The organism is Bacillus manliponensis (assembly GCF_000712595.1).
In the GTDB taxonomy this organism is placed as follows: Bacteria; Bacillota; Bacilli; order Bacillales; family Bacillaceae_G; genus Bacillus_A; species Bacillus_A manliponensis.
On the sequence record NZ_JOTN01000020.1, the window covers coordinates 1 to 57,671 of the forward strand.

Sequence of the window (57,671 nt, forward strand, 5' to 3'; positions counted from 1 at the left end):
AGCTGAAAATATGTTTAAAATCATTAGTAAAAAGGAAGATGGATATAAAATTGGGAGAGAAGCTCTAGATTTCTGTTGGAAATGGCTTGAAGGTGAAAAAATTGAAGCTGATAATTTGTGTAACTACATAGACAGTGAAGATTATGTAGATGTGGCCGAGTTTGCAAATAAAGAAACAGATGTACAAAAACAATATGCATGGTATGCAGTTTTAGATGCTGTGTCTTATACAACTTATCAAGCCTATCATAAGGAAGAAAGAAAATATGTTCCGCAAGTGGTTGAAATTATTGACGATGAAACATTAATAATATTAGGTGAAAATGCAATTGAATCTAGTTATTTCAAGATGGAAAATCTAGAAGTCTTAAAAAAACACTTATTGAAAAATTATTCATTAAACAATAGTATTAAAGGTTTTAATTATATAAAAAGAGAGAGCTTACCATTGACTTAAACAGATAAAAACCTTCTTCTTACTCTTGTATTTTGGATTTATTTATCTTTTAAAAGGTAATGAACATCATGAAAGAATGAGTTTTTGTATCAGCAAAAATGTATTTTATTAATCTGCTTACTGAATTTCAATTTCTTGTTAAAGCTCTTATTGTGTCCTTTTCTATTTTAATTACTTATAAGTCATTGAACTGTAAAGATAGAAGTATCATATTCTATAAATTCTTTTTAGCAGTTTACGCTATATGTATTTCCCTTAGTATTTTTACTGAACAATCATTTGAATTTATTGAGAAGTTTAATGACATCTACACATCAGTATTAGTCCTTCACACGGGATTGGTCTTATTTGTATTTGAAGAAAAAATAAGGAAAAAGAAAAATGTGTAAGGCGTCTGAAAGTTCATTGTAGAGTAACTATGTGTAACAATAAATCCATCGTTTGAAGCTTAGAACGATGGATTTATGTTAGAAAATGGTATGCTATTAGAAGGTATTGCGAAACTTACTAGAAAGGACTGGTATAATCATATAAAAAGGGGGCATACAATGAATTTACCAAAAATAATCAATAGTAAGATTCAAGAAACAGAAAGTTACTATGCTCTAACATCTAACATCCCTCACAACAAGTTTATTATAAGGGATGCAAGAGGGAATGATTATGGAGTAGACGTAGAAATTGAACTTATTGAGGGGCAATACTCTACTAATTTCCGTTCACATATTCAGTTGAAAAGTACTCAAAAGATGTTAAAGGAGAATAAAATATCATTCCCTGTGAGTATAAAAAACCTAAATTATTTGCTAAATCACCCACACTCAATTTACATTATATATTTAAAGAATGAAAAAATTTTTATGTGGGAATGGGTTTGGAAAATATACAAGTTTGCACTATCAAAAAATATAGAAACTTTGACAACTAAAAAAGAACAATTTAATTATCACTTTAATAAAATATTAAATAAAGACGCCTTTAATCTTATTTACAGTTCCCTTTTAAATGTTAACAAAAGTACTGTAGAAAGTAGGAAGAAATTATTAAATTCTGCTGAAAATAAAAGAATTCTAGAAATTCCGACTATTGATTATTCGCTTATCAAGATGAATGAATCAAAGGTTATTGGGAACCATAAAGATGAAATAATTATGGCAAATGAAGATAAAATTAGGTTAGCTAATAACTTAATTATCGAGGGAAACTATAAAAAGGCATTTGATATTTTTCAAGCACTTTTGATAATATACGAAACAGATTTTCTTTATAAAAAATGTATCGAATTACTACAGAAACAAAAAGATTATTCAAAATGTATAGATTATTGCGATGAATATTTGAATATATTTGGGGTTAATTTAGAGGTTTTACTAGTTAAGGGTATGTGTTTTTTTGAAGAAAATAATATTGATCAATCTATTATACAGTTTAAAAAATGTTTAGAGTTAGATAAAACGAAACTAGAAGTCCATATGAATCTGCTTCAATGTTATATTCTTACTGAAGATTATAGTAATATGTTTTATTATTTAAAAAGAATTGTTCAGATTGATGCATCGGCAATTACATTGTATTGTGAAATTGGTGATATGTTTAGATCTGTTAAACGCTACGAGTTAGCAATTGCATGTTATGAAGAGGGATTAAGGCATAACAATAAGGATAAAGTTTCTTATTTAGGATTAGCATTAACTTATACTTTGTCGAATCAATTTGACAAAGCATCAATATACTTTTTAATGTATGCAAGAAGAGAAAAAATACCGAATAATAAATCGGTGGTCATTGTTGATTTAGCATGGAATCAAACTAATTTTATAACTATTGAAAAATCAAGTGCGAGAAAAATAAAAGTACTAGTGAATGGTCAAACAGTTATAGACAATATTAGTACAGACAAAGATGGAGTCATCTTTATTGGGCAACTCCCGATTATAGATAGGGCTGGAGTTACTATGATGTTCCCTTGTCTAGGAAAAATTTATACAAATAAAAGGAACTTTCACCAGATTAAAAAACATATAACAAAAAAATTGAAACTACCTGAATTTTTTGGTAGGTACCAATATCTTGACTTTAATGAGATGATTACTGCTACAATTGAAGAAAGAGAACAGAACGTTTATATAGAATTAAATTTAAATGGCTATCAAGTAAATGGATTTACAGATGCTCCAAAGGATAGTTCCGAAAATAAGCTTGGATTTAAGAAATTTATTGAACTTTTTAATGAGTATGAACAGTGTAAACTAGTATTTCAGCACGAAGAGTTGTTAGATCAAATAAATATAACGCTTGTTAAAGAACAAATTAGATTAATTACTAATCGAATATAATAAGGGTTAGTAGCACTATATTTACAGGTATTGTAATGTTTAAATATTATGTGCTGACATATATAATTGAAATAATGTTAAATCAAAAATGAACATTTGAAAATAAAGTAAGCTTAACAATAAAGGAGGGCATATATGGGACATCAAATAGAATCAGGTTCAAAGCCACCGAAGATATTTATATCATATTCTTGGACCTCTCCCGATTACCAAGAAAAAGTTGTTGAACTTGCAAATCGTCTGATGGAAAATGGCATTGAAGTTATTATAGACGTTTGAGATTTAAAGCCTGGACATAGTATGTATGCTTTCATGGAAAGCATGATAACAGATTCAACAATTGATAAAGTATTAGTTCTATGTAATAAGTCGTATGCGGATAAAGCTAGCTCTTATGATGGTGGGGTAGGTACAGAAACACAAATTATAGGACCACAAATGTATAACCAAGTAAAACAAGAAAAGTTTATTCCTGTTATCTTAGAGAGGGAAGAACCAGAAAAAGATTATATTCCGATTCATATGGATGGTCGTATTTATATTGACTTAGATAGGCATTTTGAAAAAGGATATGAAGAGTTACTTCGATTGTTATACAAACAACCAATTTTGAGAAAACCTAAATTAGGTACTGCTCCAACTTACATATTTGAGGAAAAAAAACGAGATTTAAGGTAAGTGGTGTTTTATCTTCTATAAGAGATGCCATGGTTCGACAACCAGGAAGAGTAAAAGGGTTATGTTATGATTATAAACAAGCCTTTTTACAAGATTTAGAGTCGTATCGAATTACAGATGGGGAATTTTTAGAACCGTATGATGAACAAATCTATAATTTGATACATGAAATGGTACCTTTAAGAAATAACTATATCGAATTTTTGGAGCAATTATGTGGTAATGAAACATTGTTTGATATTAAAATCATAACAAGTTTACTTGAAGCTCTTCATGCTTTTTCTGGTCCTTTAGGTAGATCTGGTCCAGCTCAATTTGAACATTATAGATACTTTATTCATGAAATATTTTTATATACCACAGCAATATTAATTTCTAGGCAGATGTATAATAAACTAAATGAAATTTGTAAACATAGATACTTCGTAAAAAACATTCAGTATTATGAACTAGTAGATGGAAGCTATGGTATGTTTTATTTTTATTTACAGAGCTTAGTAGAGACTCGTAACAACAGGCTATCATTAAAACGAGTTAGTGTGCAGGCTGATCTAATAAAAGATTTATCGAGTTCTTCTAGGTATTCATGGGATAGTTTGATGGAAGCAGACTTTGTATTATATTATATACAAGATATACAAAATCTAGAAGGGAAGAAACAAGGAAGAGGAGGGTATTGGTATCCTGTAACTTCTGCTTATGTCCAATTCTCATATCCTACCATTTCGTTGTTACAAAGATTGAAATCTAAAGCACATTTTGATGATATTAAGAGCTTATTTTCTATTAAAGATGTAGAACATCTACAACGCATAATGCAGTTATCGTTAGAACAAGGGCGTGTATCAGGAGTTCCATCTTTAGCGCATATGTTACCAAACGAAATTGCTGTTTATTAGGATGATTTATAGGTGAATAAAATCATTCTAATAATAAGCTCACCATATATTGCTGGTTCACTGATTCGTATATAACTAAAATTTTTCGTTTTGGAATCCTTACGTAGCAGGGATTCTTTTTTATTAGTAAATAGGTAGTTTATAAAGATTGGTTGGCACTTTTGTATCCCAACATGGAAGTTGATATTTTTATAACAAAAGAGTAGAAGGATTTGTTTTGCTGGGCAAAATTTAAGTTTCTTTTTCAATAACCAATGCGAAAGTAGAAAGAGATTTTTAGTATTTATTTTTCGATATATCATTATATAAATAATTTAAAAAGTCAGGTGGATTATATACATGAATGAAATTTTGAAGCAAATTTCTAATTTTTTAGGATCAAAAAGTCACTCTCTAGAAGCCATCATATTATTTATCACAATATTTATAGCAGCTTGGCTAATTAAAGAATTTAGAGATACTTACAGTAAAGAAAAAGAGACATTACATTCGAATCAAATGCAAATGAAAGAAAAATTATCTAGAATTAAACTGTTTATTAATCTATTCGAAAAAAATGAAATAGAAATGAAAGAATTATTAGAAGCTATATTTGAGCTTAATGCGTATCTAGACTATAATAGATATAAGGAACTTAAAATAATTTTAGGAAAAGTGGATAGTAGTGAATTTTTAGAAGAACTAGATACGTTTACAACAGATTTATTAGAAGCATTGATGATTCAAACAAAGATAAATATTATAAATGATTATAGTATGGTTCAATTCATTGAAAAGTTCTGTAGAAAATGCAGAGATATTGTGCTTCCAATTATAGCTACATTGACTGTTTTATTCTGTGCTTATGTACTATTAATAATTATTGCTTCTGGTAAAACTCTCTCGTGGGGATTTCTACGTGTATACTTACTTGTATTTTGTTTATCATTTTCTTTATTCTTTATGAACTCATTGTTTAGCAAAAAATATAGTGTGAAATCTAAAATATCGTTGGCTATATTAACTGTTTTATTTATACCACCTATGTTCTTTCAAAACATTTATTGTCTAGTAATTACAATATTAGGTGTTTTTGGAGTTGTTCTTATGCAAAAATCCTGGAAAGGATATTGGATGAAATCTTAACATAACACAAAAATTTAATGTTTATTCTCGATGACGTGATTATAAACGCTAAAATTTATATATACGCATAAAATATATGTATGTTATAAATGGATACATGAAGCTACGGGATAATTATTTTTTGAAGCATAAGTTTTTCAATTAGGAAGACTTATGCTTCAAATCACAACACGCGAAAGAAGAGAGGGAGCAAACAGTATATAAAAAAGCAGGAAAATCAATAAACTTCAACTTTACATTAAATTCTTGTTTAATTGATATTTAAATAGATAGTAGAACATACATTTGATATAATTATTATATATCGGTGTATAATCTAATTTAGGAGTGTGTTTGTTATGAAACTATTTCATGGTACATCATATAAATTAGGAGATACAATTCTTAAGGAAGGTATAATTAAAATAGGTCAGCCAGCTTTTGATATTGTTACAGATTCTAATTATGTATATTTAACTAATAGAATAACTGTAGCTATGAACTATGGGCGTAAGAAGGCTGTTTTTTTAGATGAGGAACAATTTTATTTGTTTGAAATGGAATTAAACAAAGAGCAGCTACTCGTTGATTTTGATGAAGTTGAAATCTACAAAGATGGATTTAGTGAACAAAAAGCAGCAATTGAGAGTTTAAATGGTCAGTATACAGTGGAAAATACCCTTTCTATTTTGTATAGTGCTAGAGTAGATTTTGATATCAATTTACATAACTATAATTGTAAATATGCAACATTCTCTGTCGACGATATGGATTTTGATATAAATGAGGATATTTTTCAGAAAAATCTTAACGAACAGGAATTATTAAGAATCTATAATTCTATAACATGGCATTCTATTTAATAAAATTACATGTTTGGATGAACTGTTGAGTGAAATAGGAAATTTAAAAGTAGCTTAGCTATTAAGGTTTATCAATCGACTTTAGAGTATCAATTACTAATAGGTATTGTATTACTGATTTTTGCTGTAATAGCTGTGATAAGTCTTAGTTTAGATCTTGTTAAGGGAAAGTAATTTTATAATATACATATGTTTTTATTACGGTTAGGTAAGCCCCTCTTTATTTATTAACCATAATTAAATTATGGTTAACTATATATTAAAATTGTATTTAATGTAAACTTTGTAGAAATTTGTCGAATGAACACTTATTCTTCTATCCTTCTACTATATAAACAATTTATATATTAAATTGAGAAACAAATTAAAATCTAGAGTCTGTATTTATAATATTGCAGACTCTTATTATGTGCTAATAGTTTATTTGAGGTGATTTAGCTTGAGTAATAGAGAAAAACAAGTATTCCAAGAACGGGTTGAACAGCATAAAGAAAAAATGCCCTGGTATATTATTGAATATGTGGAAGAAAAGACAAACCTCTCCCCTGCCACTTTGTATGGATATTTAATTGAATACGAAATATTTTTAAAGTGGCTCATCGATTCTAGGTTAGCGTCTCCAAATGGTGAAATTGTAAAGGGAATATATGAAGTCCCTATCGAGGCATTGGAGAAATTACCATTAAAACAGGCAAAACGCTTTAAAAGTTATTTGGAACGTCAAGGAAATGGTACAAAAGCTGTAATTCGTACATTTTCTGCTTTGAAATCATTATTTAACTACTTAACGAAGCACACTGAAGATGATGTTACTGGAGAATGTTATTTTTATCGAAATGTAATGGCAAAGATTGAGCTTCACAAAGAAAAAATTGATTCATCTGCACGTGCAGCGGTAATTGCAGATATGATCTTCCATAACAATGACGAAACAAAGTTCATGCATTTTTTAGCTCATGATTATGAGTTAATATTACAGGAGAAGTCGCCTAAAAAGTTACATTATTTTAAACGTGATAAAGCGCGTGATATAGCCATTTTAAGCCTGATATTGGGAACTGGACTTCGAGTATCAGAAGTAGCAAGTTTAAGAGTGTCTGATATCAACTTCCGTACAAGAAAAATTTGGGTCACACGAAAAGGTGATAAAAAATCCTCTATCCTTGCAACGCGAACAGCATTAGATGATGTACAAGAATATTTAAACGCACGTTTCAAATCATATAAATGTACTGAAGATGAAGATATACTATTTGTAACAGCATACAAAGGCTCATACTCGCAGATTTCAGTCAATGCAATACAAAAGCTTACTGCTAAGTATACGCAGGCGTTTGATGAGAAAAAAAGCCCTCACAAGCTGCGTCATACATATGCAACGAATCATTATAATGAAAATAAGGATCTTGTTCTATTGGCCAACCAACTTGGCCACACTTCAATGGAAACATCCTCTCTTTATACAAATATAGATGATACAAAGCGTCGTGAAGCAATTGAGAGGTTAGAAAAAAGGCAACTAGAAGAATAAATTTAAAACCCAAATGACATATAGTAGTTTGATATTTAAAAAAGCTGAATTTTATGTATAAAAAATTCAGCTTTTTTATTATTATTCTTAGTTATAATTAGAATTCGTTGCGAGTAATTAAATCAATTCTAACTATTTGCCACATTTTAAGAGGGATTTATTGACTCTAATCAATCATAATATTTTGCCCATAAAGGACGGGGTACGGTGTAGTTAGCTTGATGGACTGTGTAAAATTCAGCATGTGATCCATCAAAACATAATTCTTTTTACCATTCAGTAAGCTTTTTCATAAATAAAGCTGTCCACAGTCCAGAGACACCAAATACTTTATTCGATTGTTTTATCTCTTTCATTCTACGTATTTCTACTTCCGAAAAGTCTCTAAAAATGACTCTAAGTTTTGCATCTGTAAAACCTAATCCACCTTTAAGACTTTGTAGTTTATATACTTCCCAATCCGTTATATCTGCCCCACCTAATTCTCCGCCTTGAACAAAACAAGTGATTGCAAAATAACCACCTGGTTTTAAAGCTTTTTTAACCAAATTTATATAATTCATTCTTCTGTGTGGAGCAATATGATGAAAGCATCCTGAATCATACACAATATCGTATGTACCTTCTTCAATTTGCAAGTCAAAGATATTGTTATAAATAAAATTTACATGTAAATTTTTTTCTTTTGCCCGTTCGGTTGCCCATTGAATTGATTCCTTTGATAAATCTACTGCATCAACTAAGCATCCTTTTTCAGCAAAGTAAATTGCATTTCTGCCTGGACCGCATCCAAGTTCAAGAACTTTCCCTGGATTAAGTAATTTTTTCTCGAAATAATAAACTAGATTCTCATCTGGTTTATTAGTAAAAAAGGGGACTCCTTTTTCACGATTTGAATAAAAATTATCCCAGAATTGAGTTGGTTCACGCAATAATGAATCTAACATATCTAATAAATCTTCATAACTACTAATTGTTTCTCTCACAATAACCCCTTCTTTCCAATTAAATCTTACATTCTAATTGTACTAACAATTAGAATGATTCGTGTTTCATAGGGGTTAACAACACTTTAAATTCAAATAAGTTTGAATTCTCTACACATTCCTCTTTATGCTAATTTAACGCACATAAAGATACCTAATTTTCCTTTTATATTACTTTAAAAGTATTTACCTTACTCTGTCTGAAAATCCAATCAAACAATTGGAAATACCCTTAGAATTAGAATTCTATTTTGATTTTCCGGAATTTTCTTTACAATTGTTGCGATAATATTACAAACGGAGTAGCTATATATTCTCATTAAATAAAGATGTTTCTTTGGTAATTTACATAAATTTCATTATCTGTAGTAAGAAAATGAGCACATCCCTTATTGAGATATCACCAATTTGTACCAAGCTAATACTTTGAAGTCTTTAAAGTATTAGCTTATTACATTTTGCTATGGGAATTTAGCTCATTTTTTCGTTTTGGGGGTAACTTGTTTTCTTAGCTTGATGGGCATGGGGTCACCATACCATTTCGGGGAAATTGTACGATTTTCCTGAAATGATATAGTGACTCCTACAAGGAATCTGTCTGCCCTCCCTAACATCCGACAAAAATAAGTTAATGTTACTCACCTCAAAACTTCCACCACGGTTTTCTCTTTTCTAATATCAACCTTTTCACTTCTTGCATTTCTCTAAATGTAAGCATAAGGTGTTTATCACGTTCTTTTTCCTCTCTTGTCTTCTCTTCTATAATTTTACTTTGCTGCTCAATTAATTTATTTTGTTGTTCAATGCGCTCACCCAGTCTCTGTTCCATCTCAAACATACTTGTTTGCTGTTCCTGGTGTAATTGTCTTATCATAGCGCTATACTGCTCTTGTAACATATTTTGCACTTGTATAGGAATAATACCTGGTTCTCCTGATTCCTCTTTATCAATTTTACACATCTGCTTCGTGAGTATTTTTGCTGCTTTTTCCAATGTTATCCCGTCAATCCTACTTAACTCCGCTAACTGTTCAACAAGAATAACGTCATATTCTGTGTACTCTCTTCTACCATGACTATCTTTTTTAGCTGCGTAGCCTTCTCGCTCAAAACATCCATATACTTTCTTAAAGTACTTCCACTGATCCCTAAGCGATTATATACCTCACTAGAGGTATATATGATTTCTACATTTGACATAGCACTATAGCACCTCCCTCTATTAATTATTCCATAATCGGCCTTTGAATCCTGAAATTACTAATCGACCATGCGTGCATAGCCCTTGCTGAACTTTGTCTAAACAAGAAGTACTGCTGTAGCGCCACGACATTTTAAACGATAAACACAATAAGTTACGAATAAAGGTAACTTAATAAATGATAATTAAAAGCATATTGATGTGAATATAGCGCAATGTTTGTTACTATAAACTCAAGAATATTAGTAAATAGGAGTGAGCAAATGAAGGCGACTGGTATTACACGCAGAGTTGACGAACTAGGCCGAATTGTAATCCCAAAAGAGTTACGAAGAACATTAAACATCGATATAAAAGATCCTATTGAAATTTTCACAGAGGAAGACGGCATTATCCTTCGAAAGTATGAATCTCAAATGGCTTGTATGGTCACTGGTGAGCTTTCTAATGAAAACATCTCACTATGTGACGGGAAGGTTAATTTAAGCTCAAGAGGAGCGAAGATGCTATTAGAGGAATTAGAGAGGTACTTGGGAATAAAAAAGTAGCTTTACTAGAGTGAAAAAACAGTTCATTGTCTGTTTTTTTAATATGTAGTATAATAAGAGTGAAAATTAACACTCTACAGGTTTTAACTGATAAATTCAGTGCATAATAAATAAAAGACGGAATGCTGCTAACATCCCGTCTGATCTGTAACTGCTGCCGTTTGGTGGTTGGTTGCAAAAATAGTTATTTCTTGCGTTTTGAACCACCTTTATTTGTCTTGGCGGACGGGGTGGTTCTTTTACTTTTATTGCTGTTATTCCCAACAAACTTATTTGCATAAGCTGTTGCGAAAACTGTTACGAACACTGTAACAACGATGTTTACAGTCTCTTGCAATAGTTGAAGTAAAAAATCCATGACGGTTTCACCTCCTTCCCCTCTAAAATCAGAGAAAGAAAGGATGCAACCTCCCACCACACGTCTACAGTTACTCCCACGATTATATCATATCTCCCTTGGTTACCGTATCAAAATTTAGTACGATATAGTAGTTTGACATCAGACGTTTTAACTATCACAAATAAGGATCACAACTATTATGCTGCGATCCTTGTTTGATAACTCGTTTTAAAATAAATCAACCACCATAATCTCCATGTTCTGCTTTAAATACCTTAATATCGTTATGTTCTTTAGGACTATAAATACCAAATGTTAATGCAAAGACCGTTAGTATACCTAATACTTTAGTTACTGTTTTTTTCATTTTAAAGCCTCCTTATTAAACAATTTTTCTCTAACTTTCGAACTTAAATAAAAGTACTTACTTGCTTTTTCAGAAAGATTTTCTTCATAGCATCTTATTGCTAATTTCTCTTGATACTCTTGAATATAATCAAATAGTTCTTCTCTTTCGAAGTATTCAATCCCTTTAAGAATTGTATCTTCTAAAGCGTTTACATCTACGTTTTCATTTAGCGATTTTAAAATCAAGAAATGATGCTGATACCCTTCGATTTGCGATTCATTACAAATTTTTAATCCTTTTTCAATAAGTTCAGCTGCAGTCTCATGTTCTTGTCGCTTATAATGCTCTCTTGCTTTTACATATAGTGCTTTATAATGCTGCGGTGATTTTTCAATTACTTCAGAAAGGTATCGTATCGCCAATTCAGATAGATTTTGCGTTGAATACATCCAACCTAAGTTGTGACGAACCATAATCACAAATTTTTCTACACCGATTTTTTGAAATCTATCCATAGCTGCCGCAAAATGTTCTTCAGCTAAAGCTCATTCTTTAAGATTCATACAAGATAATCCTAGAATATTATCACAAAAAGCCACATTTAATTCATAGCCCTCATAATTTGAATACATATCTTTTGCTTTTGTTGCATACTTAATAGATTCCAGAGCTTGTTGTATATCATAATGAAAAGTAGCTAATTTAAAGTAAAATTCAGCTTGCTCAAGTTGGTCAGAAACATATTTCAAAAACCCTTCAGCTTTCTCATAATATTCTTTAGCTAAATGCAAGTTACCTATCTCATTAGAATGTATAGCTTTGAAGAAATGATAATAATAAGTTAAGAAGTTATCGGTTGGCTTTTCGAATGAATCTATTTTATCGAAACTTCCCTTAGATAAACCTAGATTATCTATTAAATAGTTATAACGAAACTCTAATAGGGAATAGTAGAGTAATAAATTTTGATCCTGGGACTCCTTATCGTTCTAATTTTTAAATATACCTATCTTTAAGTCTATTTCCTTTTTTAGATGTTCCGCATTACTAATACGTCTTGATCTAATTTCTAAATACCATTCATTTAACAACTGCGTTATCTTTTCTTTTGTGGTATCTGTAACCATGTGAACCCTCCTAATCATCCTTATAATATCTCTTATAATTAATAACAACAGAAAATTCTAATTCTAAATTTCGGATGCAAAGAAATCCAACTTTCTCAAAAATTTACAAACAATTTATTCTTTTGAGAAGAACACGGTGAAGTCAAAGCTGATGTTGTGGGTGAACAAGAAGTACCGAAGAGTATAATAGAGATAAACCAATCCCTCTACCTAATAATTAGGTAGAGGGATTGGTTTATTATCTGCTACTAAATTTTTTAAACAAGGAAACAACCAAAGCACCTAGAAGAAAAAGGACTCCAATCGTAAGGACGATACCTACACCACTTAAAGAAGTAAACACAATCCATCACACCTTTTCAGTTTAATACGTAGCAACTGTAAAAGAACCTGATGAAGTGGAAACAGTAGTTTTCACATGTTTACTCGTATATGCTACAACCCCATTATAAGCTCCCTTCATATCTGAATACAAATAGTCTCTATTATAAGCAGTATCTGATAATGTATCACTGAAAACTCTACCTACACCACCTTGTCCAATTGCACCATATGCATTAATCGTAACAGAGTTAGTAATTTTTTTGCTTTTCCTGACTGCATTTGAGTTGAATAATATGCCCCGTATGTGTGATTAACATAGCCGATATCATCCCAAACATAACCATTAATTCTTGCTGAACCCCCTGCTCCAGAACCTAATTTATTAAAATATCGAGAATCCTTTGCAAGAGTTGACATTTCTGATTCCCCGAATACCGGCGAGTCAGCATATGTTTTTACGAAATCAGCATCCTCTTTTGAGAATTCCACATTGTAAGGAGATTTTTGATTAATCTCTTCGAATCTTTCAATAATTTGTTCTTCTGTAAGTAATACTGGATTTGCCGCCTCTGCATTTGCGCTTTGTGGCAACGTTCCCATAGTCATCATACCTAACGTTAAAGCAAGTGAAGATACACCGATTTTTTTCATTAAATTTTTCATGTTTTATTCAACCTTTCTATCCTAATGTTTTTTCCTAAAAACAAATTTGCTAATTAAAAAATAGCATTATTTTCTATGTAATCACCTCTTTGTTAATTAAGAAATTCGGTACATTTAAAACATAAAACAACATTCGGACAATATAAATATTTGTAATTTTATAAATATTTATATTGTCCGAATGTTCTGTCATTATTAATTGTCATTAACTTAGCTAATAGGGATTGTAGACAAACAGAAAAGACCCACCTAGTATATAGGCGGGCTCCCAAACATGTAGATGAACCTACAAAGGATGTTTTTGCCCCCGAAAAAGGCGAATACTTCTTAAAACTAATATTGTACAAAAGTGAACGTTTATATTACAAAACAAGCTACTTTGCCCCTAAACGTAGCTACGCTGGTACTGAGCCAAATAAGGGTGAATCCTAAATTAATTTACGCTTAATTTGTTTCTTTTTCTCCAAAAACACAAACTCCCTTCTATCTAAATTTAGAGAAATATAACAAGAGATACAATATATCTATTCTACCTTGAATTCATTTTAAATGCGCCATAGCACCATAACGCTTATATTTATCACTCCGAATTCATATGCTACCAACAATTACAATACACTAGAGTTCTTCTAGTTCATTTGTTATGAATTCTTCTACAGCTTCTAGCAAATCCCCTTTTACAACGGTTAACGGCAATAAAAAAACCGCCTTTTTTTCTAAATCTTCCTTCTTATAACGAATTAAAGATTGAAATTCTATTTTTGGGATACCTTGTTTCTCAATATAACGATAAAACTCCATTTTATAATTAAATTTCAACTCACTATCCGTTTTCCCCTCCATTATCTCCTTTAAGCTATATAATTTTTCTGGGAACTTACTAAGCGGTAGCTTTTTAACAGTTCTGTCTTCCAAATCAACTGAGGAATATTTGTTTTTTGCTTGTTCTATCGCTATACTTTTAAACAAATCGAAAGATAAATCATCTTCTCCAGTAGAACTTGCTAGCTGTTGTAATTTCCTCCTGGAGCTTTCACTCAAATCATGAAATAAATACCTATTTTTCGAAACAACTATAGATGTATTTTCTAATATGTATTTCCCAAAGCTACTTCTCGAAAATAACTTTCGTTTAGTGAACAAATGATCCTGGCCACTATCAGATTCATGCAATTGTAAAGCTTTCTTTGCTACCGAATTAATATATATGTGAGAGATAACAGGAGCTATGTTCTTTTGAATGTAATCATAACTACAACTTAAATAATCTGCCATTTCGCTAATTGTCATATCAAAATCTGTTTCAATTAAATCCAAGTACACAGAAGCTATATCTTCTAATGACAATCCCTTTCCGGCAATTTTAATAGATGTATTCCCCAATTTTATCCATCTCTCCCGTTCGTAAGTTACAATTATTGGTAACTTATTTATTATATCATTTATTAAAGGGATAAAAACAAAAAACATCATATTTTCAGTAAGGAGAATTGTTGAATTCGAATAATAGCCTTATATAATTTGATAAATATTTATTTTCAGATAATATTACTGTTATTTGTAATATTTCATGGTATCATTCATGGTGTAATTTGTAAAAAAATAACAGGAGGGATTAAGTATTATGCTCAAAAAGTTGTTTGTATTAGTTTTATCTTTATTTATTGCTATTCCAGCTTTTCAACCTAGTGTAACTCACGCTGCAGAGAATGATAACAAACAAGAAACTATGACTCTTTACAAAGGAATGGAATTACCGAATGGTGAATTACCCTTGTATGCACCAAATTTAAGTCCAGATGTAATGGGATTAGATCCTATTAATAGTTATGTTCCAGGCCCTGAACCTTGTGGGACATATTGCGGTTGGGTAAGACAAACTGGATATAAATATACTGCTGATACAAGCGTTCCTACATTACCAGCTGGATTCAACTTACTAAAAGATAGTGCTGCAAGATGGATTTATGCACCGATTGGCGATTTATTTTTAGCTTATGATATTGCTGTGTATATTGACAATCTTTTAGCGAATCATAGAAAGTCATATGGAACTATCGGAATTTATAAAAACCCTAAAGCTAAGCAATGGGTTGGTTTATGGACTGTCTTTGATGCTTCAGGACGTTTAGTATATTCCAAGTATGGATGGGTAAGTAATAAACCTATTAACCCTTAAAGAAAAAGAGACTGTGCTTGTTACACAGTCTCTTTTTCTTTAAATATTTGTTGTAATGAAAATAAATATGATATTGCTAAAAGTAACAAAAATAATAAAATTTTTAATGTTTGTGTCATGGGTAAGAAGAATATTAAAAGAATAAAAGCTATAGGAATAATTTCTTTATAATGTTTTTTTAGAGATTTGCTATGATCTAATTTATAATCTTCAATATAAATTGTAAGTACACCCAAAAGAAGAAAAACTGTTGATAGAATTGTATCCCCTTTATTAAGGGCATACATTACTAAACCGATTGACCAAAATACATACCTTAGTGACGAAAAAATGATTCGTTTTTTAAAGTTCATATATACTCCCTTGTATAATTTTATTTTATTAATTCTAACACATTTAGTCTTATTTTTAAGACAATAATTTATTTCTCAAACCAACACAATATTCCAATTTATTGCTAAATATTTACAAATTATGCGAAATAATTGTATTATAATATCATATTTTGCAATTATTAAATTTTAATCATTCTTTATCATCAATAATGCCAATCATTTCATCAAAGAATATTAGATTAATAATTCAATAACAACAAAGCATATAAAACTTTAAATAAATATCTTATGTCCATCAACTTTTTTATTAAAGGTTATAAGTATGCTAACCAATTTTTAACATATTTTAACAATATAATTACTAAAAAGAAAGGAGATTGAAAAGATAAAAAATATTAAACACCTTAGTATTTTCTATTCGCAAGAAGTATCTGTAGGCACAATTGGTTTATAGTTCAACAGCTACGTATGGTTTAAATAATGAAATAGGGAATATCATAGCAAATTAAATTATTATAACCCTATTAAAAGCTAAACTTTTAGAAGAAGGAGTTGCAGAATGAAAAAATCAAATTTCAAGAAAAATTTATTGATTATGGGTAGTTTATTTACATTTAGTTTTTTTCCTACTACAATGAATGTTTTTGCAGATACTATAGAAACTGACAACATTAAAATACAAACTGAAGATAATACTATGAAACAAGAAAGTGAAAATAGTATTGATCCTGTTGTTTTACAGGATGGTCCAAATGATGGAACTAATGATCCAGCTAGTGTTCAATTAGAAATTAGAAAAATTTCGGACAATCCATACATTTTACATTCCTTGGCACCAGGTAAATGGAACTGGATAGGAGATCACTCATTTAAGAGTCAATCAAAAACATTCTATTCTGGTGGGGGAGACCTTATGATTTATGTTTCACAACCAAATATCGGCCCAGGATTCCAATGGAAGTATAGATTAGAAGAGGAAGACCCTGCGTTTAATGATACAGTAAAAGCATTTGACTTAACTAAAGGTGCGGGTACGTACGAATTGATTTTCAAAGTAGGAAGCTTTGTTGATGGCGATAATGGTAAAGCTGAATTAGTCTTAAAGAAATTAACTAATCCAGCTTATAGTGTAGATACAAGTTGGTATGATTGATAACTATTAAATAAAAAAGCTGATTTTCTAATTCAAATCAAAAGGAAAATCAGCTTTTTTATTTAATATTAGAGTAGAGTATAATTGTTTGGGATATACGGATTATTTTAAAAAACAAAAAAGTAAAACGATATTAGTTTGATATGCTCTTTAACAACAATAATCTTATAGAATCAAAAGATTACAACAATCACCTGGTATACCATAAGATTTTTCTTTTATATAAAATTATATATGTAAAGAAAAGTGCAAGGAGGTTATTATGAAGCAAGATTTCAAGAAGAAAATGATACAGAAGAAATATAGGAGTCGTACAAAGCGAAGAAAAATTAGTAAAAAAGAAAAAATAGAAGCATTAATTATAATAATTATTATTACTTTATTTATTTTTCTAAACCTTATTTTTAAGGGATTTTAAATTAACAAAAATCAATCGCAAAAAACCCATACGTAGATTTGTTATTCAAAAGGAGGGAGATTATAATTTTGAAAAGATTCATATGTATAATTTTGCTGATTATAACTTCTACTGGGTGTAGCTTACAAGAAAAACCTAATGAAAAGCAGGTGCCTGTAGTAGGGGAAATTATTATTAATGAGAAAAGATATGAAATGATGGTAGGAAAATATAGATGGAATGGAGATGAAACAAAGATTAGGAAAGTTGATGCTGCCTCACCTGTTGAAATCGCTAAAGAATTTGACAACATAAAGCTAGAAAAATCTAAAAAGATTGATATTGCCATCCCAAATACTCCTGGTATTACTGTATATCAATGGAGCCAAGAAGGAGATATAACAGAAATTCCTATAACCAAAAATCAAATTACTGTCCCATCAATTAATGGTCATTACATTTATGAAGTAGTAGGGAAATGGGATGACGGAGAAGCATCTTATATTTTTGATATAGATGTTAAATAACTCCTAAAAAACTTTTTAAAAGTACCAATATTGAGTGTATTTATGTAGAATACGGCGAAGTCAAAGTTGACTAAAGTAACTCCATTTTGAACAACTTTTTCAAAATGGAGTTACTTTCTTTTCTAAGAATAAGATTTTATAAAAAATAGTGATTTGACATCAAGTGCTTTTAAAATCATAAAATAATACTGATATCGTTCATCTTGGTTTGTGATAAGATCCCCTCCACCTAATCTATCAATTGATATGCACGATCTGTTATATCGGGTTTCTCAACTGTCAGTATGTTATCCTGGACTAGAGAGTCAAGATAAGAACAAACAGAAACATATATTTTAGGTTTACCTGTTGTGTACCTTTGAGAGTATGCTCCATGATTCTTAATAAGCAATTCGCAAATAACCCTAGCACTTGAAACGTTATTTTTTATATAATTTAAAGCTTCATCTTTTAAATAAGATGATAACGATGAGGATTCCTGTTTATTATACCCACTACGATTTCTTATATTTTGTTTAGTAAACTCAACATTTTCATCAAATAGCCCGAAAGAAAATTGCTCATCTTCATTAGTTAATTTATAATCAAATTCATCTTGTTCATCAGCATCTTGCTCCTGTTGTTCTTTTTGGTTTTCTCGCCTTAATAAAAATTCACGTATTTGGTCACGTAATCTTTTTATTTGTCGATCTAACAAAGGAACTTCAGCCTCTAAATGCGTTGCTATATCTTTAGGGAAAATATAATTATCAGGTATAGTTGGAAAAACCTCACTTATGCTCCAACTATTATTTATTTTAAATAATAGTTCATCCATTTCATAATCAATTTCATAGAATCCCTGTTTTATTTCTCGAACAATAGAACCGGGTATTCCTGTATGTTGTTCGAAATGATCAATTCCAAACCGTCTCACTTCATTAGTTCTTTTATGCTTGACGATATATTGGTATCGCAATGGACGGCCGCATTCACATTTCGTTTCCGGATTCACAAATCCGTTGTCTATGTATTCCTCCAAAACCCATTCATCTAGTAACATTTCTAATTCTTCATTTGTAGCATTTGCTGGCAATACTACCCCTTTATCTTTTGCCATAATGTTTGCAAAAACAGTTTTTTTACCACGTTTTACATGTTCTTGAATAAATTCTTTTTGTTTAGAGGAAATAGAATTTAGAATCCCCTCTCTTTCTTCTTTACTAAGAATTGCATTCATGCCCCATCCCCCTTTAATTTTATTTAATAGAAATCGGCTGTTTATTCGGAAACAACTAATTCATCGCTTCAACAGTTAAAATCCATTCACCACGCTGTTTATTATCGGGTTTATAGCAATTCAATTCCCCCTCTTTTCATAGAAAAAATTAAGGCTTTTATTCAATTTCACTAACATGGTCTTTAATCTTTAAAATTGCACGCTTAGTCATAGAGTTAAATAAACAGTTCTCAGAATTTGGATAATAAGTTATTTCAAAAAACCTTGTAATTGTTTCAATATAATAAGTGATGTATTTTTCTGTACCATCATCTTTTTCTTCAATAAAAAAATCATCAACTCTAACATCTAATTGAATACCATGCTTTTCAAATTCACGTTTAACTGCTTTTGGTAAAAAAGTATAAACTTCTTCTAATCTGTGCATTTCACAATCCCCTTTTCTACAAAATTCAAATTGTATTAACTACGCTTATTAAGGTTTCATTTCTTAAACAAAATATAAGGAACTCTAATTATTGCATCAGCAAAACCCATTAATTCACTAATACTTCCTTTTCCTATATGGTGACTCCATATAAGTGATGATTTTATAAAATACTTAGGTTTTGTTACATACAAGTAGGACAAAATTTAATGGCATTTGGATAATCATCATATACCGGTAAAAGCTCTCTGTTACAACTTGTACAGATTGTCTCATCTATGCTGCTTGAGTTTTTGCAGCATCTAGTGAAGGGAATTCAATACATTTAATATAACATCCTTCAAAATTACAAACAGTTATAACCATATAAGCTCTTTCATGCTCCTCGAAAATATCGAAATTTAATCTATTAGACTGTATTAAATTTTGAATTTTGAAGTTAACTCTATTGATTTCTTTAGACAATAGAATTCCAGGCTTATTATTAAACATTAACACTCCCCTTTCTTATTTTAATCCAAATAATTTATATAATAAAAAAAGACAAACCTATCGCATTATAGCGTAGGTTTGTCCTTTGGTTCTTACAACCATGTTATCATTTGCTGTTAGCATGTACAAGTATCGATAGGTTCAATAATAGTTTTCTGTACCAGAGAATAAAAATAATTGGCACCATGTAATATAGAACTCATTATTCCTAAACTGTTTAAGTATATATCTAATTTTTTGTACTTATTTCATTAATAGGTTCTTGTTGTGAACAATTATTTTTGCTCTAAAATATGTTGAACTTCATCAAGGCTTAGTTTACTTGCCTTAGCGATTGTTTCAATTGGTACTCCAAGTTCATACATCCCTTTAATCATTTGTATTTTTCCTTCTCGAACCCCTTCTTCTCTTCCTTTCTTCATTCCTTGTTGCTCTGCATGAGCAAACTTTGCAGCCTCATCCAATAAAGCTTTTTCCCTCGCTTCATAGGCTTGGCGAAAAGTAGAATCTTGACTCATACGTTCCCATTTATTAATTGCTTTTTGTAGAATTGGATCTTGGTTCATCGCAATATCCTCCAATGTTTGAGTAAGTTGCTCATCTTCATTCGCTGGTAGTAATAATAACCAGCGCACAAAAGAATCTTTCCACGGATTTACTTTTTCATTACGCCATTGGTGCGTGAGTTTAGGAATCTCTACGATATGGACTTCTATATCATCGCTGAGCATCTTTTGTTGTTGTTTATTCCACAAGATGCCAGTTGTATGAAACGCTTCATATTCTGGATACATCGTAAAGTTTAGCAAATTAATTGCAATCGTTTTATGAAGTGCACTATATGGCATCCCTTTCTGCAATTGGGCTGTAAATAATCTTCCCCAATAATATAAGCTCCGCTTAATCATATCGTGATTATTATTTAATTGTATTTCTACGTTTACTTTAGTCCCCGTGTCTAATGTAGTTGAAATATCTAAAATGGATAGTTTATCGTCTTCATGCTCTCGATGTAGGCGCGGATCTTCTAATTGTAGAGAAACAATTGGAGATTCTAGGGAATCTTTTAACATAGCATTTAAAAATGCAATTAGGATATCCTCGTTCCCACTTGTGCCAAATAATTGTTTAAATGCAAAATCGATACGTAAATTTACTAATTGTTGGTTTGACATGGGTTTTTCTCTCCTACCTGAAAGTCTTTCTTTTTCCATTGTACCTAAAAACAATCAAAACATGCAAACAGGTCTTTATAATAAGCATAAGGGGCTATTTGCAGATAGGTAAAATAGATTGTATTACAATTTTAAGTGGATAAATCATATATCGGTAAAATCTTTCTATTACACCTCGTACAGATTTTCTCATCTATACTGCTGTTTAGGTAGTTATTACAAATTCCTATTCAGTCAGCATATTTACCATTTAGGGTTAAAATCGCTGCCTGAGTTCTTGCAGCATTTAGTGAAGGGAATTCAATACATTTAATATTACATCCTTCAAAATTACAAGCGGTCATAACCATATAAGTTCTTTCATGCTCCTCGAAAGTATTGAAGTTTAATCTATTAGACTGTATTAAATTTTGAATTTTGGAATTAACTCTATTGATTTCTTTAGCCAATAGAATCCCAGCCTTATTATTAAACATTAACAGCCCCCTTCTTATTTTAATCCTAATAATTTATATAAGAAAAAGGACAAACCTATCGCGCTATAGCGTAGGCTTGTCCTTTTCTCTTATATATTATCGCTTACAATGCAGAAATACAACATGATAATACATTATTTATATATATTGTATTATTTAAAATAAGGTTAGTTATAATCAGGTTACGATGTTCTTCTTATTGAAACATATAAATGATAAGCTCATAAACAGTATAAAGTATGTTAATAGAACTACTATTGAAAATTCTAAAGTCATTCCTTTAACTAAAGGATTGCCTGAAAAATATTGGTTTAAATCTGTATTTGCAAATAGAATGTATTTAACCCAACTATACTCTTTTAAGAAAGCAACAATGGTATTACCAGTCATCATTAAAAATATTGATGAACCGATTGCAAAGGAACTGTTATTGAATATAGAGGAAATCATGAAAGCAAATGTTGCCATCATAATTAGATTAATACTACGCAGCCCATATTGAATTAGGACGTGGTTCAACATACTTGTTTCTTTAACTGTGCCATTTTCATATGTTAGATAAGGTACATTGGTTCCTTCACTTCCAAATAAGGCGATGCCTAAAATCCACGAAAATGAAAATAGTATTAAAAGCAATGTTAAAGAGAAGAGTAATGTAGTCAAATATTTGGCAATTAGTATTTCGGTACGGGAAATCGGCCGCATCAGTAATAATTTGATAGTTCCCCAGTTAAACTCATTAGAAACTATCCCACCTGCAACAATGATTGTAAACAAGCTAATTAAGGAAATTATCCCCATTAACTTATTTACAAAAGTCCAAACATTATTAGGTTTCGGATTTATGTCATTTTCTATACGATATTTATTTATAGTCAGGTGTTCCTCAAATGACTCTTTCATTGAAGAATCCGGGTTTTTTTGTAACTCTATTTCCATATCTTTATTTAGTGCGGCTAGTTCAGTTTTCCAATTATCTTCGGATGTTTCTGTGATTTCTGGGGAGTTAAATTTTATAAAAATAGCCCCAATGATTACAGAAAGAACAATAAAAGCAATCATAAATTGATTAGATCTTTTTGCATATATTTTCATTTTTTCATTAAGGATTAAATTTATTAGATTTGACAATATTATCCCCCCCTGTAATTTCTATGAATTTTTCTTCCAGTGATTTAGAATTAGTTCGAACAGAATATATTTTCATTTTATTTGTAACAAGTAATTCAATTACAGAAGGTATATCATCATAATGGATATCAAAAAAAATGGAATTGTCTTTGATTTTAGTACTTAAACTATTTGATAATATATTATTCGCTTTAGTAGGATCGTCTATATCCATATATACTTCAACAATATCTCTTTTTATAATCTCGTTTACAGGTTGGATTCCTAATGATTTACCATCTTTAATAATACCAATTCGATCACACATTAACTCCATTTCAGAAAGTATGTGGCTCGATACAATAACAGATATATTTTTTTCATTAACCAACTTTCTTAAATAAGTACGTATTTCTCTTATTCCAGCTGGGTCCAATCCATTAGTTGGTTCATCTAATATTAGTAAGGATGGATCATGCAATAAAGATTGAGCTATACCTAGTCTTTGTCTCATACCTAATGAGTAGTGTTTAACTTTTCGGTGAATAGCATCTTCCAATCCTACTAGTTTTACGATATCTGTAATCTTCTCTTTTGAAATTTCACATTTATGCATTCTAGAATAATGAATTAAATTTTTCCATCCACTTAAAAATTTATACATGTCAGGTGATTCTACGATTCCCCCAACAAAAGATATAGCCTTTTTAAAGTCAGATTTAATACTATGGTTTTTAATTAATATATCACCAGCATCAATTTTTAATAAACCTACCATCATACGTATTGCAGTTGTTTTACCGGCGCCATTTGGTCCTAAAAAACCAAATATTTCACCTGGATAAACTTCAAAATTTAAGTTTTGAATAATAGTTTTTCCACCAAGCCTTTTATGTAAGTTTTTTATAACAACAATTGGTTTTGACATAATGGTATTCCCTTCTATTAGTAGTTAAATACAGATATCTATAACTAGAAGTTTTTATCGATTGAAAAATTTATATTTTATTATAAGTTAAATGTAAAATCATAGGAGTCTTTCATGTTTAATCTATTAGATAAAGAATATTTTTCACTATATATTTAATTAATTTTTTAAACATTGAAGATAACTAATTTTTCTTATATTATCTTTGTTAAATAGTGCATCTTTTTTGCAATTATTGAATTGAATTGAGTAACAATTTTCGTTTAAATTTCTCATTTCAAATATCAAATTCATATTAATAATAAACGAGCGGTGGCATCTAATAAAATTAGAGGGTAACTTTAATTCTAAATCTTTTAATGTATAATTAACTGAAAAGTTTTTATTACGAGTATGAATCAATGTATCTTTGTTAGATTTTTCAATAAATATAATTTCATTTACCGGAATCACGTTGATTTGACTTTTTCTATAAATTATTAGCTTCTCCTCTGCAATAAAAAGTGTCAAAACTTATCACCCTTTGTATATTTTATGTTATTAATTAGAGTTATTAACCATTTTTATCAGCATAAAGATATGCATGAAATAATCCTAAAATTAAATACTGTTCTTCTATATAATCATAATCAACTATATTCATAACAACGCGAAAAGCTGCGGGCTGTATTTTCCATTCTGCAATTAGGTGATCATCTAGTAATAATTCTGCAGGTTGAAAAGGTTTTTTACTGATTACATATTTTTGGTTTTTATATTCAAAAGTAACTTGTTCACCTATATCAAAGGGCTTTTCATCCCTCATCAAAATCTCATGTTCTTTATTATCGTTGTCAATGTATCTTACCAATACTTTTTTTCTTCCAAGTCCAGTCGCATCTTTTGAAATTATTCTAATATTATTTTCTTTATCTTTTAATTCATAACTAATAATACTAGAACTACTGTAAATATAATCTAGGATTCTCATAAAAATATTCTTATAAAAACCTTTTACTACCCCTACTTTTTGTTCACCTTTATAGATTTCCACTGGTTTAGTTGATGTGCTTAAAAGTTCTAGTTTGTATGAAAACTGCGACATAATATCCTCCCTATCTGAAAAAATGTTTATTATTTCCTTACTCGTCCCTATTTTAACCATATTTGTAAAACAAAATCAAACAATTTACTTTTTAAAGTTTATTCGAATGTCTTTAATCTATTTTTAGACTATTTAAACCCTCTTTCAGCAATTTTTGTAGAAATGTTTAATGTAATTTCGTTAAGTTGTGTATGAGAGATCTTTCAAAAAACAAAAAATGGAGGAATTTCAAAATGTTATACGATTATTACCAAGGAGCCGTTTCACTAAATCAAGTTGGTTGGAGAATTGTAGGTGAAATCAAAGGTTTATTACCAGGTGCAGATGCGCAGGAAATTTTCAATAGTGCTACATTGGCACTTAAAAATCTTCAAAGTTCTGCTGATGGTATTAGTTGGGTTGATATGGGCGGTTTGCTATTAGACCTTGCAACTCTAATCGTTAAAAATGTAGGAGTTGGTAAGGTTGTGGATGTAGCAGGAGCTCTATGGGATGTAGTAGGAGTTGTATAAAAATCTCTTTATCTAAATAGTAAAAGTTTGGTTGTCAAAGAATGGAAATTTATTTTTTCTATTCTTTGACACTATCAAAAATAATAGTTTATTAGGAGATAATATGTACAATAAAAAATGGATATTTACATACTTTATATTGGTCATTACTACCTTCTACTTTGGCTACATAAATACTGAAAGTGGAAGCACAGAAGGTAAAATTTACAATCTCCTTGAATTCGAAGACGTTCTTTTAGTTTTTGGGATAAATACTTTTAGTATTATAGTGTTATTTTTTCTTTCATTTTTTGGCGGTTCGATCCCTTTTATATTTAAGTTGCTCTATTCTATAGGTTCTGCTGCTAAAGCAAGTGGTGTAAGTCCACTGATATATTTTCCGATTTCTTTATGTCACGGTTTGTTTGAGATAATTGCACTATTCATTATTTTAAGTATAGCAAAGGAAAGTATAGTACTGTTCATAGATATTGTAAAAAAGAAAAAGAATAGTAAAGAATTCAAAAGTTTTATGATAAATACATTAAAAAGAGAACTTCCCATTCTAGTTGGAATATTAATAATAGGTGCATTAATTGAAGTATATATATCGAACAGATTATTTGTATGGGTAATGACTAGTTAAAAAATTAATTAGATTAAAAGTGATTTAACCTTATGTGCTCAAAAGTGAAATACTACATAATGATTACTAAAAATTCATTTAGTAATTCAAAAGTCTGATATCAACTCGATATAAAAGGAGAGTTATGAATGAAGAAAAAATGGTTGGCAATTTTATTATCTTTTATCCTCCCAGGGCTAGGACAATTATATTTAGGACTATTTGCTAGAGGTTTTATTATATTAGGTCTATCAGTTGGGTTTTATTTTTTAAGCACTGAGTTGATCCCAGCCCTATCAATTGTATGTTTAATTCTTTGGGTTGTAGGAATGATTGATAGCGCAAAACAAACAAAAAAAATTAATCTTAAAAAACAGAACGTTTGACTCCTTAACATACTGTATATAACTCCCCTGGAATAGTTCTAGGGGAGAATTTTTTTAGAAAGGCTGATAAATCTTATGAAATATAGAACATTGAATATGATTGGTTTTTTGTTAGTAACAGGAATTATTATATTTTCTTTTGTTTCAAACTTTTTTATCGATATATTTTATTTAATAATCAATAAAAGTGCTACAATTCTAAACGATAACTATGTATTAGCCATATTTATAGTAACAATCATTCTTAAAACGATTTTTCTTTTAATCAGTTTTAAAAGTGATTGGAATATACAATATAAAAAAATAGTGGATAATTATTACCAAGGATTTTTTACCCAATCAGAAAATCAAAAAGAATTAGAGGAACGAGTGTATAAATATTATGGTATAGACAATCATCGCTTTTCTGGTTGCCTAGCTATGCTTATACAACTTGCTTTTGTTATAAATTTCATTCAATCCTTAGTTTTGGTATCTAACAACGCAAATCATAATCATATGTGGTTCAATATAGGCAATGAAGATCCATTATTTATACTACCAGTTATTTTATTCATTTGTACTTTTGTTAATCTAATGATTTCTAATATCAAATTGACAAAGAAGATACATACTTTATTTTTGGTATTCAGTTTAATAATCGGTGTTATCTCTTCTCAACTAATCTCAGCCATACTAATTTATTGGATTACTAATAATCTATGTTCTATACTCCAAAAGATAGTTTGTCAAAAAATACTATACTGGCAATTCTTTAAAATAGCTGTTCCTCCTTCTGAAATTACTCTGAAACGAATCTAAAAAGGGATACATGATACATAAAAGAACACTTAAACCACATGTTTTTACATTCTTCGGGAGCAGGCAATTTAATTTCTCTTGAAATCGCATATTTAGTATGCGGGTTTAACGAGGTATTATTTGGGTTCACTTTGAAATTTAATCTATTAGACTGTATTGAATCTTGAATCTTGAAGTTAACTCTATTGATTTCTATAGCCAATATAATCCCAGACTTATGATTAAACATTAACACTCCCCCTTCTTATTTTAATTCTAAAAAATTTATATAAGAGCCAAAAGACAAACCTATCGCGTTATTGTGGGTTTGAAATAAAGTCGTACCGTTTATAAAAAAGTTGCACCGTTTTGCCCCTTTGGATATGCTTTATCTGAAGGGGGTTCCTATGGTAAAAGTAATATAAGGTTATACGAACGGACCATTTTGTTGAACTATTAAGGGGAAACAAGTAATTGCGTGCGTCGTACAAAGGGGTGCTGGGGTGAATGTAATTGCGTGGTTAATCGTTGCATGTGAAATAGGGTTTTGGGTTGTTATCACTTTAGGTCTATTCACACGATATATCCTTAAAAGAAATAAATTAGGATTGTTTTTCCTAGCCTTGACACCTGTCATTGATTTGATTTTATTGGTTGCTACGGGTGTAGACTTGTATCGTGGTGCGACTGCTACCAAAGTGCATGCAATTGCTGCTGTGTATATTGGAATCTCTATCGCATACGGTAGAAGTATGATTGAATGGGCTGATATACGCTTTCAATATTATGTGATGAAACAAGGATCGAAACCAGTTAAAAGATTTGGCATCGATTATGCGAAACACTACTTTAAAAGTTGGGGACAACATGTGCTTGCCTTTCTAATAGGTGCTGGAATTTTATTCGTCCTAATCTATTTAATTAACGATTTTTCCCGAACAGAAGTGTTGGCTGGGTTTCTAAAATTATGGACACTTGTGTTAGGTATTGATTTTCTGATTGCCATAAGCAATTTTATTTGGCCAAAAAGGGCAAAGGGGTAACAAATTAAAATACCGCAAACGGGCGCGATTGTTTAAGATCATCGGTAGAAAATGATCAAACTTTATTATAAAAATTGCATAGTATTTCACAAAGGCTTAACCCGTTTTGATCAATCTTTTTTTCAAAACGGGTTCTTATCGTTTAACTTAAAATACGGGTTTGGGGGATATTTCTGATCAAACTTTATTCCAAACCAACAGTTATAGCGTAGGTTTGCCCTTTGGCTCTTACGATCATGTTATTATTTGCTGTTAGAATGTACAAGTATTAGTAAGTTTCTTGTAAGTAAGTATAAAATGAAACTTCGAACAGCGAGAGATTCTTCATCTCTTTACAAATTGTTGAATCCCCACTCCAACTTCTTTACTGAACTTAAATTATAATGATGTATCCTTATAGTTAGTTAATATGCATAAATAAAATGTAATATCTTTATATTTATATTATTTATTGATACTTATCATGGTATTCATTACAATCGTGTTAGATAGTAATAGAAAATAGAAATTATGTCATTTAAAAAGAAGGTAAACTTAAATGAAGGATGTTAAAAATAGAACAAAAGACAGAAATGGTATTGATTTTGCTGAATTTCTAAAAAAAAAGTTAGAAGTATATACAAAGTTATTAATGGAATCAAAACATATAGCTGAATATATGACAAATAATCCTTCGGTCACATCTCAGGACATTATGAATAATATGTCAATGTTTGTAGAGTATAACGATACTAAAAATAAATGTGAGGGATGTAAAGGACTAAATAATTGTAATAATATTATTCCTGGTCATTATCCTATTATTGAAAAACAAGAAAGTTATAACCGGTATTCAAAAGGTAATCAATATCAGCTAACTTATTTGCGCTGCTCTTATATGAATCAATACCGGGAAAAGAAAACACAAGGTGATTGCATTAAAAGTGTTCATGTATCAGAAGAGTTATTACAAGTAACATTTAGTGACATTGAGACGGGTGAAGCAGGACGTTTAAAAGCAATTCAAGTAGCATTAGATTTTATAGATGATTTTTTAGCGGGAAAAAGTACAAAAGGTCTATATTTACATGGTTCTTTTGGAGTCGGGAAAAGCTTCTTTGCCGCGGCTATAGTAAACGAGTTATCTAAAAAACAAGTATCATCTACATACGTTTACGTTCCGGAATTTTTTCGAGAACTACGTTCATCTATAAAAGCTGGGAACTTAGAAGATAAAATTGGTTTTGTAAAAGAAACCCCTATTCTTGTCTTGGATGATATAGGCGCGGAATCTTTAAGTGTATGGCTAAGAGATGATATTTTAGGATCTATCCTTCAATATCGTTCTGCGAATGGGTTACCTATAATATTCACCTCAAATTTAACTCTTAGGGAATTTGAGAACCATCTGGCATATACACACAATGGTGGAGAAGAGCGTTTAAAAGCAGCTCGCCTTATGCAGCGTATAGAACCTTATGTCCAAACAGTCCAAATTAGCGGAAGAAATAGACGATCGAAAACGCATTAGTAAACTACTGATGTGTTTAGTAATAAAAAAGACAAGCTTTAACGATAGTGTTTGGATTGGTGAGGGACGAACATTTTATAATCCCAAAAGTGTTATTCTAGATTTAGCTAAATACGTTAAAGCTTTGTCAGTTCAAGTTTATGATAGTTCATCGTCGTATGTTGGCTAAGTAAATGCAAACGGGTTTAGTTATGAAATAAATATTCCCATTCAAAGACTTTTATGATGTAGTTTTAAATGGTGGATATATTGGGTTCTAAAATATAAAAAAAACGTAAAAGCTAGTTTTGTAGACTAGCTTTTGCGTTTTCACTGAAGTTATTCTGTTTAATTTGATTCCGTAATTGTATCTTTTTCAAAAACGTCGATTTTATAATGATTTAAATCAGATTTACTTATATTCTTTTCTAGATATGTTATTAGCTCTTTTTTATGTTCTATTTCTTCAATTTCAACCCAAATCGTAGGATCTGTAACACCAATTTGAAAACTAGATAAATCATACTTTTCCCAAGCATCCTCAAGAACAGTTGCAATACGTTCCTCACGTATCTCTCTGTCAGTTTTCAATGTCTCTGCTTGATTAGTAGTAAAACTACCAAATACTAATAGACAAGCAATCATTGTTATTAAGGTAAGAGAGAATTTTTTCATTAAACACACCTCCCATAGCTTCACATTACCATTATAACCCATTTTTAAATCAATTTCTAATATTCATGCTTTGAAGAATAGATAAAAATAAGAGGTTTTGTTTAGCGAAAAAGTTAAATCTTACGTCAATTAATTTGCAAATATAAAATATGATATGTCTAGATTTAAAAATATAATCACAATGTTTAGAGATGAGTTACGATATTTTCTATTTTTTATTTCTCTTGATACCTTAAAAGAAATTCATCTAGAAGTAACTTTTCATCTCTTACTAGTTCAATATCCTCAGATACTTCTTTTAGTGCAGTATTATAGCCCTCTTTAAAATACTTTTCCTTGGCAGCAGCTTCAATTTCAGGTGTTAATTCCTTTGTCACCTCATTTTTCAACTCATCTTTTAATTTTCCTCTTAATATAGTCTCTGCTTGATCAAGAGTGTACATGTTTTCTTTCTTTGACTCTGCACTTTCGTTTGTTTTTATTTCTCCTTCTCTTGCTTGTTCAAGGTTTGATTCACAAGCGGTTAAAATTAATATAGAACTAATCATTGTACCAGTAACAATTGTTTTAAAGTACTTATTCATATGTATGAAACCTCCAAATTATAAAATCTAATTATTTGAATCAATAGTTATTATTTGTTTTTGATTGATAATGTTTTGTAATTATATGTTCTACAACTTCAGATTTAGATTTTAAAAACATCGTTTCTTTATCTTTTTCAATTTTTTCCATGATAGAGACGGGAACACGAATATGTAAGTTCATTTTTCCAATAGTAAATGTTATATTTTTATCTTTATGAAGTACTTCTCCTTCTGTAATAAAAGTCATTAATATACGAAAGATATTATAATCATATGGGATGGAAACTAGCCTAACTTGAATTTTAAGTTCTTCTTCCAAATGCCATAACTTAATATTTGATGATCCTACGTATTTTATAAGATAAAATATTGTATCAAGTATGTTACTTCTATAAGATTCATGGTAAGGGAAAATAAAGATTACTGAACCAGGAACCGTTGAATATGATTTATTAGAGATGTCCTTAGATTGTATATGCATTGGTATTTCTATATAATCTCCCGAGTCTGTGATACCAATTCTTTTTTCAACATCTATAATACGAAATTGTTGATTTTCTATTTCCTGTAAATCAAATAATACTAAATTATTTAAACAGACAGGAATACCTGTTGATTTTCTAACATTATCAGATAGATTTTGCTTTATTTTATCTAGTTCTTTCCTATTATATAGTTTGGTATTTCTTTTTTTATTTCTTATCTCTTCAAAAGGAAGTATACCTTTATTAACTGCTTGCTGAATAAAACTTTTTGATCTTCCTAAATACTTAGCTGCTTCAGACAAAGTTAGTAAAGGTTTTTCTTTGGATTTTACTTCTTCAAGATAGTCATTAATTTCTTTTTTCTCAAACCTATATCCACCATCTCCTCTCCATGTATTTGGATTAGCAGGATTAATCCTACCATTAGAAATCAAATAACTGACTTGACTTCTAGTCTTGTCTAACAAATTGCACACCTCTTGGAACGAATAGTACACTTTTATTGTCACCTCAATTTTTTGTCGATCAGTAGTCCTAGTTGGTACATTGTAATATCATATGCAGTGGCTATTTCCTGCATTGTATATTCTTTTATTGTACGTAAGTAATAAAAGTCATCACCGGTCATAGAGCTAATATCCACTTTAGAAAATGTTATATTCTTTTGTACCTCTTCTAACAATTTACCGTTTTCTTGTAGTTTCTGCAATATAGGACAGTCAGCACAATGTAGTTTTTCACTTGTAACAAGAGATGGTTGATGTGTTTTTCCACAAGGTGTGCAATAGTTATCGAGGTAATAATTTATGGTGTCAGTATATTGAGTGCGCAGGTATGTTTTATCTATATCGATATTTGAAGTTATTGTTTTTTCTATTTCTCCCCTTTTCATTAGTACAACTCGCTCCTTTGTTACCAAAAAATTGAAATAATATCTATTGTTCCAAAGAATGATTCATATGTTAAAATTTAGATATTTTAATAAACAATATAAAACAATTCTATAAATATATCAAGTTATTTTATTTTAAATATACCCCTAGATAAATTATCAATTTATCTAGCTTTACTATTTGCAAAAAGTAATTCTATAAATATATAATAAAAGTATATATTTAGTTATAGTTTGATTTGATAATTTGATATTATAAATATATAAACTAATTAAAGTTAAATTAATTATTTTTTAAACATATATATACTATATAGTTATGAATTTTTAGTAAGTATTATAAAGTGTATAAATTCTATTTATTCATTGTTCAAGTGAAATAAGAGTTGTTGTAATTAATTTTAGTAATATTGTGGATTTCTTGAGAATTGGAGGTGTGGAGTTATGGAAATTAAAAAATCAGTAGATAATGTAATGTCTCTTGGTAGTAGTCACGATTTTTTTGATTCTACATTCTATGAAAGAGTAATTGAGTTAGGGATGCAGAATTTAGAGTTCACTTCATTATCTGATCCTGAACTAGTATACCTATTTATACATGATGACCCTGATATTAAAAAAGTAAGGAAGCCTAATACAAAAAAAGTATACTTTCATGATTTGTCCTACTTCATGCGGTATGTGTTAGAGACTTCTGGTTCTCTTAGGGCACTTCATAAAGAAGATGTAAAACGATATTTTTACAGAATAAAAGATTATAAAGATACTACACTACGAAGAAAAAAGGCTGTCATAAAGCAGTTTTTACAGTATATCTATCGAAAGGGTGCCATACCTGAAGATATTACAAGCGAGATACCTGGTATTTCTATAGATAAAAAGCAACTTGTAAATAGAGATTTTTCTACAGAAGAAGTTGAACAGCTACTATATTATTTTAAACACAATGATAGTTTTATGTATGCACTATTATATACCTTGGTGACTACTGGAATGCGAATTAAGGAACTGACTAATGCAAAATGGAATGAATTAATTTATGATGCGAACCATGATGCTTACATACTTCAAATTATAGGTAAAGGTGATACTCCAAGAGAAGTTCGTATCTTTGAAGAAGTACTTGAATCTATAAAAAAGGTTAGACAATTACGAGGTTTATCTATTGATGTAGATCTAACTGATAATTCAGCGTTTCTTCCTAAGGCAGATGGTTCCCACTACAATAGTGATTATCTAGGAACGTTTTTTTCTACTAAGATTATAAAAACTACTTTCCCCTTTGTTAGTCATAGAAAAAATAAAATTACGCCGCATACATGTAGGCATTTTACAGCAAAATACTTGTCACAACAAAACATTGATTTAAAGAGCATTAGTGAGTTTCTAGGTCACGCTAGTGTTAGAACAACAGAAATATACTTAAGACGTCAAAATTTGAGAGAAAATCTAGCTACTCTAAAATTGGGTAAAACTATGTTTTCTGTAAAATAAATATATTAAATAATAAATGATTAGTAAGGAGAGGATTTATAATGAAAGCAACTGGAATTACACGTAAAGTTGATTCACTGGGTCGTATTGTAATCCCTAAAGAACTACGTAATGTATTAGGAATCGACATTAAAGATCCATTAGAAATCTTTACAGAAGGCGATAACATCATTTTAACAAAGTACACTCCTGATAATGCGTGTATAATTACAGGTGAAGTAACAGATAAAAATATTATGTTAATTAATGGTGAGTTTCCTATTAGTCCAAAGGGTGCAGAATTGCTATTAAATGAATTAACTAGTATGTTTAGCTCAATGAAATAAAATATTAATTATTAAACAATAGGATTATATGATATAATAGATTTAAATCAAATTCGAAAAAATTGAATAAGAATTTTTGTATATGCAAAAGGACAAACCTACTGCAGCGTAACGCTATAGGTTTGTCCTTTTTTGTATGCAAATTTTTAAAAATGGAGGTAATTAAGAATGAATAAGAAAAAATATCTTATTTTTAGTCGTTTGCTTGTTTTGATACTAAGCATTGTGTTTATTTTTATGTATGCAGACCTTAAGTTCGTCAATGCAGAAGATCAAAAGGGAGAAACTATTGAATTAGATAATCAAGCGATGAAGAATGTAATCAATTCGAATGAAGATACATTTGTTTATTTTTATCAGCCAACATGTTCATTTTGTATTGAAGCTGCACTGATATTAGATGAGATACTAAAAGAGAAAGATATTACCTTATATAGAATAGATATAAGTAAAGAATCGAATTTAAAGGCCTGGGACCAGTATGAAATTAATGGGACGCCTTCAATTATCAAATTTCGTGATGGTAATGAAGTCAATCGAATTGAAGGTCTAACTGATAAGGAAGCATATATAATGTTTTTTGAAGGGAAACTATAGCATTAAATGTATTAGTATTAGCTGAATTAACTTCAAGTTGAATGTGTTTTAAATAAAATTAATATGTAATTTCTATATAATAAATATCTTTATTTTCATTATAATTTTAAAAATCCTCTCCCCTCTTTCTTTTATATATATAAAAGTCTAATTATGACATTGCGTAGATTCATTCTTACAATGCTATAATTGGACTTTTATTATTGATTTTTTATTGCAATGCCGACTGCTCCCATAAATTAAAAACTTTAAGCTACTTGCACAAATGTACTAGTTCTAATTCAAGAGCACTTATTGCACCAAATGAAGAATTTACTAAAAATGGATTTCATTTTTTTAGTTAGATCCTTTGAAATATCCATAGCAACACTACTTTACCTTAATCTATTTGTCTAGTTTAGTGTGGTGTGGTCTAACCAATTGATGATATAAAACTTCGCGATGCGATTAGAGAATTGGATAAACCTATTTTACAATAAAGAAAAGTGATTTTCTTTATTTATACCATTGTTACCTTTTAAATTTTATGAATAGTTTCTTCTATTTTTTTTATTTCTTCTATGGTTAAATGTGCGAATTTAATATCTGTTAGGACACCTGAACCTATATATGTCATATCCTCCCATTTAGAAAAAGTTTCTTCCCCTTTCAAAACTACTTCTGTGTATTTTTTCCAATCACCATTAACCTTTACTTGACTATAACGTCCACCATTCAATGAAATCCCTATTAGAAACATCTTATCTGAGTAATAAAAATCGTATTCAACCTCTAATATTTGTTTTTTATCTAGAAATTTATTCATATACATCCGCCTAACAAATTTATAGTATTTTTATGATGGTTTGAGAGTATAAAGTATTTTGCATAAACAAATAAACACAAAAAAGAAGTTCTTTAATAAACAAATCAAGAAATATGCAGAGCGTAAGAAAATAGTTTCAAAATGAAGAATCAATGGAATGCTTCACCAAGTGTTGCTAAATTGACGTTTAACAAAGGACGAACTGAAACTCTGCTTAAAAAGTCAGTTACATAAAAGTATTGGAACTTCCGAAAAACAGTTTAATCTTGAAATAAAATCTTTCCTATTAAAATTAATAGAGGTGAAAATCAAGAAACATAAAATTTCTCATCTCTATGTTTCTTGATTCAGAAATTAAGATTTTTAATATTTTTCTTAAGCTAAATTTTATTGGATGCAACTCTCAATAGATTTAAAGCTATTTATAGGAGACAGCTTTTTGTATTTACTTATAAATTCTTTAATTTCCTTTTCAACTCTGTACATGATTTCTTTATCAACTTCTTTTGCAAAATCTTCATCACCTAATAGTAAGGACATGGATAAAGGTTGAGACATACTTTCATCTAATTTCATAGATAACCATCCAGTATTCTGAAATTTAGGGCCTCCTACCCCCACCCATGCATACGCTGCTACCCAAGCTGCAACTGTACCATATGCTGCTAAAGTAGTATACACAACTGCTGGAGAAACAGCTACTATAGCCCATGCAGCCTTAGGCTTAGTTGATTCTGTTTGACTCTTAACAAAGCTTTGAGGTATTAGTCCCTTGTCTACCATGATATCAACAAAATTTTTGGCATTTCTTTCGTGTACAGCACTTGAAACTGCTTCATCTGCAATTAAGGTTACTTTTTTAAAAATAAATTCGTTAACATTTAAATTGGAATTTGTGATTCCCTTTGAATTAAGGTATGATTTAGGATTTTCAAGAAACTTTTTAGCTTCAAAACTTGAAGTTACTATGCTCTGTACACATTCTTCTAATTTACTATTAATTTTTTCTTGGATAGGAATATGAAATCTTCCCAAAGAATCAATTTCTGGATTTAAACTCGCTGGTACTCCATAAATTCTTTCTTTTTTCATAATTAGCCCCTCTTTCAATTTTTTATATAAAAAGAACTATTTGTAGTTCTTTTTAATTAATTTATATAAAAGAATTATGTAATTCTTTTAATATGAAACGAATGATGATTCTGTTTGAAAATGTTTTCTTTTTAATTCATATTTGAACATCACATCATCATAGACTTTTTCCCAATGATTTAATAATGTTTCTTTTATCAACTCATTTTGGTATATTTCAACACATGCTTGACAGTTATGAGTAATATTAGAATTGTATTGAACTTTATCATTCATTTGAGAAGCAAAATAATAAATTTTTTCTGGACCTTCTACCCATATCCATATCTTAAGAAAATCGTTATACTGATTGTTAAAATATTCTTCTAGTGAACCTTCTACATATTCTCCTATTTTCATTTCAGGTATATGTTCCATAGTTAGACCACAGCAGCTGGCAACTTTATTGTATGGGGTTAACACAAAATTTTGAAATATATTATCGCATCCTCTAAAATTAAGAACCTTATTAGGAGTTTGTTTCAACGACTCATTTTGTATTATTTCCCTATCTTTATTAAATGGTATCCAAACGTTATTCATTACATTTAACAAATCAGCATTTGAGCTATTCTTTTGGAAGTTTATAAATTTTTGATTATTAATAACATCCATGTACTTGAATTTCGAGCTCTCATGACCTTCTACTACTATAAGAGACGATATTCCTAATTCGCATGCTTCAATAACACCATTGATTACACTATCAAATGGAACAAACTCTTGATGATCATCTCCTGTAGAAATATTAATCTCTTTTAATCCAGCTTCTTTTAAAAGTTTCAATGTCTTTCTTGCAAGTTTAGGATTTTTTCCCCAGTAACCATTAGTAACACAACGGCTAGTTAGTCCTAATTTAGTTGCATATGAAATGGCTTCTACTAAATCGTCACCTAATAAAAAACATTCTCCCCCTGTAAATACAACACCTTTTAATTCTTCTTTAAACAATTCTTTACTTTCTCTTATGAAATTTTTCATTTGTTCTAAAGTAACCCGTGCAGTTAATTTAGGGCTACACTCAAAACAACACTCAGCACAAGCAGCTGTACACTTATATGTGGTTATTATAGTGATGACATTAGGATATACATTTTTCATAGTATATCGCCCCCTTTGTTTATTCTAATATATTCCAAATATAGCAATTATATGATATTATGTCAATTAAAGTATATAATAGGAGGTAGGAACCTAATGAACACACTAAGAAATATATTTTTATACAAAAAGAGATTTTTGATTTTAATAATTATATTGATAGTTTTTACAACTATTAGCAGTTTGCCTATACCATATTTTTCTAAATATATTATTGATGATGTTTTATTGGAAGGAAATACATCTCTGTTGTACAAAATACTCTTCTTGACATTTTTAATTGTTACTATTCAATTATCTGTAGGGATAATAGTTAGTTACTTAACATCTTTATATTCACAAAACATAGTTAAAAATATAAGATTAAATCTTCATAAAAAAGTTTTGAAATCACAGTCAAAAGAGCTGCTATCCTTAGATCCCGATCATTTTAAAACCGTTATATTTGATGATTCAGATATATTGGGACATGGTGTTCAAGAAATATTTTTGAGTGTACTATCTAATTCATTGGTACTTATTTTGTATTTCCTTGTTCTATTAAACATTAATATCCATCTTGCATTGATTTCAATATTAACTCTACCAATATTTTTTGTGACATTTCATTTGTTTAGAAGAAAAATACAATCATTAAGTATGTCTGTCCAAACAAACAAAGATGAAATGTTCTCCACTCTAAGTGAAAATATTAGTGGAAAGAAATTTATACAATCTAGGGAAAATTTAAATAGTCGAATATTTATTTTTGAAAGACATCTAGAAAATCTCAAAAAAAGTACTATTAAACTTGTAAGTATCAATAGCTTTCTAGGTATTTCACTGTCTCTTATATCTCTAATTGGCCCTTTTGGCATACTGTTATTTGGAGTAATATTGGTGAAAAATAATACACTAACTATTGGGGAACTTATGGCTTTTTATAGTTATGCTGCCTTAATTTATCCGCCCCTAATGGAACTAATAGGAATTTATCCTAAATTACATGTGTTATATGCACCAATTTCTCGAATAAAAAACATCTTAGAGATTGAAGAAACATATGAAGATTGTGTACTAGCTATTGAAAATAATTATATGAATAAGCCTATTATTATCGTTGAAAATGTTACCTATTCTACACCAAGTGGTAGATTAATATTCAAAGATATTAACTTATCAATTCAAAAAGGTGAAAGAGTACTTCTAAAAGGTGACAATGGTAGTGGAAAAACTACTTTATTTGAAATGATTATTGGATTAAAAAGATCTTATAATGGTAACATTGAAATATTAGGACAAAACATTAACAATCTATCTACTCAAGAAATTTGCAAAGCAGTGGCCTATGTTCCTCAAGAGACTTTTTTCTTTAAAGGGTCCATACTATATAATTTAACTTTAGGTGTATCTAATGTTGAGTTAGATCGGACAAATGAAATGATAAAAGCATTCAAATTAGAGGATTTTGTAAATAGCTTAGATGATAAAATCAATACAGAAATAGACAAAGTTATTACAAATTTAAGTAGTGGCCAAATCCAAAAAATAAAATTGATTCGTTCTTTACTACAGAACCCTAAAATTTTATTGATAGATGAAGCTTTTTCAAATCTAGATAATGAATCTTTAATTTCAATAATGAACTATATAAATGAGAAATTTCCTGATATGACAGTGATATTTATTAATCATAATCTTTCGGATACATTAGAACATTTTACAAATAAAATTTATAATATCTCTAGCCACTCAATAAACTAGACCTTATAAAGGCCACTCATTTCAAAAAAATGGAATGAGCAGCCTTTATAAGTAAATAAACTAGGATAAACTCCATTCTATTAAGATACTTTTTTTAAAGTAAGGCATTTATAAGTAATTAAAATTGTAGAGATACCAAATTCGACTGCTATAACTTTTTCGGCAAAACTTTTTGTATCTGGATCAGTAACAAATATTGCAAATGATTCAGCTGCTATAATTAATATAGCTAAATTCAGCATAAAGCTTCCCATTGCCCTTGCTAAGCTATTTGTTTGTACTTCGTTCCACTCATTTGGATCAAATCCAGCTATTAAAAACAGGGCTTTTTTTCTAAAAAATAAGAATGAGATAATTAAAAATACGACTGCTAGTATATAACCAAACATATATTTCCTCCTTTTGTTTTTATCATCTTATAATTTCCATTCTAATACCAATAAACCTTAAATATCCATATATATATAAATTATTCACAATTCATTCACATTTTATATATATAAACATTACATTTAAATGATTAGTAATATTTATAATCCAAAGAATGGATAGAATAGGCTACACTAAGTTAGACAGATAAAATAAGGACATGTAAACATAGACTATCAAGTTAAGAGAGCGTACTACTATGGGGTACAGCCGAGATACATGTAATTTTGAGTCATAGAGTTACAGTTATTTACAAACACACTTATGATAAGGGTTTACGCTATTATTTTACAACGTATTATCATACATCCTAATCATACAATCAGAACGAAGTGTTTCCAGTAACTAATCAATGGATGATTAGGGTGTACCCATAACAGACAAAACCTGTCTATTTAAGCCAAATAAACAGTTACTGGAAATAAATGTAAGCCTATGACCTGTTTTTACACGTTATCTTAACTAAGAAAATTCAAACCCTAATTTGATAGGGTTCTTACGTTGAATACATGTATTCAACGTAAGGTAAACTATCCTTCATAAAGCTTACCTCGTAGGCGCATCATTTCTTCTTTTAATTTTTTATTTTCATTCTCCAATTGTTTAATACGTTTGTTTTTAGCGGCGAGTAATATATCTTTATTTGTATCGGTTATTTCACGTTTAACTTGCTTAGGGGAAGGTAGGCCTTGTTGTTGCTCACGAAGTTTAGTTATACGTTCACGGATATCTAAATGATTATATAGGTATGATTTTGATACTCCTGCTGTCGTTGAAACACTATTAAAATTAATTTTTTCTTTATTTTTTATTAATATTTGAATAGCTTGATTGACTTTAGTTAGAGTTAATTCACTTTTTAGTTTTGAGAAGTCTTTAATACCTTTGGTATTTTTATAGTTATTTGTGGCCATATACACTAAATTCCTCTCGATCATATTCTCGTCCCTTTTTTCCAGCTTTATGATGGATTTTACCTTGTGTTAGAAGTTCATATATCGGTTTTAAACGCTCTAATTTTTCCTGATTCTTTTCTATCCATACAGGACGATTTATAGTCTTCCCGCGTTCTATAACGGCCTCTGTATCTTTTATTTGCCGTTCGTACTCTTTCACAAATTCTGGAGTTGTACATAAATTACGACAAGATAAACATGGATCGGATTGTGTAGGACAAGGCTGTTTAATTGGTTTTGTACAATAACCGAGTGGCATCCTGACTGCATCTAAATTCGAACGAATATATTCCCATTCAATTATGTCTTCATTTTCAATATCCGAAGGATGTATTTTTATTGGTTTGCCAAAATCATTTATCCTAAATAAACCTTTTGCTGTAGCGTCTTCCCATGATTTTCTCAGTGTTGTATCTAATATTTTCGCATAAGTAAGCGTCATTTCCGGTGAAGCATGGGCTAACCATTTTTGGACATGTAAGATATTCATTCCATTATTAATCAATTCAACGCCTTTAGTATGCCTGAAGGCATGACTCTTAAAATGAAACACGTTTCCTTTCTCATCAATAATATTCTTCGACTTGGCAAGTTTATTTAAACTGTTTTGAATTCTACGAGATTCTGGCGGACGACCTTTTCGTTTACCATAAAGTCGAGCGAATAAGAATTTTTTTGGATTATTGTCCATGTTGCTTTGTTTCTTTATACACTCTATTACTGTTTGTACAATTGCTGCTACATCATCTGTAATAGGTACACGATGGTTTAAGACTTGTGTTTTCATGATATCACCACACAAATACCATCCCTGTGCTGTTTGTTCTAAACAGGTATCATAATGAAGGGTGAGAATATCAGAAATACGCCAACCAGTTGCTCGAAGTAATATCACTACGGGAATAAATTCTTTAGGAGTAAGGTGTTCTAAATGACTTTCTAATTGTTGAAGGATTCCCTCCGGGATATATTTAATATCGTTTTCAGTACGTCTTGGGAGTTGAGGAATATCTTCTTTAAATAATAGTAAAGATGTTGGTATTTTAGGAGATTCTATATATTGTAATTTTTCTATGGTTTCTAAAAAAACTCGTAGAGTTATTAGATAATTCCGTTGTGCTTTTTGATGCAGCTCTTGTTCTACCCTCTGCCAGTCTCGGTAATTTTCTATATCCTTGCGAGATAATAAGGATAGATCATTCCAGCTTGGATATTTTTCATATATGTAATTTAAAAAAAGACCGATAGAACGAATATCAAGGCAACTTTGTCCGTGAGATACATACTGAATTCGAAACTTAATGTAACGTTTAATCATGTCACGAAACGGGCTTGGAATAGCTGTGAAATTTAATAGATAACGTGCTTCATGTTCAACTACTTTTGACTTTGCTATTTTCCTGATATCCCAAATGTCTTTTTCAAATTCATCACGTTCATCATAGTAATCTTTATAAAATAAATAAATCATTTTTAAGAAGGTTTCATATTTGGTAAGTAAGCCATTCTCTCGAATTTTCAATCCTTTTTGAACTAACATCGAACGAAGTTGAATTATTGCTCTATTTAAATCTATATCAATAATACTTTTGATGTAGGGGTAGAAACGATTTAATAACTCTGAAATGTGTTTGAATGATGCTGCATAGCGCCTAATGACCGTCTGATATAAACGTACATCATTCACCTTCAAACGCTTTAAAATAAAAAACTTTATTTCATCTTTAATTTTGGGTGTAAAACAAGAAAAATCAATTTTCTTATATGTCTTATCCCAGATGGTTTGTCGAAATTCATCAAAGGCTGAATGGTTTGCACTCCATATATCATTTTTCCAGTAGCCTATTAAGAAATCGTTGATTTCTTGCTGTTTTTCCTTTGCGATTGCTACTCCCATTATACTCATTTCTAACTATCACCTTTCTGTGAATTTATCTTCATTCTCTCTTGTGTGCGTTCCCAATCTTTTCTTAAGTCATCATCACTAGGATGAACATACATTTGAATTGTCGTTTGAATATGAGCATGTCCCGCACGTTTCATCAAATGCTCATCTTTCCAGCCAGACTTTCGTAATTCAGTCAGTGAAGTATGACGAAGCATATGAGGTGTTACATGGATAGCTGTTTTCTTTTTTAATCGATTAAATAACGATACAACGTCCGTATATTCTAAAGGGCGGTGTTTATTCTCTCCTGATAACTTAATAAAAACATGGTTAGTATCTACTTCATCTGTATGTATTTCAGCTATATATTCAAAATAAAGGTCCATTAATTCTTCGGATACATCAATTATTCTTGGACTATATACAGTTTTAATTTCCGCAAAATTTTCAAGTTCGCCACGATCGCAAATATGAATCTTTCTTGCATCAACTTGGAAATCTTCAAGCCATAGAGAAAGGACTTCACCGATTCGCATAGAACTTTCCCATAATAATTGGATAAGAAAGCGATCACGTATATTTGAACAGGAGAAAATCAATTTTGTAACTTGTTCTTTAGAAATAACCTTCGGTTTTTCTTTTGGCACTTTAGCTTTGAGAATATTAGCTGTAAATTTTTTATCTTTGTTAATATGATATAAGAAGTCTTTAAAATTTCTACGAGAGCCGGTTATTTGTGTTCTTAGGCGTTCTGATAATTGAATAGAGTAATCCTCATGACGCATTAAATAATCGTAAAACCCTATTACAGTGGCTAAAACAGTATTAATTGTTCTTGGCTTTCTTGATAGGGTTGAAATGGAAATAGATACTACTTTGTTGTTCCCATATGGATTTTGTAGCCACCCCATAAAGGATGCCATCTGGTCTATACCAATCTCACGGTAATCCAATTCTTCTTGCTCTAGAAATTCAAAAAATAATTTCAGATGAAAGCAATAAGACCGTAAGGTATTACGTGCAGCATTACTATTATCTTTGAACCTTAAATACTGAAGAACAGGTTGAATAGGCTCTCCATTCTTATCAACTAGCATATATCGCGTCTTTCCGTTTGATAAAATGACATGTTCTACTTTCACAATATCCCCCCAATACTTAAGTAATTAACAATCTTCTTAGAATTGTTATCTGTACTTAGTACACTTCATTCATCCCCCACCTTAAAATACTTTAAATACTCTGAAAAATCAATATAGTTATAGTTTCTTTGAAGGTAAATAAAAAACCATAAGCCTCACTTAAAGAACTATAAGGTCTATGGTTTTATTTAGTATAGTTAACATGTAAAAATAGGTCATACTCTATTGATAACGCCATAATGGTTAATTTAGTTTATGGCCGTTAAAATGCCTTGAAATGATAATTAATTCCTTAGCGTACAATTTTCTTTTTTGGTGATGTCGGGCCCACTAGTCCTAAATTATATCCTTAATAGTCCAAAGATCCCTCATATATTAGTAAAGTCATTAGTTCTACTTTGCGGTCGGTCTATGCCAGCACGCTGGCACTACCCCTATCCCAAATTGACATTTTGTTAGCGGTACACCCTAAAAACAAAAGAGGTTTCCCTAAAATCGGAAACCTCTTTTGTTTTTTATTTAACTAACCGCTTTAAAAGGGGTAGAGGGAGCAACTGTGACAGGAAGTGCAAAGTAACTTCCAATAAATATATTCATAAAAAGAAACACAATTTTTTTACTTCTATTGAAGATATAAAAAAACATGATGCCGCCCCATTTTTATTTCTAGGTTCTGGATTTTCAAGAAGATATATTGGTTCTCCCAAATGGGATGATTTATTAAAAGAATGTGCTTCCTGGACAAATAAAAATTATAAACAGTATGTATCAAAAGTTAAAGAGGTTCAATCAGATGATCCAATGTTTTTACCCCATATAGCAAAATTAATAGCTGAAGAGTTTGAAGATATATGGTGGAATGATGAATCTTACGATGATATAAGTAAAGAAAACGAAAATGATATCAAAGATTATGCATTACCCCTAAAAATTGCTACAGCTAAATACTTAGAAAAATTTAACCTCCTAAACTGTCAAAAAGATATGGAAAAAGAAATTAGTGCTTTAAAAAAGTTAGCAAAAAACAATTCTATAGACGGTGTTATCACCACTAATTGGGATTGCTTAGCCGAGGAGATATTTGGATTTGAAAAATTTATTGGTCAAAAGGCATTATTATTTTCTAATGTATTAAATGTAGGAGAAATTTTTAAAATACATGGTTGCATTACGGAACCAAATTCTATGATTTTTGATGCAAACGACTATGATTCGTTTAATAAAAGAAATCATTATTTAGCTTCCAAATTAACAACCATTTTTATTGAACACCCAATAGTTTTTATTGGATATTCTTTAAGAGATAGTAATATACGAGAAATTCTCAATGCAATAATTTATGGTATAGGTGAAGAAAGACTTGAAAAATTTGGTAAAATAATTTTTTCCTTGAATATGATTTTGAAGATGGAGATTTTATTTATACAACTATGCCAGTTGATTTACCAGATGGTACGCTCGAAATCACTTATATAAAAACACATGATTTTGCGGGTGTTCTTGAAGCACTAGGGGAGAATGAACGGAAATTTTCAGCCAAATTAGTACGCCAAATGAAATCTTATTTATATGAATTATTACTTACTGATGACCCCAAAGATCAAATATATGTAGCATCTGATGTAGACAGTAAAATCGATTTTGATGAAATTCAGTTTGTATATGGAGCTGGAATTATAGAGAAACTTTCGAACACAGGATATAGTGTAATACCTAATGATGAATTATTAAAAGATATAGTAGGTTTAAATGAGAAAAAATATGATTATAAAAAAATAGTTGAAGAAACTTTATTAACAGCAAATAAATATCATTTACCAGTGCATTACTTTATACATAAGAGTGGTTTAGATATAAGTTCTATAGATAATAGAATTATAAAACGAAGTGTTAAATCACATAAATCCCTGTTAAACTCTAAAAGAGATGTCGAAAACATTAATCAGTTGTATAAATCGCTAACAGATTTAACTAATAAAGAGGGTATTGATAAATCACTTGAATATGCACTTTACATCTACCCAGAGAAAATCGATAAAGATGAGTTAAAGGAACTCATCGTCTCTAATATTAATTTATTAGACCATGGGAAAACAACACAAAAAACTTCTATACGGAAGCTAATTAAATATTATGATTGGTTAAAATATAGAAAACCCAAAAAAGGGGAATTGATTTTAAAAGATCAGAAAACTGAAGTTTAGTTATATTATTCACTTTACAGGCTGAGGAAACTTGCTTACCTCTGAAACGAATGGCCGGAATAGATGTCCAAAACTTTGAAAAATATTAAATGAATAAATAATAAGAAAAGAATCCATGTTGATTCTTTTTTTATTATGTTCCAAAAGGTACACCTTTTGACAACACTTGAAAACTACTAAAACACACACTTCAAAAGGTTAGAAAAACATTTTTGAAGCACTTCAAAAATCACATATACCTTTTGGTGTGTTTTTTGTTATAATTCAATTAAACTAAATTAAATATTATCAAGATTCATACTTTGGAAGAGGTTGTTATTTTATGAACACTAAGAAATTTGGATACGTTCGTGTTTCCAGTAAAGATCAGAATGAAGAACGACAAATTATAAATATGAAAAATGTTGGAATTGATGAAAGAGATATTTTTATCGATAAAAAGACCGGAAGTAATATGGATAGAGAAAACTATCAAACAATGAAAAGAATTGTCCGTACAGGTGACACAATTGTTTTTGATTCTTTAACAAGACTTGGACGAACAATGAATGACATTTTAGAGGAGTTTAAGTATTACGAAGAACAAAAAATAAATTTAGAATTTTTAAAAGAACCATTTATAAATATGACTTATAACGGCAACGTCACAAACGATGTCATTCAAAGTGCTATTCAAAAAGCAACTGCGACTATTCTATCAGCTTTTGCTGAAAAGGAACGCCAGGACATTAAACAACGACAGGCTGAAGGAATCGCTTTAGCTAAAGCACAAGGAAAGCACTTAGGAAGACCTCGAACTAAAGTTACTCAAGAATTCATTGATGCATACAACGAATGGAAAGAAGGGAAAATCACTGCTACGGCTGCTATGATGAAATGCAATATAACTAGTAGTTCTACATTTTATAGAGTGGTCAAAAGGTACGAGAGTAAATAATGCTCTTATCTCAATATAAAATTAGTTAGGGATGAATGATCTTGTTCATTTACAATTAATTCCTTTATCGGGAGTTTATGAGAATAACGAAGGTTCCCATGTATCCTCAGAAACTAATTTTACGTTCCGGATCTATACTCAAACAACGTAGTATAGCGCTATGCACCTCTATTGAAGAACATAACAATATACTACGTTATTGTACAAAAATAACGATTTTATAGTGCTTTTTTAATACGATTCAATTCTTTTATGCACGAATTCATAAATAGCACATACATTAGATTTATCTAACGTTTTTGCCTTAGAAATAGAATTCTCACATTCCTCAATACAACCGTCTATAAGCTCTATTGCTATATCTCTGTTATTTTTTAAGACTTTCATACCTTCTTCTGTAATCCCCATAAGGATAGTTGCAATAACTTCCTTTATATTTACCATAAATACCACTCCGTTCCTATGTATTGCTACAATTATAATCCTGATATCTTTTTGGGAGTCCAATTCCTAATCCAAACCTATATATTATCTATTATTTTTAGACTTCATAAATTCATATGTATTTAAATACTTCTCTGCTATACCTGGTACAAATAGCCCCATGGATTTAAATTGTTTTACCGCTTCTTCTTCATCCATTTCCCAATCCACACAACGATTCAAACCAGGAACTCTGTTTTTAAACGGTATTTTATCATATTCTATCCAATTATACATATCTTCATTTCTTAATTCGAATTGTCCCGAAGGAGCTAATATTACCCCAATCCAATTTGTAGCTTCATGCCAACTTGCTGCTTCATCAATTGCTGGCCCAATCATTATATTCCCTTTTCTCGAATATTCCCCATAAGATGTCGCCCCTCTAACAGGAATATTATTTTTAATAGATTCGGGAATTATGTATTTACATATTTTCGCATGAATCGAGAGAGCTTTATCTGCATCTCCAGGTGTAAAAATAGCTATTGTATCAGATATACTTAATACATCTGTATTAATCCCTCTTAATTCAGGAAATCCTTCAAATTCCAAACTGGTAATTTCCGCTGCTTCTTTTTTTACTCCATTAATCATTTTTTCTAACTTTCGAAGGGAATCCGGATTATCCTTCCAAATCCCCTTCCATCCTAGAACATCTAAAAAAGAAACTGCTCCTGTCTGCATTATCATATTTACTTGTACCCCCTAAAAACACCACTCGGTGAGCCTTTCTCACATAAATTTACCCATTCTGCTAATTGGTTTAAGGAGCTTTGCACATCATCATAGCTCAATCCTTCTTCTTGAGCCTGCTCCCATAGCCATTCAAAATATCCTGGTAATGACTCTGGGTAATTAATTGAATCATGAGTGAAAGAAGCATATAAAAATGGACTTCCATCTTTCTTACAATCTCCTGTGTAGCTTAAATGACTAAGATGCCATCCTGATTCAATTCTCTTAATTTTATAAACGTCTTCATTTCCCCATCTTCTTGAGAAAACTTTGAAATCAAACTCATGCCCTATAGTTTGATCCACAGGATCGTCGTTTGCATGCACATCTTGTATGAAGTCTAATAAATCCTCAGAAGGATGTATATGTTTATAAAAATTAATATCATCTGATGACATCCCTCTATTTTGTATCATATATCTATGATGAACAGGTTCTTTTCCGTCTTCTTTCAATGACATATGAAGTTTATGTGCAGCATCTGCCATACGATCGAAAATTTTCGTTGTCTCTTCATAAGGAATTTTCCGTGAATGTATATCTGCTTTTAATGTTTCTAAACATTTTTCTACAATCCCTTTCAACTTTAATTGTTCGGGTTTCAAGTCAATACCTGCCATAAGTAACAATCCCCCTATAATATTAAAAATGTATACTTATATTATTACATATTCCCTTCATTTTCCGAAGAAATACAATATAAAACTATTTAAAAAATTACTTTTAGTATTATATAAAAATTACATAATAAAACAAATCATAACAGATTATTTATTATTGTTTTATATACTTCTTTATTTAGATATATTTATTACTGATTCAATATTTATAAAAGATAATTCGTCATGTAAGTTTATAATCCTGAGGTGATTTTTTAGCGTATCAAAATAATGGATATACCCAACTTCTGAATGAATTTTGTACTGCTTATAATATAAAAATGAAAAGAAACTTCCTACTATTTATAAGGAAGTTTCTTTTCATCTGAAAAACTTGGGGTTTGTGTCACTTGGTTAGCGGCCCCCCCTTATAAGCATACAGCACAACCTCCTAATATTGTTTTTACATTAATATCCATCTATCTGGCCGTTTTTGGACTTATCTCTGACATACCCCAATTTCTCTCGAGGACGAATAATTAAAATTGGAATTTATTTGCATATAGCCCCATATTTTGCTTTTGGTTGCCATACCCCTCTTTCAAATAAATGTAATCTTTGCAACAAAGCCACTTTTTATATTGTAGCAATAGACATTGTAATCAATCCCTACTTAATAAATTTCATATTCATCTAATATATCTTTCATTTCAAACCAATCATCATCTTCAAAAACATTGTCGAGTTTCGATAACTTAAATTTCAATTTCTGTGCAAAAATAAAAATGCTATCAGCCAGTTCAATTAATTGGTTATTATCTAGCTTATAAAGCGTATCTCCATATAAATATTGCCAAACATATTCTGTTACTTCTTCATCTTGTTCAGGCGAGTTTTCTATACATTCTATGATATAAATAAAATCTTCTTTAATCTTTTCGTATACTTCTTCTAATACTAATTTTTTTGGTATCTGTATTTGATTTTCAGTTAGCGATTGTATTAATTTTTCTTTTTGTTTTTTACTCAAACTATCGCTATTAAACTTGGTTTTTAAATCAATTAATCGGTCATATTCGGTATTGATTAAATTTATAATTTTTTTCTGATTAACTTTAAGAAAATCAATATCGCTATCAGTATAAATCCCGTCTGTATTAATCCTTCTAATTAAACTGTTTATATTCTTACCAATATAGTTTATTTCTTTAGTTAAATCTCTATAAACTTTCATATCAACATTAAGTTTAAAATGTATTTTTGCTGAATCAATAACAAAAGCTGAAGTTGATTTATATCCCAATTCTACAGCTTTATTTTTTATCATTTCTTTATCTTTTTCATCTAAAGTTATTTGCAAATATGTTTTATGAATAAACCCCATAATTTCACCACCAATTTTATAAATTAATCGAGCAAAGCGACAACAAATATATAAGTGATTTTGCAAAAAATCGCTTATTTATATTTGTAAAGGTCGTAGGAATCTCCTATCAAGTCAAAAACAACGTTTTTGGGGATTACCATGGTAATCCCGTAGCTTGCCTATTTACTAATACCCCAAAATCGTACCACCTTTTCCAGTTATGTGTAATAAAATGTTAAATACTTCATAAGGAAATTGGTATGGAAATGGTGAATATAGATGATACACAAAGATTGCAATGGAAGTTGTAGCACGAATCTTTAAATTATCGGCACAAGCCTTATTACATGTTTGAAAATCATTAACAAATTTACAAGAAAATAAAGAACAACCTACAGAAGATAATATTCTAGATGAAAACCCAAAAATTAGTAAACAAAAAATCAACGAACTTATTAAAAAGAAGAATAAAAATGATGGTGTAATTGCTTAAACATAATGTCACAAATTATGTTTAAAGCAGCACTGGAACCAATACGAAATATCCTAGAAGATATGACAGTTAGTTTAATAGCCACTGACATTTTCAGCAGGCAACGATTATTTTATCTACTTTGAGTAGTTAATTTATTCTAAACAAGAAGGGACTTCCTTCTCTTTATGCATTATGCTGGTCAAACTTATTAAGAAAGGAGAAAAACGAATCTATTTTCAGTTATAAATTTGTAAACTAAATAAAAATAGTGACATAGTGCTATGTTGCCGTTTTTATTTAGACACCTACCAGGAAGCAACTCTCCTAAGTATGAAAGCTTATTAATTAGTAGAATACTACTTATTACAAACCACCCAATTTTCATAAAGCTTCCCTTTTACGAAAGCATTGAATTTCTTTACTTGTTCAGCCATTAAAATCCTTTTATTTTAATGTTGGTCTAGCCAATAAGCAAATAATTCGCTAACACTTATGTTATGGCTTTTTGCAATTCTACGAGCTTTTTCCTTATGAGATGGTGTGAACATAAGTGACATTTGTTCCTTTTTTTCTTTTCCTTGTGGAATATTAATTTCAGGATTTTTAGGAAGCTTTAACCATCTCATATTCCACACCTCGACTCCAATTTCTACAAAGGAATCTGTTAGCTCCCACTTAATACCTTCACTTTTATGCTCTACAATCACTCCTTTTTCATTAATCCACTTCTCTCCAACCTCAGTAATTGCTAACATTTGTTGAGTATTTCTCATTTCCACTCTCTCCTTCTCTAATCAGATAACTATTTTTCATCTACAATATTATTGACTTACAAATCCTTTAAACTTAATCTCCTTCGAGATAAAGAAAATAGTCAAATGTTTGAAAAAGAAATAATCCATATGCATATATTATCACCAAACGAACACTAGCTCTACAAGAACTTAAAATATATTAAATATCTAACTTTTACACTTATTTAGTTAGTATATCTAACTTTTATGGTATGTAGATGACTGAATAACTATACTCGCACTATGAGAACATTAGGACAAACTATTAAATATTTTAGAAAAAAGACAGGGTTAATCCAAGAAGATTTTGCTGAAAAATATGGATTTAGTCATGGACAAATGAAGCATTGGGAAACAGATCGACACCAGCCGGATGTTGAGAGCATCAAAACTTTAGCATCGATTTTCCGCATTTCTACAGACACACTTCTCAACTTCGAGAACGAGCAAGATGATGCATTATTATCATTGCTACAAAAAGACGTCAAAAGAGCTTATGAGGAGCTTGACGGTCGTCAGAAAGGACGTTTCGCAAAACAAGTTTCGTTGTATGTAAAAATGTTGCAAGAAAACAAAGATGTACTATAATTTGATTTCATCATAAAAGAAATCATTTCCAAAATAAAGAGGTGAAATTTTACATAATTTTACCATTCTTACCATCGAGAGCGAACGCTCTCTTTTTTTATTTGTTTTAAATTACAATACATATTTTAGCCATTTAACTCTCACGCTTTAATACTTTACCCATCCCATCCTTAAAGCCCTTATAATAACCTTGATCATACGATAAATTTATAATTTCAACCTCTTGCTCATTTAAGTCTTGTTCGATACAATCCTCAATGTAATTTCATATTACTAATCTAGTATCCAAATCATTATATTTAATCGGTCGTGAATCAAAATGATTATCGAATAGATAATGTAAAAAACTAATTCTTTCATCATTTTTCATATTTTTTATATGCGAAATCATCTCATTACATGTTTTTTGTGTCATTTTTAATCACCCTCCTACAAGGCCCAGTACCAGCGTTGCTGTAACCAGGGGCAAACTAAGATGGTGGCCACATTGCCATCAACGTAAAGAATCAAAACAAAAGCCTATTTAAAGAAACAGACTTAAGGATAGAGTTTATGAATCTTTTTCAAACATTGGGGCTACTCATGAGCGATTAAACCGGAAAACTATTCGAAATATTATGTTGATTATGTTTCCATTTAAATAGATTTTGTTTTTTCATACTGATTACGTCCTTTTTAGAGTACTAGTATCAGTATATCCAAGATTTAGAGATTACTTGTAATTACCTTGAAATTTTTGCACCAAAACCTTTCTTGTATAGATGATTCAATAATATTAACTACCATATTAATATCTTCTTCTCTAATATGTTGATGTATAACAAGACGTACAACATTCGGCAACCAAGGAAAAACAAGTAGACCTTGCTCTCGGCAAGCGTTTGTAAAACTTTGAGAATCTATTCCCGTTCGGATTAAATCTATATATATCATATTTGTTTGAACTTCATGTTCTTCGATGGTGATTTTATTGATAAGGTTAAGCTTTTTAGCCAATAGTTTTGTTAGTCTATGATCTTCTACAATTCTATCCATATTATTCTCTAGTGCAAATTGTGCTCCTCTAGCATACATTCCAATTTGGTGTAATCCTCCACCAAATTGTTTTCGATATTTTTTTGCTTCTTGTATTACATCAGTTCTCCCCATTAACATAGAACCAAATGGTGCTCCCAGCCCTTTTGCAAAACATACAGTGAGTGTATCAACATTTTGGGCATATTCACTAAGAGGTACACCTGTGGCGACATGTGCATTAAATAATCTTGCCCCATCTAAGTGCAATGAGAGATTATTTTGTTTCGTATAATCTCGCAACTCTTTTATCACTTCTAGTGGAAATATTTTTCCTTGGTGATAATTTATTGTATTTTCTATACTAACTAATTGAGGCTGAGCATAAAAAGCTCCTCTTGGTTTAGCATTTATAAGTTTTTCAACTATAGATGGATAAAGTATGCCATCTATAGTTTGTATTGTATTTAAAACGACTCGATTTAGCATTACTGTTGAGGAGCTTTCATAAAATGAAATATGATAGTTATAGTCAGTGATAACCTCATTTCCCTCATTAACTTGGCTTTTAATTGCAAGTTGATTGGACATAGTACCACTAGGGATAAATAAGGCGTCCTCCATCTGGAATAGTCGTTTACAGTAGGCCTCTATTTGATTGACACTTTCATCTTCACCATAACAATCATCTCCTACATGAGCATGAAGCATTATTTCTTTCATTTCGTCTGATGGAATAGTTAACGTGTCACTTCTTAAATCTAGCATAATTAATCTCTCCATTTCATTTTGTAAATTTAATAGTATATGGAAAAAATCCACACCTTACCTTCAAAGTAGCTATCTAATAGTTGTTCCTTCCGTAACTAGTAAGTTATCAGTATCACAGACGGGAGATGTCAAAAGTTTTATTCTTTTAATAAATTTAACGCAAAATTATGGAAAAATTATGGAGATTATCTGTAAATAAACAGAAAATTACGTCTAGTGTTTTTTATCCAATTAAGGTAGAGGGAAAAACTGTACTGACAAGTGCAAAGTAGAATCAGATGGGGATACAGCCTAGATACATGTAAGTTCGAGTCATAAGGATATATTTTTTTACCAATAGGTATTTTTTAGGGTATTTGTAACATAAACGTTCCGTTTTTGTTACAAGGGAGAGTACTTTTTTATTTTGAAAACAAAAAAACCACCAAATAAAATGGTAGTTTAAAACACAATTATTTATTTTATAATAGTGATATTAGTGTACCACCAACAGCACCCGCCACTACAATGACCCAAGGTGGTAATTGCCAATACGCTAACATACTAAATAATATGGCAGCGAAAGCAAAATCAACAGGTTGTAAGATTGCACTTGTCCAAATCGGATGATAGAAAGCTGAGATTAAAATTCCGACTACAGCCGCGTTTACTCCCATTAAAGCACCTTTGATTTTAGGATTTCGTCTTAGTTGATCCCAAAATGGTAATGTACCTAAAATCAGAAGAAATGCTGGTAAGAAAATAGCTACAGTTGCCAATAATCCACCTTGCCATCCACCAATAACAGCACCAATATATGCTGCAAATGTAAATAACGGTCCAGGCACAGCTTGAGTAGCACCATAACCGGCTAAAAATGATGCTTCATCCATCAAGCCTGTAGGTACAAATTCACGTTCCAGTAACGGTAAAACAACATGACCTCCACCAAAAACTAAAGAACCTGAGCGATAAAAACTATCAAACATTGCAATCCAATTTAACGATGTAACCTCTCTTAGAATTGGGAGGAAAACAAGTAATCCCCAAAATAGTGATAAACAAATTACTCCTAACTTTCGAGAGATTGGGAAACTTAGTTTTGCTTCATCATTATCTGCATGATTTTTGTAGATAAGATAGCCAACTAGACCTGCTAATAAAATGACACCAACTTGTGTGAAAGCTGTTTGCCATAATAACGTTCCAACTAAAGCAAATAATGCGATTGATTTACGTTGTAAATCTGGTGTCAATTTTTGAGCCATTCCTAAAATCGCATGTGCTACTACTACTACCGCTACGATTTTCAGTCCATGAATCCAGCTAGCATCTCCAATGTTTAAACCTTGTAAAACTAATGCAAATATGATTAATGCTATAACAGAAGGAAGAGTGAAGCCTATAAAAGCAAGAATTCCTCCGAGTACACCTGCACGCATTACACCGATACCAATACCAACTTGACTACTCGCAGGGCCAGGTAAGAACTGACATAATGCAACTAAATCCGCATAACTTTTTTCATCCATCCATTTTCTTTTGCGAACATACTCTTCATGAAAGTAACCGAGATGTGCTATCGGTCCCCCAAAAGATGTAAGTCCAAGTCGAGTAGAAACAAACAGTACTTCTAATAAAATCTTAAATCTGCTTTGTTGTGTTGTATGATTCATTCTACACGCCCTTTCTTATTAGTCTTTAATTTCTTTAAAAAGTTCGTATGCTTTCTTTCGTGCTTCCACTAGAACATCTTGCCCTTTTTCAGTAGCTGTATAATATTTTCTGATTTTCCCGGCCACATTACGATCCTCTTTATTTAAAAGACCATCACTTTCCATTGCATGAAGAATAGGGTATAAGGTACCAGGACTTATAGTATAGCCATGTTCCCTCAGTTCTTCTAACATCCATGCACCAAAGATAGGATGTTCCTTAGCATGATGTAAAATGTGGATTTGGATAAATCCTAAAAATAACTTTCTTAATAATTTATCCTCCAAGTTTTCCCCCTCCTATAGCATCAAAATCGAAAAGCAATATCGAACTTCGTTATTAATGTATCATTGATATATACTCTTTTCAATTGCTTATAAAATAATTCACAAAAGCTTTACAATGATTAAAAAGTCAATTTCCTTACCGTACAGGAAATTGACTTTTTTATGTTTGAAATTTGTTTAGCGAATAAAAAAGCGATTTTCATCTACCAAAAAATATCTTAGCGTAGGTTTTATAACATTTAGTTGGTTGGCTCCCTTTTTTATGTATATTAATCTTATTTTACAGCCTCTTTTAGACTTTTCCCAGCTTTGAATGCTGGTACTTTTCCTCCTTGGATTTGCATTTCTTCCCCTGTTTGAGGATTACGTCCTGTACGTGCAGAACGCTCACGCACCTCAAATGTACCAAATCCAAGTAATTGTACAGATTCCCCTTTTTGTAAAGATTGTGTGATTTGATCCAGAACAACTTGCACAGATGTAGTTGCATCCTTTTTAGATAGGGATGCATTTGTAGCTACCTGGTTAATTAATTCCGTTTTATTCATGATAAACCTCCGTATTACACATTATGTTATAGGTTGTTATCATACCATAATGAATAATAAAATAAAAAACACCCAAAAACAATATACATTTCCAGTCTAGTTCTTCTTCTCTCTTTCTATGTTAGTTACATGTGTAGCGGTTTCTTTTTGTTATAATGGAATAGGGGATGACAAATGAGAAAGCCAGTACCTATAAAGTGCCTCCTAGGAGGAGATGAATGAAAGAATCACTTAATGTAGAGGGGAATGGTGAAATACATGGAGAATTTGCAAGAAAAACAATATAAACGACTAGAATTAGAGAAAAAAGATATTACCCTATTTTTAAAAAGTGGTGTGAGGATACCAGGAACGATTATTGGATCAGATCGTTTTACTGTACTAATGATGGTTAATGGAAAACAGCAGCTCATTTATAAACAAGCTATCTCCACGATTGCAGAGTAAAATGTCATTTATGATAAAAATAAGGGGTGAGTATTTATGTTGCAGGATAGGGTGAATGAATTAAATAGTGGAATTTTAGACATCGTGGGGGAAAAAGTCCGTGTAACAGGGTTTACACGTGAAGAAATACTGCAATCCTTTTTGAATACAGGAATAAAAGCTTGGAGCTTTATAGGATTGTATGATGTTCAAGATTTAGAATTTCATAATATCAAAGATGATGCATTAATCGTTGTTCGTAAAAACGGAAAGGAGCTAAACAGGTATCAATTTAAAAATGTCACGAAAAATACGGTTCAATTTAAAGATGTAAAAGGAAAGAATGTTTCCCGTACCTTTATTATTAGAAAAAGTATCTATAGCGACCATTATCACTTCTATTTCGTAGTGGATAAAGAAAAGGAATTTTCAGCATCTGACGAGGAAAAGCAATCAAGGCTATTCGACAATAAAGATGTATTAAATAACTTTTTAGTAGAAAAATACGGCATTCATTTTTAGGGGGTAGGATAGATGCAAAATATGATTTTGTTGGATATCGAGACCAGGGATTTTGATGTAGATTCAGGGATATATGAAGTTGCTCTATTGGTTGTAGAGGATGGGAAAATCATTTTGAGCGAACACATCGCAGAGGTAGAGGATGAAGCTTCTATTCATTTAGGGATGGGAGAGGGGTATGCAGATATCTCTGAAAGCGAATTACACAAAGAACGGTTCCGAACCATCATTAATACATACAAGTATCCAGT

Annotated in this window: 65 protein-coding genes and 2 pseudogenes (1 of these 67 running past the window's edge); 30 read left to right on the plus strand and 37 right to left on the minus strand. The window is 30.4% G+C overall.

Going from position 1 to position 57,671, the window contains the following annotated elements; all coding sequences use genetic code 11:
* From BAMA_RS18525 to xerS, 8 genes are all read left to right on the plus strand, one after another.
* On the plus strand, positions 1–457 hold a 457-nt coding region (locus BAMA_RS18525), incomplete at its 5' end, for an Imm6 family immunity protein (protein WP_034642218.1).
* 548 nt (positions 458–1,005) lie between these two features.
* Positions 1,006–2,793: a DUF4365 domain-containing protein gene (locus BAMA_RS18530; protein ID WP_034642220.1), complete on the plus strand. Its 1,788-nt coding sequence runs from the start codon at positions 1,006–1,008 to the stop codon at positions 2,791–2,793.
* Between the two features lie 135 nt (positions 2,794–2,928).
* Positions 2,929–3,072, plus strand: a complete 144-nt coding sequence (locus BAMA_RS25235) for an SEFIR domain-containing protein (RefSeq protein WP_235184478.1) — start codon at positions 2,929–2,931, stop codon at positions 3,070–3,072.
* A gap of 33 nt (positions 3,073–3,105) precedes the next feature.
* Positions 3,106–3,471, plus strand: coding sequence for a TIR domain-containing protein (locus BAMA_RS25240; protein WP_235184479.1), 366 nt, complete (start codon positions 3,106–3,108; stop codon positions 3,469–3,471).
* Between the two features lie 29 nt (positions 3,472–3,500).
* Positions 3,501–4,370 (plus strand): hypothetical protein, encoded by an 870-nt coding sequence (locus BAMA_RS25245; protein WP_034642222.1) that lies wholly within the window; start codon positions 3,501–3,503, stop codon positions 4,368–4,370.
* Between the two features lie 339 nt (positions 4,371–4,709).
* Positions 4,710–5,495, plus strand: a complete 786-nt coding sequence (locus BAMA_RS18545) for a hypothetical protein (protein ID WP_034642224.1) — start codon at positions 4,710–4,712, stop codon at positions 5,493–5,495.
* Positions 5,496–5,833: 338 nt separating this feature from the next.
* Positions 5,834–6,337: a hypothetical protein gene (locus BAMA_RS18550; RefSeq protein ID WP_034642225.1), complete on the plus strand. Its 504-nt coding sequence runs from the start codon at positions 5,834–5,836 to the stop codon at positions 6,335–6,337.
* Between the two features lie 439 nt (positions 6,338–6,776).
* Positions 6,777–7,868, plus strand: coding sequence for a tyrosine recombinase XerS (xerS, locus tag BAMA_RS18555; protein ID WP_034642226.1), 1,092 nt, complete (start codon positions 6,777–6,779; stop codon positions 7,866–7,868).
* 269 nt (positions 7,869–8,137) lie between these two features.
* Here xerS and BAMA_RS18560 read toward each other — a convergent pair whose 3' ends face one another.
* Both BAMA_RS18560 and BAMA_RS18565 read right to left on the minus strand, forming a co-directional pair.
* Positions 8,138–8,854, minus strand: a complete 717-nt coding sequence (locus BAMA_RS18560; RefSeq protein WP_034642227.1) for a class I SAM-dependent methyltransferase — start codon at positions 8,852–8,854, stop codon at positions 8,138–8,140.
* Between the two features lie 643 nt (positions 8,855–9,497).
* A pseudogene (locus BAMA_RS18565) lies at positions 9,498–10,054 on the minus strand (MerR family transcriptional regulator).
* Positions 10,055–10,318: 264 nt separating this feature from the next.
* Between BAMA_RS18565 and BAMA_RS18570 the strand changes: the two are divergent.
* The gene (locus tag BAMA_RS18570; protein ID WP_034642228.1) at positions 10,319–10,603 is read left to right on the plus strand and encodes an AbrB/MazE/SpoVT family DNA-binding domain-containing protein; all 285 of its coding nucleotides are present in this window, start codon (positions 10,319–10,321) and stop codon (positions 10,601–10,603) included.
* 184 nt (positions 10,604–10,787) lie between these two features.
* Here BAMA_RS18570 and BAMA_RS24985 read toward each other — a convergent pair whose 3' ends face one another.
* From BAMA_RS24985 to BAMA_RS18585, 5 genes and pseudogenes are all read right to left on the minus strand, one after another.
* Complete coding sequence (locus BAMA_RS24985) at positions 10,788–10,961, minus strand: hypothetical protein (RefSeq protein ID WP_200874700.1); 174 nt, start codon at positions 10,959–10,961, stop codon at positions 10,788–10,790.
* Positions 10,962–11,181: 220 nt separating this feature from the next.
* A complete protein-coding gene (locus BAMA_RS25440) occupies positions 11,182–11,310 on the minus strand; it encodes a hypothetical protein (RefSeq protein ID WP_265182753.1) in 129 nt (42 codons plus the stop codon).
* Positions 11,307–12,419, minus strand: a pseudogene (locus BAMA_RS18575) (response regulator aspartate phosphatase). The gene BAMA_RS25440 and the pseudogene BAMA_RS18575 overlap by 4 nt, the downstream one beginning before the upstream one ends.
* Before the next feature lie 525 nt (positions 12,420–12,944).
* Complete coding sequence (locus BAMA_RS18580; protein WP_235184480.1) at positions 12,945–13,406, minus strand: hypothetical protein; 462 nt, start codon at positions 13,404–13,406, stop codon at positions 12,945–12,947.
* A 618-nt stretch (positions 13,407–14,024) separates the two neighbouring features.
* The gene (locus tag BAMA_RS18585) at positions 14,025–14,789 is read right to left on the minus strand and encodes a hypothetical protein (RefSeq protein ID WP_034642229.1); all 765 of its coding nucleotides are present in this window, start codon (positions 14,787–14,789) and stop codon (positions 14,025–14,027) included.
* A 241-nt stretch (positions 14,790–15,030) separates the two neighbouring features.
* Here BAMA_RS18585 and BAMA_RS18590 point away from each other — a divergent pair, with 241 nt between their 5' ends.
* Positions 15,031–15,585, plus strand: a complete 555-nt coding sequence (locus BAMA_RS18590) for a hypothetical protein (RefSeq protein WP_034642230.1) — start codon at positions 15,031–15,033, stop codon at positions 15,583–15,585.
* Positions 15,586–15,605: 20 nt separating this feature from the next.
* Here the strand turns inward: BAMA_RS18590 and BAMA_RS18595 are convergent, their stop codons facing one another.
* Positions 15,606–15,938, minus strand: coding sequence for a hypothetical protein (locus BAMA_RS18595; protein ID WP_034642231.1), 333 nt, complete (start codon positions 15,936–15,938; stop codon positions 15,606–15,608).
* A 541-nt stretch (positions 15,939–16,479) separates the two neighbouring features.
* Here BAMA_RS18595 and BAMA_RS18600 point away from each other — a divergent pair.
* From BAMA_RS18600 to BAMA_RS18605, 3 genes are all read left to right on the plus strand, one after another.
* On the plus strand, positions 16,480–17,073 hold the full coding sequence (locus tag BAMA_RS18600; protein ID WP_084158057.1) for a hypothetical protein: 594 nt from the start codon (positions 16,480–16,482) through the stop codon (positions 17,071–17,073).
* A 262-nt stretch (positions 17,074–17,335) separates the two neighbouring features.
* The gene (locus BAMA_RS24990) at positions 17,336–17,491 is read left to right on the plus strand and encodes a hypothetical protein (RefSeq protein WP_200874701.1); all 156 of its coding nucleotides are present in this window, start codon (positions 17,336–17,338) and stop codon (positions 17,489–17,491) included.
* Positions 17,492–17,559: 68 nt separating this feature from the next.
* Entirely contained in the window at positions 17,560–17,997 is a 438-nt protein-coding gene (locus BAMA_RS18605; protein WP_051759021.1) for a hypothetical protein, read from the plus strand.
* A gap of 229 nt (positions 17,998–18,226) precedes the next feature.
* On the opposite strand, the gene BAMA_RS18610 is transcribed toward BAMA_RS18605, so the two are convergent.
* The 9 genes from BAMA_RS18610 to BAMA_RS18650 form a co-directional block, all read right to left on the minus strand.
* Positions 18,227–19,216 carry a DUF3895 domain-containing protein gene (locus BAMA_RS18610; protein ID WP_034642232.1) on the minus strand — a complete coding sequence of 330 codons (990 nt, stop codon included), beginning with the start codon at positions 19,214–19,216 and terminating at the stop codon, positions 18,227–18,229.
* Positions 19,217–19,373: 157 nt separating this feature from the next.
* A complete protein-coding gene (locus BAMA_RS18615) occupies positions 19,374–19,643 on the minus strand; it encodes a hypothetical protein (protein WP_034642233.1) in 270 nt (89 codons plus the stop codon).
* Positions 19,644–19,919: 276 nt separating this feature from the next.
* On the minus strand, positions 19,920–20,135 hold the full coding sequence (locus BAMA_RS18620) for a hypothetical protein (protein ID WP_034642234.1): 216 nt from the start codon (positions 20,133–20,135) through the stop codon (positions 19,920–19,922).
* 275 nt (positions 20,136–20,410) lie between these two features.
* Positions 20,411–21,310: an Rpn family recombination-promoting nuclease/putative transposase gene (locus BAMA_RS18625; RefSeq protein ID WP_034642236.1), complete on the minus strand. Its 900-nt coding sequence runs from the start codon at positions 21,308–21,310 to the stop codon at positions 20,411–20,413.
* 230 nt (positions 21,311–21,540) lie between these two features.
* The gene (locus BAMA_RS18630) at positions 21,541–21,786 is read right to left on the minus strand and encodes a hypothetical protein (RefSeq protein ID WP_034642237.1); all 246 of its coding nucleotides are present in this window, start codon (positions 21,784–21,786) and stop codon (positions 21,541–21,543) included.
* A 177-nt stretch (positions 21,787–21,963) separates the two neighbouring features.
* Positions 21,964–22,917, minus strand: a complete 954-nt coding sequence (locus tag BAMA_RS18635) for an ABC transporter permease (RefSeq protein ID WP_034642239.1) — start codon at positions 22,915–22,917, stop codon at positions 21,964–21,966.
* Positions 22,889–23,824, minus strand: a complete 936-nt coding sequence (locus BAMA_RS18640; protein ID WP_034642240.1) for an ABC transporter ATP-binding protein — start codon at positions 23,822–23,824, stop codon at positions 22,889–22,891. Before BAMA_RS18640 ends, BAMA_RS18635 begins: the two co-directional genes overlap by 29 nt.
* 159 nt (positions 23,825–23,983) lie before the next feature.
* On the minus strand, positions 23,984–24,277 hold the full coding sequence (locus BAMA_RS25665; protein ID WP_420834704.1) for a LytTR family DNA-binding domain-containing protein: 294 nt from the start codon (positions 24,275–24,277) through the stop codon (positions 23,984–23,986).
* A 100-nt stretch (positions 24,278–24,377) separates the two neighbouring features.
* The gene (locus BAMA_RS18650) at positions 24,378–24,908 is read right to left on the minus strand and encodes a tubby C-terminal domain-like protein (RefSeq protein ID WP_051759023.1); all 531 of its coding nucleotides are present in this window, start codon (positions 24,906–24,908) and stop codon (positions 24,378–24,380) included.
* Between the two features lie 233 nt (positions 24,909–25,141).
* Between BAMA_RS18650 and BAMA_RS18655 the strand changes: the two genes are divergently transcribed.
* The 6 genes from BAMA_RS18655 to dnaI all read left to right on the plus strand — a co-directional run bounded on the left by BAMA_RS18655 (position 25,142) and on the right by dnaI (position 29,743).
* Positions 25,142–25,420 (plus strand): hypothetical protein, encoded by a 279-nt coding sequence (locus BAMA_RS18655; RefSeq protein WP_034642242.1) that lies wholly within the window; start codon positions 25,142–25,144, stop codon positions 25,418–25,420.
* Between the two features lie 103 nt (positions 25,421–25,523).
* Positions 25,524–26,045, plus strand: coding sequence for a hypothetical protein (locus BAMA_RS18660; RefSeq protein ID WP_034642243.1), 522 nt, complete (start codon positions 25,524–25,526; stop codon positions 26,043–26,045).
* A 128-nt stretch (positions 26,046–26,173) separates the two neighbouring features.
* On the plus strand, positions 26,174–26,410 hold the full coding sequence (locus tag BAMA_RS18665) for a hypothetical protein (protein WP_034642245.1): 237 nt from the start codon (positions 26,174–26,176) through the stop codon (positions 26,408–26,410).
* 75 nt (positions 26,411–26,485) lie between these two features.
* Positions 26,486–27,211, plus strand: coding sequence for a YidC/Oxa1 family membrane protein insertase (locus tag BAMA_RS18670; RefSeq protein WP_034642246.1), 726 nt, complete (start codon positions 26,486–26,488; stop codon positions 27,209–27,211).
* Between the two features lie 482 nt (positions 27,212–27,693).
* Positions 27,694–28,233: a hypothetical protein gene (locus BAMA_RS18680; RefSeq protein WP_034642249.1), complete on the plus strand. Its 540-nt coding sequence runs from the start codon at positions 27,694–27,696 to the stop codon at positions 28,231–28,233.
* A 538-nt stretch (positions 28,234–28,771) separates the two neighbouring features.
* On the plus strand, positions 28,772–29,743 hold the full coding sequence (dnaI, locus tag BAMA_RS18685; RefSeq protein ID WP_051759024.1) for a primosomal protein DnaI: 972 nt from the start codon (positions 28,772–28,774) through the stop codon (positions 29,741–29,743).
* A 327-nt stretch (positions 29,744–30,070) separates the two neighbouring features.
* On the opposite strand, the gene BAMA_RS18690 is transcribed toward dnaI, so the two are convergent.
* From BAMA_RS18690 to BAMA_RS18705, 4 genes are all read right to left on the minus strand, one after another.
* Entirely contained in the window at positions 30,071–30,397 is a 327-nt protein-coding gene (locus BAMA_RS18690) for a YolC/YozM family protein (protein ID WP_034642251.1), read from the minus strand.
* Positions 30,398–30,612: 215 nt separating this feature from the next.
* Complete coding sequence (locus BAMA_RS18695) at positions 30,613–30,981, minus strand: hypothetical protein (RefSeq protein ID WP_034642252.1); 369 nt, start codon at positions 30,979–30,981, stop codon at positions 30,613–30,615.
* A 40-nt stretch (positions 30,982–31,021) separates the two neighbouring features.
* Positions 31,022–31,978, minus strand: a complete 957-nt coding sequence (locus BAMA_RS23620; protein ID WP_338022316.1) for a helix-turn-helix domain-containing protein — start codon at positions 31,976–31,978, stop codon at positions 31,022–31,024.
* A complete protein-coding gene (locus tag BAMA_RS18705; protein ID WP_034642254.1) occupies positions 31,975–32,361 on the minus strand; it encodes a hypothetical protein in 387 nt (128 codons plus the stop codon). Before BAMA_RS18705 ends, BAMA_RS23620 begins: the two co-directional genes overlap by 4 nt.
* 444 nt (positions 32,362–32,805) lie before the next feature.
* Between BAMA_RS18705 and BAMA_RS18710 the strand changes: the two genes are divergently transcribed.
* From BAMA_RS18710 to BAMA_RS18720, 3 genes are all read left to right on the plus strand, one after another.
* Positions 32,806–33,855: a tyrosine-type recombinase/integrase gene (locus BAMA_RS18710; protein WP_051759026.1), complete on the plus strand. Its 1,050-nt coding sequence runs from the start codon at positions 32,806–32,808 to the stop codon at positions 33,853–33,855.
* Between the two features lie 41 nt (positions 33,856–33,896).
* A complete protein-coding gene (locus tag BAMA_RS18715; protein ID WP_034642256.1) occupies positions 33,897–34,181 on the plus strand; it encodes an AbrB/MazE/SpoVT family DNA-binding domain-containing protein in 285 nt (94 codons plus the stop codon).
* Positions 34,182–34,349: 168 nt separating this feature from the next.
* Entirely contained in the window at positions 34,350–34,778 is a 429-nt protein-coding gene (locus tag BAMA_RS18720; RefSeq protein WP_051759027.1) for a thioredoxin family protein, read from the plus strand.
* Positions 34,779–35,295: 517 nt separating this feature from the next.
* Here the strand turns inward: BAMA_RS18720 and BAMA_RS18725 are convergent.
* From BAMA_RS18725 to BAMA_RS18735, 3 genes are all read right to left on the minus strand, one after another.
* The gene (locus BAMA_RS18725) at positions 35,296–35,583 is read right to left on the minus strand and encodes a hypothetical protein (RefSeq protein WP_051759028.1); all 288 of its coding nucleotides are present in this window, start codon (positions 35,581–35,583) and stop codon (positions 35,296–35,298) included.
* A 387-nt stretch (positions 35,584–35,970) separates the two neighbouring features.
* On the minus strand, positions 35,971–36,675 hold the full coding sequence (locus BAMA_RS18730) for a hypothetical protein (RefSeq protein WP_034642258.1): 705 nt from the start codon (positions 36,673–36,675) through the stop codon (positions 35,971–35,973).
* An 87-nt stretch (positions 36,676–36,762) separates the two neighbouring features.
* Complete coding sequence (locus tag BAMA_RS18735) at positions 36,763–37,815, minus strand: radical SAM protein (protein WP_034642259.1); 1,053 nt, start codon at positions 37,813–37,815, stop codon at positions 36,763–36,765.
* 96 nt (positions 37,816–37,911) lie between these two features.
* Between BAMA_RS18735 and BAMA_RS18740 the strand changes: the two genes are divergently transcribed.
* On the plus strand, positions 37,912–39,558 hold the full coding sequence (locus BAMA_RS18740; RefSeq protein ID WP_034642261.1) for an ABC transporter ATP-binding protein: 1,647 nt from the start codon (positions 37,912–37,914) through the stop codon (positions 39,556–39,558).
* 80 nt (positions 39,559–39,638) lie between these two features.
* On the opposite strand, the gene BAMA_RS18745 is transcribed toward BAMA_RS18740, so the two are convergent.
* From BAMA_RS18745 to BAMA_RS18760, 4 genes are all read right to left on the minus strand, one after another.
* Positions 39,639–39,947, minus strand: a complete 309-nt coding sequence (locus BAMA_RS18745; protein WP_034642263.1) for a DUF3784 domain-containing protein — start codon at positions 39,945–39,947, stop codon at positions 39,639–39,641.
* A 570-nt stretch (positions 39,948–40,517) separates the two neighbouring features.
* On the minus strand, positions 40,518–40,901 hold the full coding sequence (locus tag BAMA_RS18750) for a DUF6262 family protein (protein WP_034642265.1): 384 nt from the start codon (positions 40,899–40,901) through the stop codon (positions 40,518–40,520).
* A complete protein-coding gene (locus BAMA_RS18755; RefSeq protein ID WP_034642267.1) occupies positions 40,888–42,849 on the minus strand; it encodes a tyrosine-type recombinase/integrase in 1,962 nt (653 codons plus the stop codon). The genes BAMA_RS18750 and BAMA_RS18755 overlap by 14 nt, the downstream gene beginning before the upstream one ends.
* A 2-nt stretch (positions 42,850–42,851) precedes the next feature.
* Positions 42,852–43,973 carry a tyrosine-type recombinase/integrase gene (locus BAMA_RS18760; RefSeq protein ID WP_034642269.1) on the minus strand — a complete coding sequence of 374 codons (1,122 nt, stop codon included), beginning with the start codon at positions 43,971–43,973 and terminating at the stop codon, positions 42,852–42,854.
* Between the two features lie 801 nt (positions 43,974–44,774).
* Here BAMA_RS18760 and BAMA_RS18765 point away from each other — a divergent pair.
* The 3 genes from BAMA_RS18765 to BAMA_RS18775 all read left to right on the plus strand — a co-directional run bounded on the left by BAMA_RS18765 (position 44,775) and on the right by BAMA_RS18775 (position 47,114).
* Positions 44,775–45,449: an SIR2 family protein gene (locus BAMA_RS18765; protein ID WP_034642271.1), complete on the plus strand. Its 675-nt coding sequence runs from the start codon at positions 44,775–44,777 to the stop codon at positions 45,447–45,449.
* Entirely contained in the window at positions 45,404–46,177 is a 774-nt protein-coding gene (locus BAMA_RS18770; protein ID WP_034642273.1) for a hypothetical protein, read from the plus strand. Before BAMA_RS18765 ends, BAMA_RS18770 begins: the two co-directional genes overlap by 46 nt.
* 322 nt (positions 46,178–46,499) lie before the next feature.
* On the plus strand, positions 46,500–47,114 hold the full coding sequence (locus BAMA_RS18775) for a recombinase family protein (protein WP_034642275.1): 615 nt from the start codon (positions 46,500–46,502) through the stop codon (positions 47,112–47,114).
* A gap of 231 nt (positions 47,115–47,345) precedes the next feature.
* Here BAMA_RS18775 and BAMA_RS18780 read toward each other — a convergent pair whose 3' ends face one another.
* The 5 genes from BAMA_RS18780 to BAMA_RS18800 form a co-directional block, all read right to left on the minus strand.
* Positions 47,346–47,558 (minus strand): hypothetical protein, encoded by a 213-nt coding sequence (locus BAMA_RS18780; protein ID WP_034642277.1) that lies wholly within the window; start codon positions 47,556–47,558, stop codon positions 47,346–47,348.
* An 84-nt stretch (positions 47,559–47,642) separates the two neighbouring features.
* Entirely contained in the window at positions 47,643–48,290 is a 648-nt protein-coding gene (locus BAMA_RS18785) for a hypothetical protein (RefSeq protein ID WP_235184481.1), read from the minus strand.
* Between the two features lie 2 nt (positions 48,291–48,292).
* Positions 48,293–48,955: a hypothetical protein gene (locus tag BAMA_RS18790; RefSeq protein ID WP_034642279.1), complete on the minus strand. Its 663-nt coding sequence runs from the start codon at positions 48,953–48,955 to the stop codon at positions 48,293–48,295.
* Positions 48,956–49,607: 652 nt separating this feature from the next.
* Entirely contained in the window at positions 49,608–50,318 is a 711-nt protein-coding gene (locus BAMA_RS18795) for a hypothetical protein (RefSeq protein ID WP_034642281.1), read from the minus strand.
* Positions 50,319–51,224: 906 nt separating this feature from the next.
* Positions 51,225–51,548, minus strand: a complete 324-nt coding sequence (locus BAMA_RS18800; RefSeq protein ID WP_034642283.1) for a hypothetical protein — start codon at positions 51,546–51,548, stop codon at positions 51,225–51,227.
* Between the two features lie 264 nt (positions 51,549–51,812).
* Between BAMA_RS18800 and BAMA_RS18805 the strand changes: the two genes are divergently transcribed.
* On the plus strand, positions 51,813–52,157 hold the full coding sequence (locus tag BAMA_RS18805; protein ID WP_034642285.1) for a helix-turn-helix domain-containing protein: 345 nt from the start codon (positions 51,813–51,815) through the stop codon (positions 52,155–52,157).
* A gap of 705 nt (positions 52,158–52,862) precedes the next feature.
* Here BAMA_RS18805 and BAMA_RS18810 read toward each other — a convergent pair.
* The 4 genes from BAMA_RS18810 to BAMA_RS18825 all read right to left on the minus strand — a co-directional run bounded on the left by BAMA_RS18810 (position 52,863) and on the right by BAMA_RS18825 (position 56,472).
* A complete protein-coding gene (locus tag BAMA_RS18810) occupies positions 52,863–53,939 on the minus strand; it encodes a threonine aldolase family protein (protein WP_051759029.1) in 1,077 nt (358 codons plus the stop codon).
* Between the two features lie 464 nt (positions 53,940–54,403).
* Entirely contained in the window at positions 54,404–55,597 is a 1,194-nt protein-coding gene (locus BAMA_RS18815) for a chromate transporter (RefSeq protein ID WP_034642287.1), read from the minus strand.
* Between the two features lie 18 nt (positions 55,598–55,615).
* On the minus strand, positions 55,616–55,924 hold the full coding sequence (locus tag BAMA_RS18820; RefSeq protein WP_034642288.1) for a PadR family transcriptional regulator: 309 nt from the start codon (positions 55,922–55,924) through the stop codon (positions 55,616–55,618).
* Between the two features lie 275 nt (positions 55,925–56,199).
* Positions 56,200–56,472: an HU family DNA-binding protein gene (locus tag BAMA_RS18825; RefSeq protein ID WP_034642290.1), complete on the minus strand. Its 273-nt coding sequence runs from the start codon at positions 56,470–56,472 to the stop codon at positions 56,200–56,202.
* Between the two features lie 258 nt (positions 56,473–56,730).
* On the opposite strand from BAMA_RS18825, the gene hfq reads away from it, so the two are divergent.
* The 3 genes in view from hfq to BAMA_RS18840 are tightly spaced (at most 36 nt apart) and all read left to right on the plus strand, a layout consistent with a single transcriptional unit that may run on beyond the window.
* Positions 56,731–56,919, plus strand: a complete 189-nt coding sequence (gene hfq, locus BAMA_RS18830; protein ID WP_034642325.1) for an RNA chaperone Hfq — start codon at positions 56,731–56,733, stop codon at positions 56,917–56,919.
* A 36-nt stretch (positions 56,920–56,955) separates the two neighbouring features.
* On the plus strand, positions 56,956–57,420 hold the full coding sequence (locus BAMA_RS18835) for a hypothetical protein (protein ID WP_034642291.1): 465 nt from the start codon (positions 56,956–56,958) through the stop codon (positions 57,418–57,420).
* Between the two features lie 12 nt (positions 57,421–57,432).
* Positions 57,433–57,671: the 5' end (the start) of a 3'-5' exonuclease gene (locus tag BAMA_RS18840; RefSeq protein ID WP_034642294.1), read on the plus strand. It continues 859 nt past the right edge of the window; the window shows 239 of its 1,098 coding nt (coding positions 1–239); it begins with the start codon at positions 57,433–57,435; its stop codon lies beyond the right edge, outside the window.

What these genes read in the sequence shown, in the direction of transcription:
- BAMA_RS18530 (WP_034642220.1), top strand. Translation starts at nt 1,006, where the DNA reads ATGAATTTACCAAAAATAATCAATAGTAAGATTCAAGAAACAGAAAGT.
- BAMA_RS25235 (WP_235184478.1), top strand. Translation starts at nt 2,929, where the DNA reads ATGGGACATCAAATAGAATCAGGTTCAAAGCCACCGAAGATATTTATA.
- BAMA_RS25240 (WP_235184479.1), top strand. Translation starts at nt 3,106, where the DNA reads ATGGAAAGCATGATAACAGATTCAACAATTGATAAAGTATTAGTTCTA.
- BAMA_RS25245 (WP_034642222.1), top strand. Translation starts at nt 3,501, where the DNA reads ATGGTTCGACAACCAGGAAGAGTAAAAGGGTTATGTTATGATTATAAA.
- BAMA_RS18545 (WP_034642224.1), top strand. Translation starts at nt 4,710, where the DNA reads ATGAATGAAATTTTGAAGCAAATTTCTAATTTTTTAGGATCAAAAAGT.
- BAMA_RS18550 (WP_034642225.1), top strand. Translation starts at nt 5,834, where the DNA reads ATGAAACTATTTCATGGTACATCATATAAATTAGGAGATACAATTCTT.
- BAMA_RS18570 (WP_034642228.1), top strand. Translation starts at nt 10,319, where the DNA reads ATGAAGGCGACTGGTATTACACGCAGAGTTGACGAACTAGGCCGAATT.
- BAMA_RS24985 (WP_200874700.1), bottom strand. Translation starts at nt 10,961, where the DNA reads ATGGATTTTTTACTTCAACTATTGCAAGAGACTGTAAACATCGTTGTT.
- BAMA_RS25440 (WP_265182753.1), bottom strand. Translation starts at nt 11,310, where the DNA reads ATGAAAAAAACAGTAACTAAAGTATTAGGTATACTAACGGTCTTTGCA.
- BAMA_RS18580 (WP_235184480.1), bottom strand. Translation starts at nt 13,406, where the DNA reads ATGAAAAATTTAATGAAAAAAATCGGTGTATCTTCACTTGCTTTAACG.
- BAMA_RS18590 (WP_034642230.1), top strand. Translation starts at nt 15,031, where the DNA reads ATGCTCAAAAAGTTGTTTGTATTAGTTTTATCTTTATTTATTGCTATT.
- BAMA_RS18595 (WP_034642231.1), bottom strand. Translation starts at nt 15,938, where the DNA reads ATGAACTTTAAAAAACGAATCATTTTTTCGTCACTAAGGTATGTATTT.
- BAMA_RS18600 (WP_084158057.1), top strand. Translation starts at nt 16,480, where the DNA reads ATGAAAAAATCAAATTTCAAGAAAAATTTATTGATTATGGGTAGTTTA.
- BAMA_RS24990 (WP_200874701.1), top strand. Translation starts at nt 17,336, where the DNA reads ATGAAGCAAGATTTCAAGAAGAAAATGATACAGAAGAAATATAGGAGT.
- BAMA_RS18610 (WP_034642232.1), bottom strand. Translation starts at nt 19,216, where the DNA reads ATGAATGCAATTCTTAGTAAAGAAGAAAGAGAGGGGATTCTAAATTCT.
- BAMA_RS18615 (WP_034642233.1), bottom strand. Translation starts at nt 19,643, where the DNA reads ATGCACAGATTAGAAGAAGTTTATACTTTTTTACCAAAAGCAGTTAAA.
- BAMA_RS18620 (WP_034642234.1), bottom strand. Translation starts at nt 20,135, where the DNA reads ATGTTTAATAATAAGCCTGGAATTCTATTGTCTAAAGAAATCAATAGA.
- BAMA_RS18625 (WP_034642236.1), bottom strand. Translation starts at nt 21,310, where the DNA reads ATGTCAAACCAACAATTAGTAAATTTACGTATCGATTTTGCATTTAAA.
- BAMA_RS18630 (WP_034642237.1), bottom strand. Translation starts at nt 21,786, where the DNA reads ATGTTTAATAATAAGGCTGGGATTCTATTGGCTAAAGAAATCAATAGA.
- BAMA_RS18640 (WP_034642240.1), bottom strand. Translation starts at nt 23,824, where the DNA reads ATGTCAAAACCAATTGTTGTTATAAAAAACTTACATAAAAGGCTTGGT.
- BAMA_RS18650 (WP_051759023.1), bottom strand. Translation starts at nt 24,908, where the DNA reads ATGTCGCAGTTTTCATACAAACTAGAACTTTTAAGCACATCAACTAAA.
- BAMA_RS18655 (WP_034642242.1), top strand. Translation starts at nt 25,142, where the DNA reads ATGTTATACGATTATTACCAAGGAGCCGTTTCACTAAATCAAGTTGGT.
- BAMA_RS18660 (WP_034642243.1), top strand. Translation starts at nt 25,524, where the DNA reads ATGTACAATAAAAAATGGATATTTACATACTTTATATTGGTCATTACT.
- BAMA_RS18665 (WP_034642245.1), top strand. Translation starts at nt 26,174, where the DNA reads ATGAAGAAAAAATGGTTGGCAATTTTATTATCTTTTATCCTCCCAGGG.
- BAMA_RS18670 (WP_034642246.1), top strand. Translation starts at nt 26,486, where the DNA reads ATGAAATATAGAACATTGAATATGATTGGTTTTTTGTTAGTAACAGGA.
- dnaI (WP_051759024.1), top strand. Translation starts at nt 28,772, where the DNA reads ATGAAGGATGTTAAAAATAGAACAAAAGACAGAAATGGTATTGATTTT.
- BAMA_RS18690 (WP_034642251.1), bottom strand. Translation starts at nt 30,397, where the DNA reads ATGAAAAAATTCTCTCTTACCTTAATAACAATGATTGCTTGTCTATTA.
- BAMA_RS18695 (WP_034642252.1), bottom strand. Translation starts at nt 30,981, where the DNA reads ATGAATAAGTACTTTAAAACAATTGTTACTGGTACAATGATTAGTTCT.
- BAMA_RS18705 (WP_034642254.1), bottom strand. Translation starts at nt 32,361, where the DNA reads ATGAAAAGGGGAGAAATAGAAAAAACAATAACTTCAAATATCGATATA.
- BAMA_RS18710 (WP_051759026.1), top strand. Translation starts at nt 32,806, where the DNA reads ATGGAAATTAAAAAATCAGTAGATAATGTAATGTCTCTTGGTAGTAGT.
- BAMA_RS18715 (WP_034642256.1), top strand. Translation starts at nt 33,897, where the DNA reads ATGAAAGCAACTGGAATTACACGTAAAGTTGATTCACTGGGTCGTATT.
- BAMA_RS18720 (WP_051759027.1), top strand. Translation starts at nt 34,350, where the DNA reads ATGAATAAGAAAAAATATCTTATTTTTAGTCGTTTGCTTGTTTTGATA.
- BAMA_RS18725 (WP_051759028.1), bottom strand. Translation starts at nt 35,583, where the DNA reads ATGAATAAATTTCTAGATAAAAAACAAATATTAGAGGTTGAATACGAT.
- BAMA_RS18730 (WP_034642258.1), bottom strand. Translation starts at nt 36,675, where the DNA reads ATGAAAAAAGAAAGAATTTATGGAGTACCAGCGAGTTTAAATCCAGAA.
- BAMA_RS18735 (WP_034642259.1), bottom strand. Translation starts at nt 37,815, where the DNA reads ATGAAAAATGTATATCCTAATGTCATCACTATAATAACCACATATAAG.
- BAMA_RS18740 (WP_034642261.1), top strand. Translation starts at nt 37,912, where the DNA reads ATGAACACACTAAGAAATATATTTTTATACAAAAAGAGATTTTTGATT.
- BAMA_RS18745 (WP_034642263.1), bottom strand. Translation starts at nt 39,947, where the DNA reads ATGTTTGGTTATATACTAGCAGTCGTATTTTTAATTATCTCATTCTTA.
- BAMA_RS18750 (WP_034642265.1), bottom strand. Translation starts at nt 40,901, where the DNA reads ATGGCCACAAATAACTATAAAAATACCAAAGGTATTAAAGACTTCTCA.
- BAMA_RS18755 (WP_034642267.1), bottom strand. Translation starts at nt 42,849, where the DNA reads ATGAGTATAATGGGAGTAGCAATCGCAAAGGAAAAACAGCAAGAAATC.
- BAMA_RS18765 (WP_034642271.1), top strand. Translation starts at nt 44,775, where the DNA reads ATGTTTTTACCCCATATAGCAAAATTAATAGCTGAAGAGTTTGAAGAT.
- BAMA_RS18770 (WP_034642273.1), top strand. Translation starts at nt 45,404, where the DNA reads ATGCCAGTTGATTTACCAGATGGTACGCTCGAAATCACTTATATAAAA.
- BAMA_RS18775 (WP_034642275.1), top strand. Translation starts at nt 46,500, where the DNA reads ATGAACACTAAGAAATTTGGATACGTTCGTGTTTCCAGTAAAGATCAG.
- BAMA_RS18780 (WP_034642277.1), bottom strand. Translation starts at nt 47,558, where the DNA reads ATGGTAAATATAAAGGAAGTTATTGCAACTATCCTTATGGGGATTACA.
- BAMA_RS18785 (WP_235184481.1), bottom strand. Translation starts at nt 48,290, where the DNA reads ATGATAATGCAGACAGGAGCAGTTTCTTTTTTAGATGTTCTAGGATGG.
- BAMA_RS18790 (WP_034642279.1), bottom strand. Translation starts at nt 48,955, where the DNA reads ATGGCAGGTATTGACTTGAAACCCGAACAATTAAAGTTGAAAGGGATT.
- BAMA_RS18795 (WP_034642281.1), bottom strand. Translation starts at nt 50,318, where the DNA reads ATGGGGTTTATTCATAAAACATATTTGCAAATAACTTTAGATGAAAAA.
- BAMA_RS18800 (WP_034642283.1), bottom strand. Translation starts at nt 51,548, where the DNA reads ATGAGAAATACTCAACAAATGTTAGCAATTACTGAGGTTGGAGAGAAG.
- BAMA_RS18805 (WP_034642285.1), top strand. Translation starts at nt 51,813, where the DNA reads ATGAGAACATTAGGACAAACTATTAAATATTTTAGAAAAAAGACAGGG.
- BAMA_RS18810 (WP_051759029.1), bottom strand. Translation starts at nt 53,939, where the DNA reads ATGCTAGATTTAAGAAGTGACACGTTAACTATTCCATCAGACGAAATG.
- BAMA_RS18815 (WP_034642287.1), bottom strand. Translation starts at nt 55,597, where the DNA reads ATGAATCATACAACACAACAAAGCAGATTTAAGATTTTATTAGAAGTA.
- BAMA_RS18825 (WP_034642290.1), bottom strand. Translation starts at nt 56,472, where the DNA reads ATGAATAAAACGGAATTAATTAACCAGGTAGCTACAAATGCATCCCTA.
- hfq (WP_034642325.1), top strand. Translation starts at nt 56,731, where the DNA reads ATGGAGAATTTGCAAGAAAAACAATATAAACGACTAGAATTAGAGAAA.
- BAMA_RS18835 (WP_034642291.1), top strand. Translation starts at nt 56,956, where the DNA reads ATGTTGCAGGATAGGGTGAATGAATTAAATAGTGGAATTTTAGACATC.